Annotated in this window: 54 protein-coding genes and 8 pseudogenes (1 of these 62 cut by a window edge); 25 read left to right on the forward strand and 37 right to left on the reverse strand. The window is 40.7% G+C overall.

Annotated features, from left to right (window positions below):
• Positions 1–429 (reverse strand): IS1182 family transposase gene (locus VY86_RS01915; RefSeq protein WP_158019891.1) (it extends 965 nt beyond the left edge of the window). Within the gene, positions 1–429 belong to an annotated coding region that runs on past the window's edge; the region does not span the whole gene.
• Positions 430–539: 110 nt separating this feature from the next.
• Positions 540–1,220: a uracil-DNA glycosylase gene (gene ung / locus VY86_RS01920; RefSeq protein ID WP_046973726.1), complete on the reverse strand. Its 681-nt coding sequence runs from the start codon at positions 1,218–1,220 to the stop codon at positions 540–542.
• Positions 1,221–1,753: 533 nt separating this feature from the next.
• Between ung and VY86_RS25565 the strand changes: the two genes are divergently transcribed.
• On the forward strand, positions 1,754–1,966 hold the full coding sequence (locus VY86_RS25565; protein ID WP_228940296.1) for a hypothetical protein: 213 nt from the start codon (positions 1,754–1,756) through the stop codon (positions 1,964–1,966).
• Positions 1,953–2,426: a Tle-like phospholipase domain-containing protein gene (locus VY86_RS25570; protein ID WP_238591550.1), complete on the forward strand. Its 474-nt coding sequence runs from the start codon at positions 1,953–1,955 to the stop codon at positions 2,424–2,426. The genes VY86_RS25565 and VY86_RS25570 overlap by 14 nt, the downstream gene beginning before the upstream one ends.
• A gap of 1 nt (position 2,427) precedes the next feature.
• On the opposite strand, the gene VY86_RS01930 is transcribed toward VY86_RS25570, so the two are convergent.
• Entirely contained in the window at positions 2,428–3,525 is a 1,098-nt protein-coding gene (locus VY86_RS01930) for an ISAs1-like element ISPlu18 family transposase (protein WP_046973727.1), read from the reverse strand.
• A gap of 208 nt (positions 3,526–3,733) precedes the next feature.
• Between VY86_RS01930 and VY86_RS01935 the strand changes: the two genes are divergently transcribed.
• Together VY86_RS01935 and VY86_RS01940 are read left to right on the forward strand one after the other, a co-directional pair.
• Complete coding sequence (locus VY86_RS01935) at positions 3,734–4,411, forward strand: hypothetical protein (RefSeq protein ID WP_193386961.1); 678 nt, start codon at positions 3,734–3,736, stop codon at positions 4,409–4,411.
• A gap of 75 nt (positions 4,412–4,486) precedes the next feature.
• Complete coding sequence (locus VY86_RS01940) at positions 4,487–5,143, forward strand: geranylgeranylglyceryl/heptaprenylglyceryl phosphate synthase (protein WP_238591552.1); 657 nt, start codon at positions 4,487–4,489, stop codon at positions 5,141–5,143.
• Between the two features lie 78 nt (positions 5,144–5,221).
• On the opposite strand, the pseudogene VY86_RS01945 reads toward VY86_RS01940, so the two are convergent.
• Positions 5,222–5,851, reverse strand: a pseudogene (locus VY86_RS01945) (IS630-like element ISPlu19 family transposase); the annotation flags it as partial.
• A gap of 70 nt (positions 5,852–5,921) precedes the next feature.
• Here VY86_RS01945 and VY86_RS01950 point away from each other — a divergent pair.
• Positions 5,922–6,926, forward strand: coding sequence for an IS110 family RNA-guided transposase (locus VY86_RS01950; protein WP_046973728.1), 1,005 nt, complete (start codon positions 5,922–5,924; stop codon positions 6,924–6,926).
• Between the two features lie 270 nt (positions 6,927–7,196).
• Here the strand turns inward: VY86_RS01950 and VY86_RS01955 are convergent.
• Positions 7,197–7,589 (reverse strand): annotated as a pseudogene (locus tag VY86_RS01955) (helix-turn-helix domain-containing protein); the annotation flags it as partial.
• Positions 7,590–7,666: 77 nt separating this feature from the next.
• Here VY86_RS01955 and VY86_RS01960 point away from each other — a divergent pair.
• The 5 genes and pseudogenes from VY86_RS01960 (at position 7,667) to VY86_RS01985 (ending at position 11,520) form a co-directional block, all read left to right on the forward strand.
• Positions 7,667–7,993 (forward strand): bactofilin family protein, encoded by a 327-nt coding sequence (locus tag VY86_RS01960; protein ID WP_238591554.1) that lies wholly within the window; start codon positions 7,667–7,669, stop codon positions 7,991–7,993.
• Positions 7,994–8,207: 214 nt separating this feature from the next.
• Positions 8,208–8,741 carry a GNAT family N-acetyltransferase gene (locus VY86_RS01965; protein WP_046976660.1) on the forward strand — a complete coding sequence of 178 codons (534 nt, stop codon included), beginning with the start codon at positions 8,208–8,210 and terminating at the stop codon, positions 8,739–8,741.
• 82 nt (positions 8,742–8,823) lie between these two features.
• Entirely contained in the window at positions 8,824–9,306 is a 483-nt protein-coding gene (locus VY86_RS01970) for a YhfG family protein (RefSeq protein ID WP_046976661.1), read from the forward strand.
• A 7-nt stretch (positions 9,307–9,313) separates the two neighbouring features.
• Positions 9,314–10,001, forward strand: a pseudogene (locus VY86_RS26385) (Fic/DOC family protein).
• 1,105 nt (positions 10,002–11,106) lie between these two features.
• On the forward strand, positions 11,107–11,520 hold the full coding sequence (locus tag VY86_RS01985) for a hypothetical protein (protein ID WP_046973729.1): 414 nt from the start codon (positions 11,107–11,109) through the stop codon (positions 11,518–11,520).
• On the opposite strand, the gene VY86_RS01990 is transcribed toward VY86_RS01985, so the two are convergent.
• Entirely contained in the window at positions 11,513–12,637 is a 1,125-nt protein-coding gene (locus VY86_RS01990) for an ISAs1 family transposase (protein ID WP_046973730.1), read from the reverse strand. The genes VY86_RS01985 and VY86_RS01990 overlap by 8 nt on opposite strands.
• A 591-nt stretch (positions 12,638–13,228) precedes the next feature.
• On the opposite strand from VY86_RS01990, the gene VY86_RS01995 reads away from it, so the two are divergent.
• The 4 genes from VY86_RS01995 to VY86_RS02010 all read left to right on the forward strand — a co-directional run bounded on the left by VY86_RS01995 (position 13,229) and on the right by VY86_RS02010 (position 17,031).
• Positions 13,229–14,056 (forward strand): gp53-like domain-containing protein, encoded by an 828-nt coding sequence (locus VY86_RS01995; protein ID WP_046973731.1) that lies wholly within the window; start codon positions 13,229–13,231, stop codon positions 14,054–14,056.
• Positions 14,057–14,110: 54 nt separating this feature from the next.
• Positions 14,111–14,545, forward strand: a complete 435-nt coding sequence (locus tag VY86_RS02000) for a tail fiber assembly protein (protein WP_046973732.1) — start codon at positions 14,111–14,113, stop codon at positions 14,543–14,545.
• 399 nt (positions 14,546–14,944) lie between these two features.
• On the forward strand, positions 14,945–15,775 hold the full coding sequence (locus VY86_RS25575) for a phage tail protein (RefSeq protein ID WP_238591559.1): 831 nt from the start codon (positions 14,945–14,947) through the stop codon (positions 15,773–15,775).
• A gap of 158 nt (positions 15,776–15,933) precedes the next feature.
• Positions 15,934–17,031, forward strand: coding sequence for an ISAs1-like element ISPlu18 family transposase (locus tag VY86_RS02010; protein WP_046973727.1), 1,098 nt, complete (start codon positions 15,934–15,936; stop codon positions 17,029–17,031).
• A gap of 380 nt (positions 17,032–17,411) precedes the next feature.
• Here the strand turns inward: VY86_RS02010 and VY86_RS02015 are convergent, their stop codons facing one another.
• Positions 17,412–18,443, reverse strand: coding sequence for an IS630 family transposase (locus VY86_RS02015; RefSeq protein ID WP_046976665.1), 1,032 nt, complete (start codon positions 18,441–18,443; stop codon positions 17,412–17,414).
• A 145-nt stretch (positions 18,444–18,588) separates the two neighbouring features.
• Here VY86_RS02015 and VY86_RS02020 point away from each other — a divergent pair, with 145 nt between their 5' ends.
• The gene (locus VY86_RS02020; RefSeq protein ID WP_031280498.1) at positions 18,589–18,849 is read left to right on the forward strand and encodes a YfhL family 4Fe-4S dicluster ferredoxin; all 261 of its coding nucleotides are present in this window, start codon (positions 18,589–18,591) and stop codon (positions 18,847–18,849) included.
• Between the two features lie 2 nt (positions 18,850–18,851).
• Here the strand turns inward: VY86_RS02020 and acpS are convergent, their stop codons facing one another.
• From acpS to rpoE, 11 genes are all read right to left on the reverse strand, one after another.
• On the reverse strand, positions 18,852–19,232 hold the full coding sequence (acpS, locus tag VY86_RS02025) for a holo-ACP synthase (protein WP_046973733.1): 381 nt from the start codon (positions 19,230–19,232) through the stop codon (positions 18,852–18,854).
• Entirely contained in the window at positions 19,232–19,963 is a 732-nt protein-coding gene (pdxJ, locus tag VY86_RS02030; RefSeq protein WP_046973734.1) for a pyridoxine 5'-phosphate synthase, read from the reverse strand. Before pdxJ ends, acpS begins: the two co-directional genes overlap by 1 nt.
• Before the next feature lie 69 nt (positions 19,964–20,032).
• Positions 20,033–20,758, reverse strand: a complete 726-nt coding sequence (recO, locus tag VY86_RS02035; RefSeq protein WP_046973735.1) for a DNA repair protein RecO — start codon at positions 20,756–20,758, stop codon at positions 20,033–20,035.
• A gap of 10 nt (positions 20,759–20,768) precedes the next feature.
• On the reverse strand, positions 20,769–21,677 hold the full coding sequence (gene era / locus VY86_RS02040; protein WP_046973736.1) for a GTPase Era: 909 nt from the start codon (positions 21,675–21,677) through the stop codon (positions 20,769–20,771).
• Positions 21,674–22,354 carry a ribonuclease III gene (gene rnc, locus VY86_RS02045; RefSeq protein ID WP_046973737.1) on the reverse strand — a complete coding sequence of 227 codons (681 nt, stop codon included), beginning with the start codon at positions 22,352–22,354 and terminating at the stop codon, positions 21,674–21,676. The genes era and rnc overlap by 4 nt, the downstream gene beginning before the upstream one ends.
• Positions 22,355–22,531: 177 nt before the next feature.
• Complete coding sequence (lepB, locus tag VY86_RS02050) at positions 22,532–23,512, reverse strand: signal peptidase I (RefSeq protein ID WP_046973738.1); 981 nt, start codon at positions 23,510–23,512, stop codon at positions 22,532–22,534.
• Between the two features lie 20 nt (positions 23,513–23,532).
• Positions 23,533–25,329: a translation elongation factor 4 gene (lepA, locus tag VY86_RS02055; RefSeq protein WP_046976666.1), complete on the reverse strand. Its 1,797-nt coding sequence runs from the start codon at positions 25,327–25,329 to the stop codon at positions 23,533–23,535.
• A gap of 195 nt (positions 25,330–25,524) precedes the next feature.
• Positions 25,525–25,989, reverse strand: a complete 465-nt coding sequence (rseC, locus tag VY86_RS02060) for a SoxR-reducing system protein RseC (protein WP_046973739.1) — start codon at positions 25,987–25,989, stop codon at positions 25,525–25,527.
• The gene (gene rseB, locus VY86_RS02065; RefSeq protein ID WP_046973740.1) at positions 25,989–26,945 is read right to left on the reverse strand and encodes a sigma-E factor regulatory protein RseB; all 957 of its coding nucleotides are present in this window, start codon (positions 26,943–26,945) and stop codon (positions 25,989–25,991) included. The genes rseC and rseB overlap by 1 nt, the downstream gene beginning before the upstream one ends.
• Positions 26,945–27,601, reverse strand: a complete 657-nt coding sequence (gene rseA / locus VY86_RS02070; RefSeq protein WP_046973741.1) for an anti-sigma-E factor RseA — start codon at positions 27,599–27,601, stop codon at positions 26,945–26,947. Before rseA ends, rseB begins: the two co-directional genes overlap by 1 nt.
• A gap of 39 nt (positions 27,602–27,640) precedes the next feature.
• Positions 27,641–28,210 (reverse strand): RNA polymerase sigma factor RpoE, encoded by a 570-nt coding sequence (rpoE, locus tag VY86_RS02075; protein ID WP_046973742.1) that lies wholly within the window; start codon positions 28,208–28,210, stop codon positions 27,641–27,643.
• Positions 28,211–28,414: 204 nt separating this feature from the next.
• Between rpoE and nadB the strand changes: the two genes are divergently transcribed.
• Positions 28,415–30,019: an L-aspartate oxidase gene (gene nadB, locus VY86_RS02080; RefSeq protein ID WP_046973743.1), complete on the forward strand. Its 1,605-nt coding sequence runs from the start codon at positions 28,415–28,417 to the stop codon at positions 30,017–30,019.
• A 36-nt stretch (positions 30,020–30,055) separates the two neighbouring features.
• Here nadB and trmN read toward each other — a convergent pair whose 3' ends face one another.
• Positions 30,056–30,805, reverse strand: coding sequence for a tRNA(1)(Val) (adenine(37)-N(6))-methyltransferase TrmN (gene trmN, locus VY86_RS02085; protein WP_046976667.1), 750 nt, complete (start codon positions 30,803–30,805; stop codon positions 30,056–30,058).
• A gap of 139 nt (positions 30,806–30,944) precedes the next feature.
• On the opposite strand from trmN, the gene srmB reads away from it, so the two are divergent.
• Positions 30,945–32,282: an ATP-dependent RNA helicase SrmB gene (gene srmB / locus VY86_RS02090; RefSeq protein WP_046973744.1), complete on the forward strand. Its 1,338-nt coding sequence runs from the start codon at positions 30,945–30,947 to the stop codon at positions 32,280–32,282.
• A 117-nt stretch (positions 32,283–32,399) separates the two neighbouring features.
• Here srmB and VY86_RS23905 read toward each other — a convergent pair.
• The 5 genes and pseudogenes from VY86_RS23905 to VY86_RS02120 all read right to left on the reverse strand — a co-directional run.
• Positions 32,400–33,082 (reverse strand): annotated as a pseudogene (locus VY86_RS23905) (transposase); the annotation flags it as partial.
• Positions 33,083–33,316: 234 nt separating this feature from the next.
• Positions 33,317–33,778, reverse strand: coding sequence for an HlyD family secretion protein (locus tag VY86_RS02100; RefSeq protein WP_238591560.1), 462 nt, complete (start codon positions 33,776–33,778; stop codon positions 33,317–33,319).
• 82 nt (positions 33,779–33,860) lie between these two features.
• Positions 33,861–34,666: pseudogene (locus VY86_RS23910) on the reverse strand (IS5 family transposase).
• Between the two features lie 118 nt (positions 34,667–34,784).
• On the reverse strand, positions 34,785–35,501 hold the full coding sequence (locus tag VY86_RS02115; RefSeq protein ID WP_238591561.1) for a hypothetical protein: 717 nt from the start codon (positions 35,499–35,501) through the stop codon (positions 34,785–34,787).
• Positions 35,494–35,826: an ABC transporter ATP-binding protein gene (locus VY86_RS02120; protein WP_193386962.1), complete on the reverse strand. Its 333-nt coding sequence runs from the start codon at positions 35,824–35,826 to the stop codon at positions 35,494–35,496. Before VY86_RS02120 ends, VY86_RS02115 begins: the two co-directional genes overlap by 8 nt.
• Before the next feature lie 246 nt (positions 35,827–36,072).
• On the opposite strand from VY86_RS02120, the pseudogene VY86_RS02125 reads away from it, so the two are divergent.
• Positions 36,073–36,465: pseudogene (locus VY86_RS02125) on the forward strand (helix-turn-helix domain-containing protein); the annotation flags it as partial.
• Positions 36,466–36,735: 270 nt separating this feature from the next.
• Here VY86_RS02125 and VY86_RS02130 read toward each other — a convergent pair.
• On the reverse strand, positions 36,736–37,740 hold the full coding sequence (locus VY86_RS02130) for an IS110 family RNA-guided transposase (protein WP_046973747.1): 1,005 nt from the start codon (positions 37,738–37,740) through the stop codon (positions 36,736–36,738).
• Positions 37,741–37,810: 70 nt separating this feature from the next.
• Between VY86_RS02130 and VY86_RS02135 the strand changes: the two are divergent.
• A pseudogene (locus VY86_RS02135) lies at positions 37,811–38,440 on the forward strand (IS630-like element ISPlu19 family transposase); the annotation flags it as partial.
• Here the strand turns inward: VY86_RS02135 and VY86_RS02140 are convergent.
• The 3 genes from VY86_RS02140 to VY86_RS02150 all read right to left on the reverse strand — a co-directional run bounded on the left by VY86_RS02140 (position 38,416) and on the right by VY86_RS02150 (position 41,243).
• Positions 38,416–38,775 (reverse strand): hypothetical protein, encoded by a 360-nt coding sequence (locus tag VY86_RS02140; RefSeq protein ID WP_238591562.1) that lies wholly within the window; start codon positions 38,773–38,775, stop codon positions 38,416–38,418. The pseudogene VY86_RS02135 and the gene VY86_RS02140 sit on opposite strands and share 25 nt — an antisense overlap.
• A 547-nt stretch (positions 38,776–39,322) precedes the next feature.
• A complete protein-coding gene (locus VY86_RS02145; protein WP_046973748.1) occupies positions 39,323–39,631 on the reverse strand; it encodes a hypothetical protein in 309 nt (102 codons plus the stop codon).
• A gap of 580 nt (positions 39,632–40,211) precedes the next feature.
• On the reverse strand, positions 40,212–41,243 hold the full coding sequence (locus VY86_RS02150) for an IS630 family transposase (protein ID WP_046976622.1): 1,032 nt from the start codon (positions 41,241–41,243) through the stop codon (positions 40,212–40,214).
• 347 nt (positions 41,244–41,590) lie between these two features.
• Between VY86_RS02150 and VY86_RS02155 the strand changes: the two genes are divergently transcribed.
• Entirely contained in the window at positions 41,591–41,842 is a 252-nt protein-coding gene (locus VY86_RS02155) for a FaeA/PapI family transcriptional regulator (protein ID WP_046973749.1), read from the forward strand.
• Positions 41,843–42,339: 497 nt separating this feature from the next.
• Positions 42,340–42,657: a VUT family protein gene (locus VY86_RS26390; protein WP_420800620.1), complete on the forward strand. Its 318-nt coding sequence runs from the start codon at positions 42,340–42,342 to the stop codon at positions 42,655–42,657.
• 84 nt (positions 42,658–42,741) lie between these two features.
• On the opposite strand, the gene VY86_RS02160 is transcribed toward VY86_RS26390, so the two are convergent.
• A complete protein-coding gene (locus VY86_RS02160; RefSeq protein ID WP_046973750.1) occupies positions 42,742–44,109 on the reverse strand; it encodes an alanine/glycine:cation symporter family protein in 1,368 nt (455 codons plus the stop codon).
• 619 nt (positions 44,110–44,728) lie between these two features.
• Between VY86_RS02160 and VY86_RS02165 the strand changes: the two genes are divergently transcribed.
• The gene (locus VY86_RS02165) at positions 44,729–46,318 is read left to right on the forward strand and encodes an FGGY-family carbohydrate kinase (RefSeq protein WP_046976672.1); all 1,590 of its coding nucleotides are present in this window, start codon (positions 44,729–44,731) and stop codon (positions 46,316–46,318) included.
• Positions 46,319–46,413: 95 nt separating this feature from the next.
• The gene (locus VY86_RS02170) at positions 46,414–47,523 is read left to right on the forward strand and encodes an ISAs1 family transposase (RefSeq protein WP_046973751.1); all 1,110 of its coding nucleotides are present in this window, start codon (positions 46,414–46,416) and stop codon (positions 47,521–47,523) included.
• 36 nt (positions 47,524–47,559) lie between these two features.
• On the opposite strand, the pseudogene tehB reads toward VY86_RS02170, so the two are convergent.
• The 4 genes and pseudogenes from tehB to VY86_RS02190 all read right to left on the reverse strand — a co-directional run.
• Positions 47,560–48,414, reverse strand: a pseudogene (gene tehB, locus VY86_RS25580) (SAM-dependent methyltransferase TehB); the annotation flags it as partial.
• Positions 48,415–48,616: 202 nt separating this feature from the next.
• Positions 48,617–50,758 (reverse strand): polysaccharide biosynthesis tyrosine autokinase, encoded by a 2,142-nt coding sequence (locus VY86_RS02180; protein ID WP_046973752.1) that lies wholly within the window; start codon positions 50,756–50,758, stop codon positions 48,617–48,619.
• Positions 50,759–50,829: 71 nt separating this feature from the next.
• Positions 50,830–51,258 (reverse strand): arsenate reductase/protein-tyrosine-phosphatase family protein, encoded by a 429-nt coding sequence (locus VY86_RS02185; protein ID WP_046973753.1) that lies wholly within the window; start codon positions 51,256–51,258, stop codon positions 50,830–50,832.
• Positions 51,258–52,403 carry a polysaccharide export protein gene (locus VY86_RS02190; protein WP_046973754.1) on the reverse strand — a complete coding sequence of 382 codons (1,146 nt, stop codon included), beginning with the start codon at positions 52,401–52,403 and terminating at the stop codon, positions 51,258–51,260. The genes VY86_RS02185 and VY86_RS02190 overlap by 1 nt, the downstream gene beginning before the upstream one ends.
• A 636-nt stretch (positions 52,404–53,039) precedes the next feature.
• Between VY86_RS02190 and VY86_RS02195 the strand changes: the two genes are divergently transcribed.
• A complete protein-coding gene (locus tag VY86_RS02195; RefSeq protein ID WP_046973755.1) occupies positions 53,040–54,170 on the forward strand; it encodes an ISAs1-like element ISPlu17 family transposase in 1,131 nt (376 codons plus the stop codon).
• A gap of 203 nt (positions 54,171–54,373) precedes the next feature.
• Positions 54,374–54,769 (forward strand): VOC family protein, encoded by a 396-nt coding sequence (locus VY86_RS02200; protein ID WP_046973756.1) that lies wholly within the window; start codon positions 54,374–54,376, stop codon positions 54,767–54,769.
• 76 nt (positions 54,770–54,845) lie between these two features.
• Here VY86_RS02200 and VY86_RS23915 read toward each other — a convergent pair whose 3' ends face one another.
• From VY86_RS23915 to VY86_RS02220, 4 genes are all read right to left on the reverse strand, one after another.
• The gene (locus VY86_RS23915) at positions 54,846–55,298 is read right to left on the reverse strand and encodes a lysis protein (protein WP_238591563.1); all 453 of its coding nucleotides are present in this window, start codon (positions 55,296–55,298) and stop codon (positions 54,846–54,848) included.
• Between the two features lie 6 nt (positions 55,299–55,304).
• Entirely contained in the window at positions 55,305–55,706 is a 402-nt protein-coding gene (locus tag VY86_RS02210) for a structural protein (protein ID WP_046973758.1), read from the reverse strand.
• Between the two features lie 3 nt (positions 55,707–55,709).
• On the reverse strand, positions 55,710–56,042 hold the full coding sequence (locus tag VY86_RS02215; protein ID WP_046973759.1) for a phage holin, lambda family: 333 nt from the start codon (positions 56,040–56,042) through the stop codon (positions 55,710–55,712).
• A 367-nt stretch (positions 56,043–56,409) separates the two neighbouring features.
• The gene (locus tag VY86_RS02220; protein WP_046973760.1) at positions 56,410–57,207 is read right to left on the reverse strand and encodes an alpha/beta hydrolase; all 798 of its coding nucleotides are present in this window, start codon (positions 57,205–57,207) and stop codon (positions 56,410–56,412) included.
• Between the last annotated feature and the right edge of the window lie 464 nt (positions 57,208–57,671).

Below are 57,671 nucleotides of genomic sequence, written 5' to 3' on the forward strand. Positions count from 1 at the left end.
GAGTACGCGTCCGCCCACGAATCCTTTGGCCATCGCCTGTTCAACAATGTGGTCAAAAATCTGCTGGAAGACCGCGGTATGATTGAAACGGCGGCGGCGGTTCTGACTCAGGGTTGAGGCATCAGGGACCTTCTCTGTCAGTCCGAGGCGCAGAAACCAGCGGTAAGCCACATTAACCTGAATTTCCTGAACCAGACGGCGTTCACTGGGGACGCCAAACAAGTAGCCGAGTAACATCATTTTAATCAGCATGACCGGATCGATAGCAGGACGGCCATTATTGTGGCAATACAACGGGGCGACTAATTCGCGGATAAATTCGAAATCAATGGCAGCATCGACTTGACGGACCAAATGATTTTTAGGGACCAGCTCGTCAAGCGAGAGCGTTTCTGGCGGGAAAGTCTGGAGAGGGGGGGATCTTAACATGGTGGCAAGCTCCGTTGAGTGAACGGAACTTAATTAAAACAAAATGCCGGATAAAAAACCAGCACTTTGTCAATAATCTGCAATGCCGCTCCAACCGGAGCGGCATTTTTTTACTGTAGCAACTCAGGTGTCCAGTTAATTGGCGCCATTCCTTGTTTTTCCAGTAATTCATTGACTTTTGAAAAGTGTTTACAACCAAAGAATCCTCTGTGGGCAGACAGCGGAGATGGATGAGGTGCTTTGAGGACATGGTGTTTATTGGCATCAATAAAGTTGCCTTTTTTCTGAGCGTGAGATCCCCAAAGAAGAAAAACTACGCCTGAACGGTGCTCGTTAATCGCAGCAATGACTTTATCAGTGAAAGTTTCCCAGCCCAGATTTGCGTGAGAGTGAGCGTTACCACGTTCTACGGTTAATACGGTATTGAGCAGGAGCACCCCTTGTTTGGCCCAACTGATGAGGCAGCCGTGATTTGGGCATTGGAAGCCAGGTATATCGGATACCAGCTCTTTGTACATATTGACCAGTGAAGGTGGAGCAGGAATACCAGGTTGAACTGAGAAAGAGAGGCCATGTGCCTGATTAGGGCCGTGGTAAGGATCTTGCCCAAGTATCACAACTTTAATATCAGCCAATTCGGTGTAGCGGAATGCATTAAATACATCCTGTTGCGGCGGATAAATGGTTTTACCTGCCTGACGCTCTTTAGCGACATAAGCCAGTGTGTCGAGAAAGTAAGGTTGTTTTTTCTCGTTACCGATCACGTCGTGCCATGTGAGAGATGCGGACATAGCAAATCCTTTTTATATAATTACCAGATGGACATTAGCTTACCGATTCCAAAATCATAGGGAAACCTTTAATGAACACTAAAACGAAATTTTTGATAAATATTCCAATGTTGTAAAGTGTTTTTAAAAATTTATCAAAATAATTTCTCTGTAGTTGACTATAAATATTTATTTAAATCATAAGGTTGCAATATATTTATAGTAACTATATGAAATTAACTGAGCTGAATCAATGGGTATCCTCATTCGTGTTAGTATACAAGCATCAGATATATTGGTTTGACCAAATAACCAGGATGATGTTCTTGATGATTTGATTTGTTGCATAAATGTGGAGATAGAAATGATTACAGGTATCCAAGTTGCTGATAAATACTAGGTAGAAATTGATTTGATATCAGAGATAGAAATCACAATTCATTAATTTTATTAACAAAATTTAAACATTTATTTAACCTTGTGTTGTTCCCTGCCGATAGATTAATTGCACCAATTAAATAGCTAATTATTTTCAACTATCGTTAGGGAATTTTATGAGTTTATCAATTGGTATCAATCTATCAATAGGTTCAGGTTTTCCTGTTTTAAATAATTTTCAACTTATTACATCACCTTCTGTTCCAACCGAGAATATTAAGAAAGCGGCCCCTGAAGTCTCTTCGCTCTCAGAAACGACTAAAAAGAACAATAGAATTTATCAAACATTAGTTAATGAACAGAGTATTAACATCAATGACAGGAATTAAAGCAGAACAGATTAATGGTAAGCAATCTCATGAAATTGATTATATGTTGGCTTTGATCTCTGATGATGTCTATATAAAAACTACTATGGGAATTGGTGATTATGTCCGTCTTTCTGATGGCGAATTATTAAATGCAGGAATAGAACCGGCAAATTTGAGAAATGAAACAACAGGTTTTCAGGCAGGAATTTATCGTAATGGTGATCTCCATATCGTTGCTTTTGCGGGTACTAACGATTTGAAAGATATATTGACTAATTTACGGCAAGGTTTTGGGTTTGATGAAGCGCAATACCATTTTAATTCTGTATTAATGGTTAGTATTCAATCTAACTATAATCATAGAGAAGATATCATTGATAGTGTTCAAAAGCTTTTGAATGAAAATGAGGTTTACGACAAGTTGATATTGTTTCTTACAGATGTCAGGAGTCAGGGCGGGATTCCACTTTGTATTTAATTTAATCAAAGATAAGTTGACTACGGAATTCCCCTGACCAAATGGCTCTTCGACGTTTAGCCGCCTGACTGTCTTTTATACTGGTATTCTGTTTAATCACATTTAATGCAATTCGGTTAAAAAGCGCCATTTGTGCAGCCCCATCAGGATCTTTGAGTGAGATAGCATCTTCTCGAAAAGTGACATCTAATACCCAATGCAGCTCGTTTTCCACCGACCAGTGCCTTCTTATTGCCTTAGCCACGATTTCCGCCTCCAACGGTAGCGAGCTGACATACCAGCGTGAATCACGATGGGGAGGCTGACCTTTTACGCTTCGTTCACTGACTACTTCAATAACACTTTGTATTGAAGGCCATTGCCGCCGAAGGACCTCCGGCAATACGGCACGAATTTGCATGACATGCCGAAATTCTGTCCGTCCATGACCGCTATTTTTCTGCGTAAAGTCAACAAGCTCATCACTCTCATAATGCGAAGCAAAATACGATTTGACCCATTCATGGAGGGTCTTTTGATTGCCTTTGAGACCGACAATAAAATCACCGCCGCGCTGAGTAATTAACGCAAGGGTTTCTTTCTGGCAATGCAGAGCATCCATAGTGACAATCGCGCCATCAAGCGCCAGTAATTCAATCAATTGTCTGGCAACCGGACCTTCCTGGCCTTTGCTTTCGGCTGCCTGATGGTATAGGGCTACACCGGATTCAACATCATAAGCACTGACCACATGCAGGGCTTCAAATAATGTCCCCTTACAGGTTCCTCTCAGGGTTTTTCCATCAATGGCGATAAGACTTTTTCCTGCCCTGACCCGACGCTGGTTGATCCAGGCATAAAAGGCTTCAACCAGTGCATCTTGCTCTATCATTTTGATAATATTAGCAATACAGTGACGACGGGGAATACCGTGAGTAAAATGCGTGTATTGTTTAAGCCACTCGCTCTGTAACTCCCCAAATTCCTGAATCGATTTCCAGCCAGAAGCGCCGCATAATACAGCGGAGAAGGCTAAAAAAATCACATCCATTAGCTCATGTTTTTTATTGATGTCAGAACGGGGGTCTTCTATCTTGCTGATAAAATTAAAAATACTCATTATTAGGATCGCTTTTTTATGGAAGAGAGAGATCTTAACGTTTTAATGAGAGAAATGCCTATAAAAAGTCATATTCTGATTTTTATTTAACCAAAATAACCTTATTAAAAATGTGAGATCTCACCCTGTGTCAGGAGTAAAGCATATTCAATAAATCAAACTGTTCTTTTAGCAAGAAGGATAAACTGTTCAGCAGTTGGATGGATGGATGGATGATGATGTTATTCTATCTGATGATGCATTTTTACACCTGTATGAAGATCTTCGCCGCAGAAGGTTTATAGGGAGTTCTGGTGCATTGAAATGCCCGACACCGAAAAAATATCCTACTTCAAAATTTTTGAATTTTGCCAAAAATAAAATGTCTACAAAGAAAACAAAATATCCACATGGCTGTTGTATGATGGTAGGTGTCTCATCAATAAAAAACTTGATTCCTGCCAGATATATTTGTGATGATGGTTTTTTCTTTTTTGAATTATTAGACATGAAATTAGAAAACCCTCAAAATAATATGAGGATCGTGGAAGAGTCTATATGTCAACATTATGTTGGAGGGAATGTTAAAGATACATATTTTCGCATACGTAGACCCATTATTAGCACTGTAGTCTATTGTGCTGATTACCAATTGGATAAGTGCTTGTATTATTTGAAAGAAGTTCAGTTCAATGGGTTGTTCCCCGCCATGTTTATCAATGTACCTATTAAAGATAAAATTATAAAAAGTATACTTAAATTTATATTCTTAATATGGCATGTAATCATATTGATTGAGTTGTTTTTTAGAAGATTTTCAGGCAATCCGTTAAGAGAAATAGCATGGTCTGCATATTCTTGGGAAAAAACTGAAAGTTTGAAAGAAAAAAAATCTTTATTTGATTAATAAAATTGTTTTGTCAAACTAGGTCATTAAATTAATAACGTCAAAATAGGGTTTACTATGGATATTTAAAAATATATGTCTTCATGTAGAAAGTCAATAATCCCTATCCTCGATCCATTTAAGTTTAATTATGAAATAAATATAAATAGATTATTAACCTTTCAAAAATATGCTCCTTTTTGTATAATAGCTAGTACGGATTGTGAAAACTTTGAGATGAAAGTATCTCCCTTTATAGCTGCCACATCGAAGATTAAAACCATCCCTATCATAACGCATTTTCCTCCTCAGAAACCAAACGGATTTCCTTCATCACCTCACGCAGATGCATTTTTTGCCACATCAGTGATAAATTCCAATGTGGAATACTATAGCTCTTTATCATTAGAGAGAGAGTCCATCAAGCAGAGTATTGAAAAGTATGGTGACAACTGTTTAATCAGTTCTGCTGCTCTTGTTCTAGGTAATGATAAAAAGTCTCAAAAATTTGTTTATTCAAAAACTGTAGATCATTCAACAGAAAGTATTGCTAGAGCATTGGAAGGTATAGATTTCAATTTATTGAAGGTTTTTTACCTTTACTCAAGAAACAGAGTTATTTCTAATGAAATATGCAGTTTTGTAAAATCTATTGTTGGAGATAATACACTGTTGTTTGTTAGTGGAGGAATATCAAACACTGAGCAGGTAAATAACCTGTTATATTCTGGCGCTGATTTTGTTTCAATTTGAACTACATTTGAAGAAGTCAATTGGAATAACAACGCTATAAACATATTAAATAAAGAAAGAATATATACCCAAGAAACTTCAAGATGCAGTTTTTAGCACCTGAAAATGGTCGTTAATCCTAGACATCAGCGAATCCGCTATATCCGGTAGCGTTGTGGTGAAAAATTTGAAGACGTTGTCTCGAAATTCATGTTTATCCGCGAAATAACGGTTATTTCGAACATGTTCATTCATGACCTTCCATAATCGCTCTATCGGGTTTAAATTTGGACTATAGGGAGGAAGGTAATGTAACTCAATATTGCTAACATAAGCCCACTCCTTCACAAGATGAGCTTTGTTGTAACCTGCCCCATCCACAATAAGATGAATTTTTTGATGATAGTCAGGATAAGACTTTCTTATTTCATTGAAAAAACAGCAAATGTTGTAGTCATTGAGGGTCTGATATTCCTGGAACACGGTACGACCAATGGCATTCAGGTTGAGTGCGCCCAATATATTCAGGCGAGTTCGGCTTCCTGTTGTTTTGACTGTTTTTTTCTCGCCTTTCCGCATCCAGCCATAACCGAGTTTGGTACCTTGAGTCGGGTGAACAGCGTCAAGAAAAAGGATGGGTTCGTCTTTCGCTGTGACTTTAAGATTCTCATCATATTCAATAAATTGTCGCTGTTTTTCTGCGTCGAATTTATGAGGGACGCCACAAGGTTAATGAGATGGTCACCCCCACCCTGTGAGAGGTACGCTAGCAGGGTATTTTATTTTAGAGGGAACCATCATGCAAAACGTTACGCTTATTGGTATCGATCTCGGTAAACATTCCTTCCATGTCCACTGTCAGGACAGGCAGGGTAACGCCCTGCTGCGTAAGAAGTTTTCCCGCACTCAGCTTATTAATTTTCTCGGTTCCTGCAAGGCTGCAACCGTAGTGATGGAGTCCTGCGGTGGGGCGCACTTTATGGCTCGCCGGATCGCTGATTTAGGCCATGAGGCAAAGCTGATTTCTCCGCAGTTCGTCCGTCCTTTTGTTAAGAGTAACAAGAACGATTTTGTCGATGCTGAAGCTATCTGCGAGGCAGCTTCCCGGCCCTCCATGCGCTTTGTGCCCCCCCGCACAGAAGACCAACAGGCGATGGCCGCCCTCCATCGCGTCAGAGACTCACTGATACGGCAACGCGTTAAAACCACCAATCAGATGCACGCTTTTTTGCTGGAGTTCGGCGTCAGTCTGCCGCGCGGTATTGCCGTGATACGACGTCTGGCCGCTGTGCTGGAAGAAAATGACTTTCCGCCTTATCTGGCAAGGGTTCTGAGCAGACTCCACAGTCATTATGTTTACCTCAGCGGAGAAATTGAGGAAGTCGATAAGGAACTGAAAACGCATCTGGCGGAAGATGAAACCGCGCAACGCCTGCTGACCATTCCTGGTGTTGGGCCGGTAACGGCGAGTCTGTTAGCCATGCGGCTGGGGGACGGTAAAAACTATGCCAGCAGCCGTGACTTTGCGGCTTCAACAGGGCTGGTTCCCCGCCAGTACAGCACGGGTGGAAAAACGACACTGATGGGCATCAGCAAGCGGGGTGATAAAAATCTGAGGCAGCTGCTGGTACAGTGTGCCAGGGTCTTTATGCAGCGGCTGGAGCATAATCCAGGGCGTCTGGCAGAGTGGGTGAACAGGCAGCTTGCCCGCCATCACTCGAACGTTGTGGCGTGCGCGCTGGCGAATAAACTGGCACGAATAGCCTGGGCCGTTACGGCACATCAGACGGTGTTCATTAAATAAAAGAGCCAACGAAAAACTGCGTTAGCTCAGTAAGTTAAGCAGTTACCATCTGGTTTTGCGACGACAGATAATTGATGACATGAACGGCATATCGGCCTGCTGATGAACCTGATATAAAAAATGGCTCTCTGAAGCCGACCGGTTTTTAAGGTTCGGCAGGCACGGAACTCATCGTGGCGCGGGCATGACTGCTCACCAGACGCCGAATAGATTTACGCAAGCCCACCATACATCAAAATTTGTGTTGCAAAAACGGGGGTGACCATAGATTTTATAAGAAAAACCCTGACGGTGTAGCCATTTATTCATGCCTGGAATGCTAAAGGTAATATTCCAGAGCTGAGCAACATAGGCCACGATTTCATGGGTGTGATGGAAAAGATGTTGAGATAAGTGGTTGATTAAAAAATCAGTTTGTTCTTGAGAAAGTAAACTATCAGACCCCCCATTATCAGATTGAAGTTTCCCCTGATTGAGGTAATCACCGATATGGCGGTCAACGGTGGTCTGATGGAGTCGCAATGCCTGGGCTATCATCACAGAACTCCACCCTTCAGAAGTCAGAAGGATGGCTTTTATTCTGTCTCGTACTTGACCATCACGAGTGGTGTCGTGAAGACGTTCAAGTTTGATTTTTTGTTCTGATGTAATAAATATTTTCATAGCGAGGATAATGATCTCCATTTCGGATAAAATCAAGCATCTTCAATGATTACGGGTATATACAGATCTGGGGTAAAGTGATTGGGAATATCCGGGTGAAAGAGGGAGCAATCCGTATTATGCATGCCGGGCGGGTTGAAGGTGAACTTAATGCTCCAGAAATCATAATTGACGGTGATGTTGAAGGGACTTGTTGTGCAGCAACATTGGATATTCTTGAACATGGTGAACTGCGTGGTGTCAGTCGCTGTGGCAGTATGTCTATCAAGCGTGGTGGTTTATTCTTTGGGCAATCAGAACAGATTGAAAATAAAGCAACATTAGCATCTGAACGTGTTGTACCAATAAAAGATACCAATAATGATAAATCCAAAGATAAGGCTACGGTAAAAACAAGTGCCTGATAAACCAGGCCCGTGTGATGTGTGATTTCGATGGTTTCCGGCACGGGCCACCCTTTTTGATTTTTAAATTACGTTGTTTTATTCCTCTTTAGTTTTATTCACTATAGCAATTTATCTGTTTAATTGTTTTAATTATCCTGGTTGAAGTATGTGCTTTTCGCACATATAGGTATTTTGCTTGGCTGCTGATATAGCTGATATTAAGAAAAATATGATGATGACACTGGAAACAGAGAGATTAATAATGCGCGCCTGGAAAGAGGAAGATAGGGGGCCATTCTTTCATTTGAATAGCAACGCAGAAGTTATGGAATACTTTCCTGCCACTTTGACGGTTGAACAAAGCAATACAATGGTGGATAGAATTATCCAGAGATTTGAACAACAGGATGGTTGGGGATTATGGGCTGTAGAGCTGAAAGAAACGGGGGATTTTATTGGTTTTGTCGGTTTGAATATTCCTGTAGCAGAATTGCCATTTTCACCTTGTACTGAAATTGGGTGGCGTCTTGATAAACCATTTTGGGGTAAAGGTTATGCCAGTGAAGCTGCATGCAAGGCATTGAATTTTGCTTTCACTGAATTAAAACTTGAGGAGGTAGTTGCATTTACGACAGTTTCTAATTTGCGATCTCAAAAAGTTATGGAGAGGCTTGGAATGGTGAAAGATGAAAATATTTTCTTGCACCCTTTATTACCGGATGGGCACCCGCTTCATGAGCATGTGCTTTACAGAATTCGCCAGTAATAATTCTATATTCTCTTTTCTGGTTTTAGTGACCTTGGTGTTTTATACTACTGTTGCATATATATGTATTTTGGGAATTCAAATGAAATATGAATTAGCTGTTATGGCAGCTCTGGCTAAATTAGAACATCCCAACACGCGTTCAATTGTGGAAGCGACAGGGATATCTGAGCGTAAAGTGCAACAGGTTTTGCAAATATTACAACAAGACTTAGAGGTAAAGATTAACCGCATTAGAAACGGCAAGGTCAGCTATTTTGAAGTTATTTCTTGGGGAATATTTGAAAGCGGTCAAGCGATTAACTATAAACTGAGTGATTTAGATCTGGCTAAGTTTAAATATTCCCGTCAGCAAGAGAAAGATATCAGAAACCAAAAGAATAAAAAAACAATAATGACAACTTATAATGAAAAAAAACATTATTTCGATCGAATAAAACTAAAAAACTACAGAGATAGTATGCGCCTTGAAGGAATGAGTGTTGTTATGAGCAACCTGCCTGCAACTAAAGAAGAGCAAGAAAATCTGAGAAAGAAATTAATTAGAAAATACAGTGAACAGTGAGGAGATTATGGTAGATAAATATGGAACGGGACAAGATCCCTACACATACTTAGGCACAGATATTCTCATCAATAAATTAGGCATTCGCGACTCAGCCATTTTGGAGCAGGCAGAGAAGGAACTGACTGAGCTTGCTATATTGAATATTTCATTTTGGGAGCCGCCTTACAATTTGGCTTTTTGGTGTCAACTTCATAAACAAATATTTTCTGACTTGTATGATTGGGCTGGCCAATTGAGAACCATTGATAAATAAGATTCCAAAATAGCGCTACATCTTATACTACTCATAATTCTATATATAACAATGGGTTGAAGAAGGCCATGTGTAGCAAAATTATGAAATGTTATTTATATCAAAAGGTAATACCCGTTTCTGTCATGCTGAACATATTGAAATAGAAGGAAATAAAATATTCGACATATTAGAGAGTGAAAATTATCTTGTAGGGTTGAATTATTCAGAATTTATCAAAAAACTTGCTGAATATTATGCAGAATTAAATGTGATTCATCCTTTCAGAGAAGGAAATGGGCGAACCCAACGCCTGTTATTTGAATATATAGTTATAAACTGTGGATATAATATTTCCTTTGAGTCTGTGGATGCTAAACAATGGATTGAGGCTAATGTTTCTGCTTATCAATGTAATTATAAGCCATTAATGAAAATTTTCGGAAATTGTGTCTCTTAAATTATACAAAATGGAGATGATACAGTAGTTAATAATTTTCCGATATCCTGTTATCTAAGATCTTTAGCTACTTTAACTGTTATTTATAGGCAGAAAAATAGTTTTAATTGTGAATTTATATTAGATATCAGAGAATAGATATTATAAATGGATTTTTTCATCTGAGATAATTCGTTGTGGGTTATTTATCTGTGCTGTTATTAATATAATTTAGCCCGACAAGTTTGGGAATTAATTCGCCCATTTAAGTTGAATTAATTTTATTTAGAGTGAGATGATAGTTAAACTAACTAAATCCCTCTGTATTTTTCCTGGCATTTTTTGATAATATTTTCTGTTGTTTTTGGTCAGATTGGCATATATCTTGCCGTAAAGTGATAAGAAAAAATTATCCTTATCACTTTGTTTACTAAATATCTTATTGTTAATTGAATTAAAGACAAATTGTTACCAAAAAAGGACTAAGGAGAATTACCGGTGCACATACTTTAGCACATTTACTCAGAGAATGTTCGGCTTGAAAACATATATTTGCAGATGCAAAGTTAGGTGTGAAAGAAGTAATACTTAATACTAAAAGACAGGCTGATAACTTTTTCATGGTTGGTACCTCATCAGGTGTTGATTGGAGTCATATAATTTATCCTAGTTACTAATTATCGTTCAATAATTAATATTTAGTTAATTTTACGCTATTATTTTTGCTGTCTTGTTGAAAATCTGTTGAACTTACCAAGTTTTCAATTTATTTTCTTACTAAATCAAATATATATTGTTGAGCCAGAGATATTTCTATGTACTCAAATTATTGGTCTATACAATCTACAGATCCAAATTATTTTAGTGAGTGAAAGAATAATTCACATAAAAAATCAATCTGACATTTTTATTCACTTATAGGAATAGTTGTTAATAATTAAGAATAAGTGCAGATTGGCTATTATAACATTATATTTAGTAACGTTATGTTTTATATGGTTTTGATTGTATAATGATATATCGGTCTCCACTTATAATCCCTAAAATAATAATGGAAATTTGTCATTTATATCATTACATCCATGATAAAGATATCACTCTAATAAACCCAAGATAGGAGATAAAAATGAAAAAAAGCTTATCTTATATTGCCTTAATGGCTGGGTTGATTGCCACGCCAGTTATAGCAGAGAAGCTTCCTGAGAAAGGTGAGGTTGCTGCATTACAGTCTAATTCATGTGCGCAAGGTTACATTTCCCAAATCTATGTAACAGGTGCAACAGGAAGTTGGGGTATTCAAGTGGCCCCAGAAACTTATCCAAGTAAGACGACACATTTTGTATCTGATGATTTAGTCACTGTAGATAAAGACGCAGGAAAGGCTTTGTTTTCTCTTGCATTAACCGCGTTTAAAACACAAAAACGGGTTAATATTATTAACCTCAATGAGGTGATTAAAGATTGTACTCTACCGAATTCAGAATTCAATCATATTGTTGTATTTAGGTACAGGGCTAACGCATCAAAGCTCATTATATAAACAAACTCAAGGATTCGAATAAATAATCATCATTTAAACAACAGAGCCTGCGTTTATTTTCCATGCTTAACTTACGGGATTTATTCTGTTTCAGCATATTCAAAATCCATTTTCTGAGTACAGCTAAATTTTCACCGGCAAATCCTATCCGGGCCTGGAGTTTATCCTCTCGAAACGCAACATCAAGTGACCAGTGTAAATGATTCTCCACCGACCAGTGAGAGCGTGTTGCTTGCAAGGCTTTCTCCGCATTCATTGGCTGGCTACTGATATAAAATCGGACAAAATCATGCCCACGTCCTTTTTCTGTCCGTTCAGATTGGACTGCTATTATCGTCTTTGCTTTCCATTTCTGACAAATGGGCATCTGCTCACCAACAGGGAATTGCCAGCATCGGCGATGTTCCTGGCGACCATGCTGATTATCAAATTGTTCGTAGAAAGAGGGGCCGGCAAGATCTTTTGGCGTATTCGCCCAAAAAGCGTGAAATTGCGCGCTGACTTCAGCGGCCAGTGTCGGCTGATTATCTTTGACTGCCAGCAAATAATCCGCGGATTTTTCCAGAATAATCTCGGCGATTTTTGTTTGCGTTCCCGCAGCATCAATGCTCACAAGACATCCTTCCAGCGCCAATAATTGGAGAAGTTCAGGAATGGCTTTTATTTCATTGGATTTTTTCTCCACTTTTTGTTGCCCAAGGCAGAGTCCCAGTTCAGTTGACCAGACATTGACGGTATGGATACGATTAGCTCCCCGACCTTTTGCTGTTGCCCTTAACGCCTTACCGTCAACCGCCAGTTGCCCTGAAAGACCTTCCTTTTTCAAAATATGATCCACCCATTCCTGAAACAATGATTGCAGGGTACTGGCTGGCATAATGGCAAAAATCCGGTTAAAAGTGTCATGTGAGGGAACCCCATTTGCCAGGGTTAACCAACGCTTAAACCATTTTTCGCGTTCCTGAGCAAAGAGCGCAATTTCGGACCAGGTATCAAAACCACACATCATGGCACAAAGTGCCATAAAAATGACCTCAGATAGCACATGAGAACATTTTGCTTGTTGACGTGGGTCAGGTAAGGCTTCGAGGTAGTCAAACAGGGCTTTCTGAGTCATAAATAAGGCCATTATTACGGGAAGTTGTGGATAAATAACGGTAAACAGATAAGATTGCAACAAGAATAAAGCGTGGCTTATTTTGTACGGTTAATTCGTCATCTTATGGATAAAAAATGATCATGCGTTAGCCCTGTATTTAGGTAAAACCGAATGATTCTTTTAAGGCGATGGGGTTACGACGGTAATCTGATAGTAATATATTGAATTGCGATTGGTTAATAAAAACTACACAGCTTCGCATAATGAATATATCTAACCCAAGAAAATAATTTAAAGAAATAATCAACCTTATTAACAACAATATAATTTCAGGCATAAAACCATTCTTCAATATGAATATTTCGACATGGAAATTATTGAAGATAATTTGTAGAAGGAAAGTAATGATGGGTACATTTTCGATCACAAAATGCTGAACTATTTATCACTATTAACCATATATAAATAATTAATCTCTTAAGCTATAATAGAACTCTACCATTCTTTTTTTGGGCTAGACTCTATTATTGAAATTAATTACGATAAATTATTGTGGCATAATTCAATATGTTAATTAAAAAAGAACATTATTTTATTTAAGGAATGTATATGAGTCCAAAAAATGATTTTAAAGCTTTTTCTACTAGTAATAATGCTAATGTCGTCAGTCAAGAAAGATATGAAGAAAGTCAGAGTTTATATACTGGATTTCCACCAGATAATGTTCCCACCCACTTGTTAAATAAAGCATTACGTCAATCGTCAATCATATCATCTGTTGTGGCTAATTTCATTGCAACACAATCTGGCGAAGATGTCCTTGATGATGGGGATACAGTGAAACTCACCTCCCAACTAAATAGAGCGTTAGCACAAAAAATTACAACTCAAGTTCCCGATGCCTCATTAATACAGAAAGGTATCGTTCAGCTTACAGATGTGATTGGCAATAGTAATACACTCGTTGCAACTCAGAAACTTGTTTCCAATATAAATAATAATGTTAATAATAGACTAGAAAAAGCACAAAATGGCGCAGATATTCCTGATAAAAATGAGTTTGTGAAAAACTTAGGTTTAAAAGAAGCCGCGAAACGAGAAGTGGGAACAGGTATTAATCAAATTCCGGATATGTCGTCTTTCACCGCAAACTTGACTGGTGCTGGTTGGCAAAAATTACCTTCGGGTTTAATTGAAATGTGGGGGTTTGTACTGGCTAATAATTATGGTTCTATCGAGGCTGGGTATTTAAATAATTTTCCAATACCCTTTCCGAACGCATGTTTAAATATTACGTTAACTCATGGTGGTTATAACCCCCAAGACTCCGGAATATGTTCAGTACACGTGGTAAGTCAGAGTCAGTTCCGATGTTATAGAAGTCCTACTAATCATATTCCTCCTGTTGGAGTCTATTTTAGGGCAATAGGATATTAATTAAAAATAATTAATTTACTATGATGATTATTTAATTAAAATTGGCAGAAAATCATGAACGATAAAAACTATGTATTCAGTGCATTAAATAAAGCATTTTATCCACTATCATTACAGCAGGATTACATTAATGCAGGCTCATGGCCAAATGACCCTGTACCTGTAGCTGATGACATATTCAATAAATTTTCGGGAATGCCACCAAAAGCGAAAATACTTTCCTCTGGCGAAGATGGCCTTCCTTGCTGGGAAGATATTCCACCACTAACAACAGAGCAATTGATATCTATAGCGGAAATCCAAAGAGCGCAATTTCTATCTCTTGCAAATGAAAAAATAACGCCGCTTTCTGATGCCGTAGAACTTGATATAGCAACAGATGAAGAGGCACTACTGCTTAAAGAATGGAAAAAATACCGAGTAATGCTTAACCGAGTTGATACCTCAAAAGCACCGGAAATAGACTGGCCCATTTCACCATCATTGTAACTAATAAAAGACCGGGATCAGGATAGCGCCCGGTCTTTATCACTCTATTCATTCTGGTATTTTAGCTATGCAATATCAAGAATCATTGAAATATCAACCCAATCCAGTAATATCATATACTTTTTCCCGGAAAATAATGACTAATTATTATTCCTCCTGCTCACCCTGACAGGCTTTTATGGTTTAAATATATTTTCACCATCCTATTTATCAATATCAGATTATTTGATTGAAAAATTCAACCAATTATCATCAACTACACATAAATAGTTAATCGCCTAAGTTATAAAAGTATTTCATTATTATTCTCCCGAACTAGACTATGAATTTCTGAAAGTTATCTTTATAACAATTCAATATGTTAATTATGGAATACACTATTTAATTTGAGGAAAAAACATGAGTCCAAAAAATGATTTTAAGGCTTTTTCTATTAGTAACAATGCTAATGTTGTGAGCCAAGAAAAATATGAAGAGAACGAGAGTTTAAATACTGGATTTCCACCAGAGAGTATTACTACTCATGTATTAAACAAAGCATTACGTCAGTCATCAACCATATCATCTGTAGTCGCTAACTTTATCGCAACACAATCTGGCAATGATGTTCTCGATGATGGTAATATAGACAAACTCACCGCCCAATTAAATAAAGCGTTGGAACAAAAAACTACAACAAAAGTTCCCGATGCCTCATTAACACAGAAAGGTATTATTCAGCTTACAGATGTGGTTGGCAATAGTAATACACTCGTTGCAACTCAGAAACTTGTTTCCGATGTAAATGATAATGCTAACAGCAGATTGGCCAAAAACCAAAATGGTGCAGATATTCTCAATAAAAATGAGTTTGTGAAAAATCTCGGTTTATTGGAATTATTATTAGTAGGTACTCCTCTGTTTACACAAGGGGATAATTTTATAACTCTTAAAATTCCATTTTTGAGCGGATTAGAGAGAAAATATATCTTATTCCAATCTGTATATGCAAAGGCTCCAAATTTAGCTAACGAGGGGAAATTCACTATCACATACCCAATTGCATACTCTTATGAACCTCATGCTATACTTTCAAGTATGGGTGGATTTATCGGTGGCGCTAAATATGGTGAAGGAGCTGATATATTAAAAATCAATAAAGAAAACCTAGTAATAATATCACATTGGATGTCTCGCGATATAACCTTTCCGCCTGTACGCATATTTGTAGTAGGGGTATCAGATAATTAACTTTCAACACTCATAGTTGTTATCTATCTCCAGGGTGAGATCTCACATTTTTAATAAGGTTATTTTGGTTAAATAAAAATCAGAATATGACTTTTTATAGGCATTTCTCTCATTAAAACGTTAAGATCTCTCTCTTCCATAAAAAAGCGATCCTAATAATGAGTATTTTTAATTTTATCAGCAAGATAGAAGACCCCCGTTCTGACATCAATAAAAAACATGAGCTAATGGATGTGATTTTTTTAGCCTTCTCCGCTGTATTATGCGGCGCTTCTGGCTGGAAATCGATTCAGGAATTTGGGGAGTTACAGAGCGAGTGGCTTAAACAATACACGCATTTTACTCACGGTATTCCCCGTCGTCACTGTATTGCTAATATTATCAAAATGATAGAGCAAGATGCACTGGTTGAAGCCTTTTATGCCTGGATCAACCAGCGTCGGGTCAGGGCAGGAAAAAGTCTTATCGCCATTGATGGAAAAACCCTGAGAGGAACCTGTAAGGGGACATTATTTGAAGCCCTGCATGTGGTCAGTGCTTATGATGTTGAATCCGGTGTAGCCCTATACCATCAGGCAGCCGAAAGCAAAGGTCAGGAAGGTCCGGTTGCCAGACAATTGATTGAATTACTGGCGCTTGATGGCGCGATTGTCACTATGGATGCCCTGCATTGCCAGAAAGAAACCCTTGCGTTAATTACTCAGCGCGGCGGTGATTTTATTGTCGGTCTCAAAGGCAATCAAAAGACCCTCCATGAATGGGTCAAATCGTATTTTGCTTCGCATTATGAGAGTGATGAGCTTGTTGACTTTACGCAGAAAAATAGCGGTCATGGACGGACAGAATTTCGGCATGTCATGCAAATTCGTGCCGTATTGCCGGAGGTCCTTCGGCGGCAATGGCCTTCAATACAAAGTGTTATTGAAGTAGTCAGTGAACGAAGCGTAAAAGGTCAGCCTCCCCATCGTGATTCACGCTGGTATGTCAGCTCGCTACCGTTGGAGGCGGAAATCGTGGCTAAGGCAATAAGAAGGCACTGGTCGGTGGAAAACGAGCTGCATTGGGTATTAGATGTCACTTTTCGAGAAGATGCTATCTCACTCAAAGATCCTGATGGGGCTGCACAAATGGCGCTTTTTAACCGAATTGCATTAAATGTGATTAAACAGAATACCAGTATAAAAGACAGTCAGGCGGCTAAACGTCGAAGAGCCATTTGGTCAGGGGAATTCCGTAGTCAACTTATCTTTGATTAAATTAAATACAAAGTGGAATCCCGCCCTGTATCTATCTCAGACTTTAGAATTATCTTGATAAAGAATGGGAATTTTATTAGTCAATTCCGCCATTATCGTAATTAACAAAGAGACCGGGATTAGGATAATGCCCGGTCTTAATTATTTTATTATTGCTAATACTACAACCGTAAATATTCTGTTACAATCCGAACTATTCTCCCCCACGACTTGTTAGCCCATGAGATATTAGTGACCTTACACAGAAATATTCCTTATACAACTAACTGAATAATAAAGCTCACACATAAAGGTTTTCTAAGATAGAAAAAATTTCATGTGTTGTGGTTTTATGTTGCCAGACTTGGTTTTTCAATGTAATTTATGCTGTATATACCCGCTTAACTTGAAGATGCAGTATTCATAACCTGGAAGTTGTCATTAATACGGCACGACAGGTTCCCGGCCAGTTCCGGTAATATTTCCGTAAAAAAGCGATGTATTGCCTGCTTGAACAAGGTCGTCGAGGCGAAATAATGGTTATTCCTGACTTGTTCATTCATCACCTTCCACAGCCTTTCTATCGGGTTCAGATTCGGGCTGTACGGTGGCAGGTAATGAAGCTCAATATTCATCACATAAGCCCAGTCTTTCACCAGCCTGCTTCGGTGGTAACCAGCTCCGTCAAGGATAATATGAACCTTCTGACTGACCGGATAGGTTTCACGCAGAGCAATGAAAAACTCTGCGATGTGATAACTGTCGATACGGTCATACTCGCGTACTACCGTTTTACTAATATCAGCCAGATTAAGGGCCCCCATCAGGTTCAGACGGGTACGGCTTCCCGTGGTTTTCACCGCGGTTTTCTGGCCTTTTCGCATCCAGCCATAAGCCAGTTTCGTCCCCTGCGTGGGATGGACGCCATCAATGAACAGGATGGGCTCATGGTCTCCGGCTTCCTGCTTGAGTTTCCCGTAGGTTTCTATAAAGGCCCGCTGCTGTTCCGCGTTGAACTTGTGTGGCACGCCGGTCGGCTTTTTATAACTGAATCCCTTGTGGTGCAGCCATTTATTCATGCCGGGAACGGTGTAACGGATATCCCACGCTTCTTTGACAAGGCGGATAACCGCCTGTGTGGTGGGCAGAAGATTTGCGGTCAGATAGGCGATAAGTTCCTGAGTCTGTGTTTCGCTGAGATGGCTCTGAGAGCCGCCATTTTCGGGCTTGATTTTACGGTGATTAAGGTAATCGCTGATATGACGATGAACGGTCGTTTCATGAAGACGCAGGGCCTGAGCGATCATGACAGAACTCCAGCCCTCAGAGGCCAGGAGGACCGCTTTGATGCGATCACACTCTCTCTTATCACGGCAGGTGTGATGGAGATGTTCAAGTTCGGCTTTTTGTTCATCGGTAATGAATATTTTCATGACAGATACCATGAACCTCATTTGGGCGAAAATCAAGCAGTTTCAATGATTACGGGTATAGAAATATAAGAAGTGTGTAATTATAAGGAATAATAACCGTCAATAACACACTGATTTAAAATAAAAAATAAGTTAACCTATTAAAATGTCGTTATTAATCAAAAAGAGCTGTATCAATTGCGATATGTGCGAACCCGAATGTCCCAATCAGGCTATATCAATGGGCGATGAAATTTATGAAATTGATTCTAACCGTTGCACTGAATGCATCGGTCATTATGATGCTCCTACTTGCCAGTCAGTCTGTCCGATAAATAATACGATTATTACCGATCCAGACCGTCAGGAAACAGAAGAACAATTGTGGGATAAATTTGTGCTATTGCATCATGCCGATAAAATCTGAAATTAACTTTCCAGAATGACTGTCGCGCAGGCGTAACGACGCTCATCAGCCAATGTGACATGCAAAGAGGTTGCCCCCAGTTTCTGTGCTAATTCTGCGGCTGCACCATAGAGCCGCAAAATGGGTTTTCCCAAATCATCGTTAAGCACTTCAAACTGGTTAAACGCCAACCCATTACGAATACCGGTTCCCAACGCTTTTGCCGCAGCTTCTTTTACCGCAAAACGTTTAGCCAGAAAACGAACCGGTTTTTCATGTTGCTGATATTGCTGCCATTCTGATGCACTGAGAATGCGTTTTGCCAGACGCTCACCTGAGCGTCCGACAACACCCTCAATACGGGCAATTTCAACAATATCTGTACCTAATCCAAGAATAGCCATTAACGGCGAGCTTTCCGTATCTCAGTTTTCATATCTGCCACAGCAGTAGCCAAGCCGCTGAATACCGCACGCCCGATTATTGCATGACCAATATTCAGTTCATAAATTTCCGGCAGAGCAGCAATACGCTGTACGTTATGATACGTTAGCCCATGACCCGCATTAACTTTCAGCCCTTTGCTAGCAGCATAAGTAGCGGCTTCTTTAATACGCTGGAACTCTTTTTCCTGTTCTATTTCACCTTCTGCATCAGCATAAGCACCTGTGTGAATCTCAATAAACGGTGCACCAACTTCACTAGCAGCATCAATTTGCTGGTGATCCGCATCGATAAATAGCGAAACAAGAATACCCGCGTCAGATAAACGCTTAATCGCTTCAACCACTTTATCTTTCTGACCAATAACATCTAAACCCCCTTCTGTTGTTACTTCCCGACGTTTTTCAGGCACCAGACAGCAAAATTTAGGTTTAAAGTGACAGGCGATATCCAGCATTTCATCTGTCACGGCCATTTCAAGATTCATCCGGGTCTGGATAGTTTCATTCAGCAGTTCAACATCCCGCTCAGTAATATGACGGCGATCTTCACGTAAATGAATAGTAATACCATCCGCACCCGCCTGCTCGGCAATAAAAGCAGCCTGAATAGGGTCCGGATAAACTGTGCCACGGGCATTGCGCACTGTCGCAATGTGATCGATGTTAATACCTAACAATACCTCAGCCATATTTATCTCCTGTAGTCATATTGAATAGTAACAAGTTTACACTTTCCATTATGAAGAGAAACAAATTCATTAGTTTTCTTTCTCTTCAAGCTTTTTACATACAAACTGCCGAAATAACTCACGACTTTTCAGAGGCTTGCCACCAAGATAAGGTTTTAAAGCCATGCGGGTGAAACGCTTTGCTGCTTTTAATGTCACCGAATCAGGAAATTCACGGGTGGCCAGTGATTTTAATTCACGCCCGGTAAAACTGTAATGATCAACAACCAGACTGGCGATAAATCCTTTTTCTTCTCTATAACGGTAGGTCATCGTATCGTCCACAGGTTCGCCACTTCCTGCACAATGAAGATAGTCAACGCCATAACCAAGATTTGCCAGCAACGCCAGCTCAAACCGGCGCAATGCATGTTCCGGTGTATATTCACTGGCAGCAAGAATCTGCAAACACTGGAGATAATCAAAGAATAAAGCAGGATAAGCCGTTCCCTGTTCAAGCACTCTTGACAACAATTCATTGATATATAAACCGCTGTATAACACGCTGCCGGTAAGGGGAAGGGCGAGAGAGATAGGATCGGCATCACGCAGCGTTTTAATTGCCCCGCGCCCACTCCAACGAACCAGTAACGGGGTAAATGGCTGCAAGCAGCCTTTAAGATTGGAACGACGGCTGCGTGCACCTTTTGCCAATACACTGATCCGTCCTTCATTTTCAGTAAACAGATCCAGTAACAGACTGGTTTCACTGTAAGGACGCCCATGAAGAACAAAAACACGCTGCCAACCGTCCATAGGTGAGCCCTTATTTCAAATCATCGACGTAACCCAGGCTACGCAGTGCCCGCTCGTCATCAGCCCAACCCGCTTTAACTTTAACCCACAGTTCCAAATGAACTTTAACATCAAACAATCTTTCCATGTCCTGACGGGCTTCAATACCAATAGTTTTAATTTTACTGCCTTTATTACCGATAACCATTTTCTTCTGGCCTTCACGCTCAACCAGAATTAAACCGTGGATCTTGTAATCACCGCGCTCATTCACCACGAACTGCTCAATTTCAACCGTGACAGAATAGGGCAATTCATCACCGAGAAAACGCATGAGTTTTTCACGGATAATTTCAGACGCCATAAAACGCTGGGAGCGATCCGTAATATAATCTTCCGGAAAATGGTGAGTTGCTTTCGGCATATGTCCGCGCACAATTTTTGCGATCGTATCTACGTTCATGCCTTTTTCAGCACTCATCGGTACAACATCAAGGAAGTTCATCTGTTTGCTGAGGAAACCAATATGTGGCAACAGGGTGGCTTTATCAGTCACGTTATCCACTTTATTGATAGCCAGTAAAACCGGACAATGCAAGCTACGCAGTTTATTCACGACCATTTCGTCATCGGAAGTCCAGTGAGTCCCTTCAACAACAAAAATAACCAGCTCCACATCACCGATAGAACTACTGGCCGCACGGTTCATCAACCGGTTAATCGCCCGTTTCTCTTCAATATGCAATCCTGGAGTATCGACATAAATGGTCTGATAAGCACCCTCGGTGTGAATGCCGATAATACGGTGACGGGTAGTCTGCGGTTTGCGGGAAGTGATAGATACTTTCTGACCTAAAAGCTGATTCAGCAATGTGGATTTACCCACATTAGGCCGTCCGACTATTGCAACAAATCCGCAATAGGTTTCTTGTTTGCTCATTCAAGCTCCAGTTGTTTTAATGCTTGCTCAGCCGCCGCCTGCTCCGCTTTGCGGCGGCTAGAGCCTGTTCCTTTAACCGGCTGTTCGATACCACTCACTTGACAGTGAATAGTAAATTCCTGGTCATGGGCTTCACCACGAACCATAACAACCAGATATGATGGCAGGGGCAGGTGATGCCCTTGCAGGTATTCCTGTAAACGGGTTTTCGGGTCTTTCTGTTTGTCACCAGGGCTGATTTCATTCAGGCGGGTTTCGTACCAGCTCAAAATAATTCTTTCAATGGTCTGAATATCGCTATCAAGGAAAATAGCACCAATCAGTGCTTCAACCGTATCAGCCAGTATAGATTCACGACGGAAGCCGCCGCTTTTCAATTCACCCGGCCCCAAACGTAGACATTCACCTAATTCAAATTCCCTTGCCAATTCAGCCAAAGTATTACCACGCACCAATGTGGCGCGCATCCGGCTCATATCCCCCTCATCTACACGAGGAAAGAGATGATACAGTGCATTGGCAATGACAAAGCTCAGAATTGAGTCACCAAGAAATTCCAGCCGCTCGTTATGTTTACTGCTGGCACTACGATGGGTTAACGCTTGTACCAGCAGATCATGCTGATCAAAAGTGTACCCCAGCTTACGCTGCAATCTGTTAATTACGATGGGATTCATGTGCTACCAAATATAGGTCAGAATTCGTCAAATAAAAACGCACACGCAACAGACCTGTTACAGGAAGTTCTGGCAAAACTGTTGCGTTTGCACTGGCCCCTAAAGGGAGCCAGTTATTAAGTTTGAAAGGATATTCTACACTGTGAGTAAAATTAATGCTTCGCTAATATAGAAATATTAATTAATTCCACCAATGCGGCTAAAGCGAACTCCGGTAGGCCATTCCCCTTCCTGTTTCTCAAAACTCATCCAAATCGCTGAAGCACGGCCAACCAGATTTTTCTCAGGAACAAAGCCCCACTCACGGCTATCCGCGCTATTATCACGGTTATCACCCATCATAAAATAGTGGCCTTCGGGTACAATCCACACTCCCTCTGGCAACCCAGGCTGACGGAAATTAGGCATCGGCAGTAAACCCGGAATCTCCAGAATATGGTGTGTCGCCGTTCCTAAATTCTCAATCCGCTCACCTTGCCGCCGGCTGTAAGGTGGTAACGTTTCTTCAACCGGTATTTGGAAAACACCTACCTTTTTCAGGCTTTCACCCTTGGAATTAACGCCATACTGCTGCATTGTCCACTCACTTGGGAACAGTGAACCATAAGAAACCGGTAACTCTTCCTTACAATTCTCTGTTTTGCTACAACCAGAGAAAACACGCAGCTCTTTCTTTACCGGATCATAAATAATTTTATCGCCCGGTAAGCCAATTACCCGTTTGATATAGTCAAAACTTGGATCCAACGGATATTTAAATACTGCGATATCACCACGTTTTGGTTCACCGGTCTTAATCAATGTTGTTTGCGTGATGGGATCTTTCAATCCGTATGCATACTTCTCTACCAGAATGAAATCACCAATCAATAAAGTTGGCATCATAGAACCCGATGGGATCTGAAATGGCTCATAAACAAAAGAGCGCAGGATCAGAACCACGGCTAACACAGGGAAAATAGATGCACAAGTATCCACCCATGTTGGCTTGTTAATAGTCTCAGCCAGATGCTCCTGATCCATTGTACCTTCAGTCAGCTCCTGCAATCTGATAAGTTTTTTCTTACGCGCTGGGGCCCATTTGAAACGATCAATACACCAAATAATGCCGGTGACTAACGTTGCCAGCGTTAGGATCAGGGCAAAAGTGTTAGCCATTTAGACTCCTTACAAGCTTATTAATGGTCTTTACCAACATGAAGAATAGCTAAGAAAGCTTCTTGTGGTAACTCAACGTTACCCACTTGTTTCATGCGTTTCTTACCTTCTTTCTGTTTCTGCAATAGCTTTTTCTTACGGCTGACGTCACCACCATAACACTTCGCTAAGACGTTTTTACGTAATTGCTTCACTGTTGAGCGAGCAATAATGTGATTACCAATCGCAGCCTGAATGGCGATATCAAACTGCTGACGAGGAATGAGCTCCTTCATCTTCTCTACCAGTTCTCGGCCACGGTACTGCGCATTGTTACGGTGAGTAATTAACGCTAATGCGTCAACCCGCTCACCATTAATCAACACATCCACACGAACCATATCAGATGCCTGGAAGCGAGTGAAATTATAATCCAATGAAGCATAACCGCGGGATGTGGATTTCAATCGGTCGAAGAAGTCCAAAACCACTTCAGCCATCGGTATTTCGTAAGTCAGTGCAACCTGTTTACCGTGGTAAACCATGTTAGTTTGCACCCCACGTTTCTCAATACACAACGTAATGACATTTCCCAAATATTCCTGGGGCAACAACATATGACACTCGGCAATCGGCTCACGTAACTCTTCAATATTATTCAGTGGCGGCAGTTTAGATGGGCTGTCCACATAGAGAATATCATGGCTGGTCGTTTCCACTTCATAAACAACCGTTGGCGCAGTGGTAATGAGGTCAAGATCATATTCACGTTCCAGACGTTCCTGAATGATCTCCATATGCAGCAGACCAAGGAAACCACAACGGAAACCAAAACCCAGCGCGGTCGAGCTTTCCGGTTCATAGAACAAAGATGCGTCATTCAGACTCAGCTTACCCAATGCGTCACGGAATCCCTCATAATCATCAGAGCTGATAGGGAACAGCCCGGCATAAACCTGTGGCTTAACTTTCTTAAATCCCGGGAGTGGTTTTTCCGCTGGTTGCCGGGCCAGCGTCAATGTATCCCCCACAGGTGCACCAAGAATGTCTTTAATCGCACACACCAGCCAACCCACTTCACCACAGCCCAGTATATCGCGGTCAACACGCTTAGGTGTGAAAATCCCAAGACGATCAGCGTTATACACCTGACCGGTGCTCATCACTTTGATTTTGTCACCCTTACGCAGGGTACCGTTTTTAATCCGAACCAGAGAGACAACACCAAGGTAGTTATCAAACCATGAGTCGATAATAAGTGCCTGTAATGGCGCTTCAGAATCACCTTCCGGCGCCGGAATCTCCTTAACTAAACGCTCAATGACATCTTGTACGCCTACACCCGTTTTGGCTGAACAACGCACGGCATCGGTAGCATCAATACCGACGATATCTTCGATTTCTTCCGCCACACGCTCAGGTTCCGCTGCCGGTAAATCGATTTTGTTCAGAACAGGAACAACCTCCAGATCCATATCCAGCGCGGTATAACAGTTAGCCAGCGTCTGGGCTTCCACTCCCTGTCCAGCATCAACCACCAGCAACGCCCCTTCACAGGCAGCCAGAGAGCGAGAAACTTCATAGGAGAAGTCTACGTGCCCCGGGGTGTCGATAAAGTTCAATTGATAGAGTTTGCCATCATCCGCTTTGTAATCCAGAGTGACACTTTGTGCTTTAATGGTGATACCACGCTCACGCTCAAGATCCATAGAATCCAGCACTTGCTCTGCCATTTCACGATCTGTTAAACCACCACAAATTTGAATAATACGGTCAGATAACGTCGACTTACCGTGGTCAATGTGAGCAATAATGGAGAAATTTCGTATTTGCTTCATTATAAATATTTTTCTGCCTTGATATTTCTGAATCATTCGCCTAATGGACACACAGAGGGACATAAAGCGACGGTTTATAGACCGGCCAACGGCCGGAAAGGCTGTATTCTACATGCCAAATCTACGAAAACCTAGTCATGCCTGTGGCTTTAATATGAGTCAGTAAATTAAAAGTTTTGGATGATTAAACCAGATTTATTCCTGATGCTGAATATGAATTGCATCAGGAGGCAAGCCTATTTGTAAAACGATGGGTTGATATTCCTGCTGATTATCCCAATAAGTAGCAATTTTGCGGGCAAGGAAGAACCCTAACACACCTCCCAAAGCACCACCACAAAACACCCATAATTGATTGGTTACCCATAACTGAAAAAGTGCGCTCCCCAGAAATAACCCAATAAGTGGTGTCAAATAAACCAGCAACGCTGAACGCAATAAGCTCCCTTCCGGGATCCCGACTTCCACTTTCTGCCCTGGCTGCAACGGCTGTAAAATCTCGAGTTCGAGCTGATGTATACCATTAGACCCCAATTTATTCAGTAAATAAGAACCACATGTCGCGCGTGCCTGGCAACTGCCACAACCAGAAGAGGAACCATAACGTAATAATGCCCTCCCCTGTTGCCAGCGGATTACTGTCGCCCACTCTTTAACCATCAGTTAGCTCCTATAAACGCGACACCCGCGGCGACACGCTTGGCAGTTGCCAGTGGTAATTCACCAATAATTGTCACCTCATTAGCTCCACGTATTACACTATAGATCGTTCGGTGCCCGCGACGGAGAGGATGTTCCAACTTACCGGTTTTATCAGCGTTAGTCACATTCACTGAAAAACTGAATAAACCATCACTGAACATGATGGATTCAAGCGAGTCAGTATTTGACAGTTTGCGCCGGTTACGTGAAACCTCGGTGAAACCATCCGGCAATTTCCCTACTTTCCAGTTGAATACCACTTTCTCTGACGATGGAATGACCAGCATGGGTGGCATATTCAGACGGGTAATAACACTCATTGCATTATCGATATCGCCGCCTATTATGGAGGAAACAACCCGAAATTGCTCAAGTGTTTCACTATCACGATCAAGTAAATCGATACGTAATGGCAAATGCGTTTTTTCATCGATCAGTAAAATATAATTATAACGCATTTCATCTTTGGAAGTGATGCGTACAACCCGACAAGGTCTGTCGCCTATATGAGTACTGCCAACGTCGATGAAATTGTAGTATTTTTTCAACTGAGTGAAGTCAGCAAAAATAACGGCAGGTAAATAATCAATAATATGATCACCATTAAGACTGAAAGCATCCAATCCAGGTTCAAAATAACTGATCTCATTACCACGTTGGACAATCTCCCTGCGGGAACCATCCATCTGCATGATTTGAGCAATTGGAATACCATTGATAATGGCGTGACGATAACGAACTGAGACAATAGCCTGCTGACTGAGATTAATAAAAGCAAGCTCGTAAGTCAGGGATTGAGTGGCATTACCCATTTCCTGCAACAAAGCCTCAGCGCTGCTGAACTGTGTCGAGGCTTGTAAAGGAGTAAATAGGCTGCCCGCCAGCAAAGAGACGGAGAACCAGATATGTTTCATTACTGCTGTTGCGTTCCTAAAGATTGTGTTCCGGGAACCGGAATAGCAACCGGTGGTGGAACTCTCCGCCCATCATTTTGTTCAAAATGCACACGGCGGTCGAGTTCATATTGTTGCAGCATGATATTAATGCGTTTATTACGTTCCTGCACCTGCATACGCTGATCATTGCCAAACATATCACCACCGGAAGGCACTCCCAGACTCACCGGAGAAGCAGATCCCATCATTGGTAATGTGTTAAATGCCGGCGTATCAGATTGATATTCAAGATCCACAGCATTATGACTATTGTACTGTTGCACACCTATCAATACTGCCAGCGAAACACATGCTGCAACACTCACTTGAGTAATTTGACTCGCCCAAGGGCGAAGTTTTTGCCAGAATGACATTTTCTGCCAGCTCTCTGGCTGAGGCTGAGATTCAGGAACAGCCCCAGGGTTAAAATGAACAGGCTCTTTTTCAAGCGCTAATGCGACCCGGTTCGCAATATCCATATGCAATACTTCAGTCACATCACCACGCAATGCGTCACGTATCAGGTGGTAATTTTCCCAGTGTTTCTGCATGGCAGAATCTTTAGATAAAATACTAACGACTTCACTATCAAGAGCTTCGCCATCCATCAGTGCGGAAAGTTTTTCTCTTTGCATGCCAAAGTACCCTTCAGTATTGTTCCACTATTTTTAATTTTAAATCAGTGGTTGAATTTTATCATCAATAGCTTCCCTTGCACGGAAGATACGGGAACGAACAGTACCTACCGGGCAATCCATAACAGCAGCTATTTCCTCATAGCTTAACCCATCTAATTCCCTTAGTGTTATTGCCATTCGCAAATCTTCGGGAAGAGACTCAATGGTTCGGAAAACCACCTGTCTTAATTCTTCTGACAACATTAAATTCTCAGGGTTCGAAATTTCTTTTAGTGCATTTGAAGCTTCATAATTTTCTGCGTCATTGACATCCAAATCACTGGATGGTGGACGCCGCCCTTGAGAAATCAAATAGTTCTTAGCAGTGTTAACTGCTATTCGATACAACCAAGTGTAAAAAGCACTATCGCCCCGAAATGATGCCAATGCCCGATATGCTTTAATAAATGCTTCCTGCGCAACGTCAGGAACATCACCCTGCGGAATATAGCGGGATACAAGACTCGCTACTTTATGCTGATATCTGATTACCAGTAGGTTAAACGCCTTTTGGTCACCTTTCTGCACTCGCTCAACCAGCATTTGATCCGTTAACTGCTCGCTCATCCGAGGTTAAATCTCCTGAAGCAAAGCTCCACATTTATATTTATTGAACCAACCATGATGTCCCATTTTTCTAAGCAAGCATGGCTTTGAGTAGTAAAATTCTGCGAAGTTCAATTTGTGCCATTATTTTGTTGCAATCATAGCTTTTATCCTATCTGATAGGCTAACATGATTTTACCCATCTTCCTTCATACATAATCAACTATGCAATCATTATTCCCGCAACATTACAGCGATGTACTTATCATAGGCAGCGGTATAGCCGGCCTGTCTCTGGCTTTACGGCTAGCCTCACAATATAAAGTCACCGTATTAAGTAAGAGTATTCTCAGCGAAGGCGCATCCTATTATGCACAGGGGGGTATCGCCGCGGTATTCGATAAAACAGACAGTATCGCATCTCATGTTGAAGATACCCTTATCGCTGGAGCAGGGCTTTGCGATAGAAGCGCTGTTGAGTTTACCACCAGCAACGCTCGTCATTGCGTGCAATGGCTGATTGATCAGGGTGTTTTATTTGATACAGAAACCCGTGAAGATGGCGAAAAACAATATCATCTGACCCGTGAAGGTGGACACAGCCATCGGCGTATTTTGCATCACGCTGATGCAACTGGCAAAGAGGTCGAAACCACACTGGTTGAAAAAGCCATGTCTCATCCGAACATCACAGTGAGAGAGCGTTGCAACGCCGTTGATTTAATTACTTCAAATAAAGCCCAATTCGATGGTAATAACCGGGTAGTCGGCGCTTATATCTGGAACCGTCAGCAGGAACAGGTAGAAACCTATCGCGCAAAGATTGTTGTATTGGCAACCGGTGGTGCAGCTAAGGTCTATCAATACACGACAAATCCCGATATCTCATCCGGTGATGGTATAGCAATGGCGTGGCGCGCGGGCTGCCGTATCGCCAATCTGGAATTTAACCAGTTTCATCCGACCTGTCTTTTTCACCCACAAGCGCGTAATTTCCTGCTGACAGAAGCCCTGCGAGGTGAAGGCGCTTATCTGAAACGACCGGATGGCAGCCGTTTTATGCCTGGTTTTGATGAGCGCGCTGAACTGGCGCCCCGCGATATCGTCGCACGGGCTATTGACCATGAAATGAAACGCCTTGGTGCTGATTGCATGTTTCTAGATATCAGCCATAAGCCAACTGATTTCATTATCCAGCATTTTCCGATGATCTATGAAAAACTGCTAACGCTGGGATTTGATCTGACAAAAGAACCGATTCCAATCGTCCCTGCCGCGCACTACACCTGTGGTGGCATAGTCGTCGATCATCAGGGCCGCACTGACCTCAACAACTTATATGCTATCGGTGAAGTCAGCTATACTGGCCTGCACGGTGCAAACCGTATGGCATCCAATTCCCTGTTGGAGTGTCTGGTTTATGGCTGGTCTGCGGCGGAAGACATCCAACAACAAATTGAAAAAATCAAAGAAGTGCCAGAACTCCCTTTCTGGGATGAGAGCCGTGTTGACAATTCAGATGAACAAGTCGTCATTCAACACAACTGGCACGAATTACGTCTATTTATGTGGGATTACGTTGGTATTGTACGTACAACCAAACGCCTGGAACGCGCATTGCGTCGTATTAATATGCTGCAACAAGAGATTCACGATTATTATTCCAATTTCAGAATCTCTAACAATTTGCTGGAATTACGAAATCTGGTGCAAGTCGCTGAATTAATCGTGCGTTGTGCGCTGGAAAGAAAAGAGAGCCGGGGCCTGCATTTCACGCTGGATTATCCTGATTTACTGTCAGAATTGAAACCAACAATTTTGACACCCTAATTCTTGCCACATAAACCACGCTCCAGCGTGGTTCTTTCAATAATATAGATAGAAATCCGTGACGAGTTGCTGAAATTCCCGTGTATATACACCATCTGGCTGACGAATGATCAATTCACTGATTAAGCCCGTTTCTTCCTTGCGGGAAAATGTCAACAACACCCGGTGTAATGGCTTACCTTGCCTGTCGCGAATATTGACCCGATGATGAGAAAACCAACCCATCTGATATGCCATTGTCTCAAATATTTCACCAATAACATACGGCAATACCACACAAAACAGACCATCAGATGTAATCAACTTCCCGACATATTGCAATAACCGCTGATGCGTTAGTGAGCTGGTATAACGAGCTTGTTCCCTTGCCTCATTCCGGCAAGCAACAGCCGGTTCAAAATAGGGTGGATTACTGACAATCAAGTCATAACATTGTGAATACCGATCAGCGAAATCACCGATATCCTGACGATAAACATTTATTTTTCTCTGCCACGGAGATTGCTCTATATTCTCTTGAGCCTGCAATGCAGCATCAGTATCCAGTTCCACTGCATCAATTTTGCTATTTTCATCTGTACGCTGTGCCAACATCAAAGCAATTAACCCGCTGCCGCAACCGATATCCAAAATTGCTTTTTTGCCACTAACCGGAGCCCAAGCGCCCAATAGAACACCATCTGTTCCTACTTTCATCGCACATCGGTCATGGCCGACAAAAAATTGCTTAAAAGTGAATCCTCCCCGGCGCAGAGATTGTTTCTTTTTCAAATTAATAACCTGCATCTGTGTCAGCACAAAAAAATTTCGCCATAGGATAAGGGTTATTATGTTCCGATAAAAGCTATCTGCCTTAATGACAGCTTTAATAGATGAACAATACGTCTAACCTGTTTATAATCGGCGGCCTAAACAGAGGTATATAATGATTGCAACAAACTTTTCTGAGCTCGATCTTGATGAACGTCTGCTTGATGCTCTAAATGATAAAGGTTACTCCCGCCCAACAGCAATTCAGGCTGCTGCTATCCCGGCAGCAATGGATGGACGTGATGTTCTGGGTTCCGCGCCTACTGGAACAGGTAAAACCGCAGCTTACCTGCTGCCAATTCTGCAACACTTACTCGATTTTCCACGCAAAAAATCTGGCCCGCCACGCATTTTGATCCTGACACCAACCCGTGAACTGGCAATGCAAGTGGCAGACCAGGCAAAAGAACTGGCTGCACATACCAATCTGGATGTTGCTACGATTACCGGCGGTGTGGCCTATATGAACCACGCAGAAGTTTTCAGCGAGAATCAGGATATTGTCGTCGCCACCACTGGCCGTCTGCTGCAATATATCAAAGAAGAAAACTTTGATTGCCGGGCAGTTGAAACACTCATCCTTGATGAAGCAGATCGTATGCTGGATATGGGTTTTGCCAATGATATTGAAACCATCGCGGGCGAAACCCGTTGGCGCAAACAGACCATGCTGTTCTCTGCAACTCTGGAAGGGGAAGCCATCCGTGATTTTGCAGAGCGCTTGCTGAAAGATCCGGTTGAAATTGATGCAGAGCCGTCACGTCGTGAACGCAAAAAAATTCAGCAATTCTACTACCGTGCAGACAATCTGGAACACAAAACAGCCCTGCTTTGCCATTTACTGAAACAATCGGATGTCACTAAATCCATTATTTTTGTTCGTAAACGTGAACGTGTACATGAGCTTGTAGATGGACTACGTCAAGCCGGTATCAAAGCCTGGTTCCTCGAAGGGGAAATGGTACAGGCTAAAAGGACAGAAGCTGTTAAGCGATTGAATGATGGCAGCGTCAATGTTCTGGTTGCCACTGATGTTGCTTCCCGCGGATTGGATATTGATGATATCAGTCATGTTTTCAACTTCGATTTGCCACGCACCGCCGATGTTTACCTGCATCGTATCGGCCGGACGGCTCGTGCTGGTCGCAAAGGTACCGCAATTACCTTAGTAGAAGCGCATGACCATGTTTTATTGGGTAAAATCAGCCGCTATCTGAACGAACCACTGAAGTCACGGATTGTTGATGAACTTCGCCCAACAACCAAATCACCAAGTGAGAAAACCAGCAATAAGCCATCGAAAAAAGTATTGGCTAAACGCAAAGAGAAAAAGAAAGCGGAAGAATCGAAGAAAAAAGAGAAAATACGTCATCGGGATAGCAAAAATATCGGTAAACGCCGTAAACCTACCGGTAATCCAAAAGCGGAAGCCCCAACCAATAGCAATGCGTAAATCTTTAAACGGGCCGATTGGCCCGTTATAGACCGCTGACAAACCTCGTTGAAAATACCGGGGTTTGTTCCTTTCATTATGATTCATAATGCCACCCATTTTCCTCATTAACCCGGTTTAATCGTCCGCCAAGGCGTTACTTTCGCCTCTCCTACATTGACTCCAGAGATAAAAACAACAAAGCATCGCGACCAGCAAGGCTATCTTCTTGATATTCTGGGCTGTTGCCGCCAAAAAGCACTGTATTTGCACTTTCAGCAACCCACGAAAACGGGCATAACGATGTCCATGATGCTGCTTCACATCCGCAAAACCGTGCTCTATCGTCTCCTTTCGTCGCTTGTAAGCCTTTTTACCCCACTCCGTTAGCTGGTTTGCTCCTTACTTTCCTCCCAGACATGGCGTGTGAGTGTTTTCCCCCTTTTGGCCTGCATACAGGAAACCCGTTTCGGGCAGCACTGGCAGAGACTCACCGGGGCTTGATAGTATCGGTATCCTTCACAACTGGTTGTGGTATAAATCAGTTTTTCGCCTTGCGGGCACACATAGTAGTCCTGCGACTTGTCATAGGTAAAATGTTTCTTCTGGAAGGCATTCGGTCCTTTGTGCGGGCGGCAATAACCGATGAGGGGAATAACCCCTAACCGTTGCGTCAGGTAACAAACCGGCACCGTAAAATACCCGACATCCAGCCCGACCGCGAAGGGACTGAGGCAAAAGCGACTGAGCTGGCGCTTCAATCGTCCAATGAAGGACTGGCTGTCATGGACATTGCCCGGTGTAGCGTCAGTATCAATGATATTAGTCGAATCCAAGATTTATTCATACTGACACTAAAACACCTATAAAAATAACTTTTTCAACAATACCACATTAAGTAATAAGACCATTAAGCAACATATGGAAACACTATTTCATATATATATTCATACAGATTAAATAAGATTCCAAAATAGCGCTACATCTTATACTACTCATAATTCTATATATAACAATGGGTTGAAGAAGGCCATGTGTAGCAAAATTATGAAATGTTATTTAACTTCATCCAAGATGATAAACGCCTTGATTGAATTACCAAACTCTAAATCAAAATCCCTTTTATCAACAATATTAATCACAATTTCAGCCGTACCGTTTTTTACGCCAAATATAGCCTCAACCTTCCCTTTTATTGCCCCATACTTGAGATAATCATAAGCATCCATTTTTAATTCTACGCTCTGTCCAATTTTAATTTTTCTAATGTATTTTTCACTAACAACTCCTTTTGCTATAAAGTGATTACCATCAGGATATATAGTAAAAACTAACTCTCCTTTTTTTACCTGCTTAGGTCTGATGCCATTAATATTATTAAATTCAACCTTACCATCAGCTTTTGCAATTCCTTCTATTCTCAACTTACCATTCTTTATATTCTCCATCCCTGCGTTTTTTACATTCAATTCTGAGACAAGAACAGAGAGTTCACCTCTTAACTGGTTAAGCTCCATATCTAACCCTTTATATTTGGTTGCTCCAATTATGTATCTACTTTGCTCATCATCTAAACTGTACTTTCTTTTCTCTAAGAGCCTATCCCAATAGGATTTTGTTCCAGACTATAATCCCGCAGGCAAAATGTAACATAGCTTCATAGTTTTCGACCTTCTTTTCCCATCGGATCAGTATCCGACGAAAGCGATTCATCCAGCTATGCGTCCTCTCGATAACCCATCTTTGAGCTTTAAAGTCCGTATTTTGGCAGGCATCTGATTCCTCCTTGCGAGACTGAATATGCGGCTCGTAATGCCGACTTCGTAGATAGTCTTTCAGCCATTTAGCATCATATCCCTTATCCAGACACAGCCTGACCTTTTTACCCGGCTTGCCTGTCTGAAGTGCATCGAGCGTATCTGCAACCAGTTTGATATCGTGCGTGTTTGCTGCGCCAACAACGAGTGAAAGAGGAAGCCCGTTAGCCTCGGTCATGAGGCTGCGTTTTACGCCTTGTTTCCCTCTGTCTGTGGGGTTACGACCTGTTTTTTTGTCCCCGCTAAAGGGGATTTGGTCATGCAACCATCCAGTGATAACCACGACCAGTCGATGATCGCGAGGTGCTTGCAGGCCAGCAAACCGTTCTGCCAGAAGCGTTCAAAAACGCCGGCGTCACGCCATTCCTGAAAACGACGGTGAGCCGAACTTGACGAGCATATTCCTGTTGCATTCAGGGCATTCCATTGGCAGCCTGTTCTGAGCACAAAGAAGATGGCATCCATAGCGGCGCGGTTATCAACCCGTTTGCGATGTGTACCTAGCGGATGCTGAGTTTTATGTTCGGGGATAAGTGGCATCATTTTTTCCCAAAGCTCATCACTGAGCCGCCATTTGTTGTTTGTCATACTCTCTATACCTTCAGAAATTATCCGTTCTAGAATATTATACAACATGACAATTCCTTTTGGGATAGGTTCTAATACTACAGCCGTAGATACCAGAAAGTTGCATTTTCCTTGATGCTCACCACTCTGAGAAACCGCATGAATTAAGCTTTTCTATGAGTGTCTTTTCTGTTGAAAAAAGTAAGTACGGCTGTAGTACTAAGTCTAATATATCAGATTCAAGATTAATCAAGCCACGACGTGATGAGAACAATTTCATTTTATATTTGATAATATCTTTCTTAGATAAATAATTATTATTTTGATTTAACAATTTATCTACAAAATTCATCTGTTCTCTGTAGCTTTGACTAAAAAAATCATAGTCATCTCTATGGTCTTTTAAAATAGAGTCTATATTTTTTAACTCACTTTCATTTTTATTAAACTTAAAATCTTCATAACTTTTTTCAATCTTCATCCGCTCATAGACATTATCTATATACTTTTCCATCGCATTAATTTTTGTATTATCTCGTTTTATATTTTGTAATAAAATAGATTCGGCCTCCTCTAAATCTGGATTAATCGCATTATAAATAGAATCTCCTTTTTTAACTACATCACCATCACGAACATTATAATTTTTAATGTCTATATCCTTTTCTGCATAAAATAATACAGGTTCTGGTGCGGTTTTAATAAAAGCATTTTCCAAAACAACTCGCCTCTTTATAGTCACAACAAAAGATAAAGCAAAACATATAATCAGCAAAAAAAATGTTATACTTATAATTAATTTATATTCTTTATGCAGTTCTGACTTAACTTCATTATTAGAGTTTAATTTATTCATTAAAAGCCTCTAGCTTGAAGAAATCATAGTCCCTTTCACTTTTCAGCTCTAACACTTCATGATTTTCACAATTGATAGTAAAATCATGAGCGACATAGAATATAATACAACCTTCTTTTTCTGAAATTAATTTACTTACGACTTTAGCATTTTCATTATCAATTCCTCTAAATATTTCATCAAATATCAATACCGATTTATCTGACAGATAGCCTCGTAAAAAGAGTAATACTTGTCTTTGTCCTTCAGAAAAAGGGTTAACCTTATCACTAATAACGGTATCTAAATAAGATTCCAAAATAGCGCTACATCTTATACTACTCATAATTATATATATAACAATGGGTTGAAGAAGGCCATGTGTAGCAAAATTATGAAATGTTATTTAGTTTTTCAGGCAGGCTATCTATTGTCTGCCATAAATTTAACTTTTTAAGCATACTCTCAACTTTATTCCTATCAACGTCTCTTCCTAATGTAATATTTTCAATAATACTTGTAGTAAAGAGTATATACCCGTAATCATTGAAGATGCTTGATTTTATCCGAAATGGAGATCATTATCCTCGCTATGAAAATATTTATTACATCAGAACAAAAAACCAAACTTGAACGTCTTCACGACACCACTCGTGATGGTCAAGTACGAGACAGAATAAAAGCCATCCTTCTGACTTCTGAAGGGTGGAGTTCTGTGATGATAGCCCAGGCATTGCGACTCCATCAGACCACCGTTGACCGCCATATCGGTGATTACCTCAATCAGGGGAAACTTCAATCTGATAATGGGGGGTCTGATAGTTTACTTTCTCAAGAACAAACTGATTTTTTAATCAACCACTTATCTCAACATCTTTTCCATCACACCCATGAAATCGTGGCCTATGTTGCTCAGCTCTGGAATATTACCTTTAGCATTCCAGGCATGAATAAATGGCTACACCGTCAGGGTTTTTCTTATAAAATCTATGGTCACCCCCGTTTTTGCAACACAAATTTTGATGTATGGTGGGCTTGCGTAAATCTATTCGGCGTCTGGTGAGCAGTCATGCCCGCGCCACGATGAGTTCCGTGCCTGCCGAACCTTAAAAACCGGTCGGCTTCAGAGAGCCATTTTTTATATCAGGTTCATCAGCAGGCCGATATGCCGTTCATGTCATCAATTATCTGTCGTCGCAAAACCAGATGGTAACTGCTTAACTTTCTGAGCTAACGCCGTTTTTCGTTGGCTCTTTTATTTAATGAACACCGTCTGATGTGCCGTAACGGCCCAGGCTATTCGTGCCAGTTTATTCGCCAGCGCGCACGCCACAACGTTCGAGTGATGGCGGGCAAGCTGCCTGTTCACCCACTCTGCCAGACGCCCTGGATTATGCTCCAGCCGCTGCATAAAGACCCTGGCACACTGTACCAGCAGCCGCCTCAGATTTTTATCACCCCGCTTGCTGATGCCCATCAGTGTCGTTTTTCCACCCGTGCTGTACTGGCGGGGAACCAGCCCTGTTGAAGCCGCAAAGTCACGGCTGCTGGCATAGTTTTTACCGTCCCCCAGCCGCATGGCTAACAGACTCGCCGTTACCGGCCCAACGCCAGGAATGGTCAGCAGGCGTTGCGCGGTTTCATCTTCCGCCAGATGCGTTTTCAGTTCCTTATCGACTTCCTCAATTTCTCCGCTGAGGTAAACATAATGACTGTGGAGTCTGCTCAGAACCCTTGCCAGATAAGGCGGAAAGTCATTTTCTTCCAGCACAGCGGCCAGACGTCGTATCACGGCAATACCGCGCGGCAGACTGACGCCGAACTCCAGCAAAAAAGCGTGCATCTGATTGGTGGTTTTAACGCGTTGCCGTATCAGTGAGTCTCTGACGCGATGGAGGGCGGCCATCGCCTGTTGGTCTTCTGTGCGGGGGGGCACAAAGCGCATGGAGGGCCGGGAAGCTGCCTCGCAGATAGCTTCAGCATCGACAAAATCGTTCTTGTTACTCTTAACAAAAGGACGGACGAACTGCGGAGAAATCAGCTTTGCCTCATGGCCTAAATCAGCGATCCGGCGAGCCATAAAGTGCGCCCCACCGCAGGACTCCATCACTACGGTTGCAGCCTTGCAGGAACCGAGAAAATTAATAAGCTGAGTGCGGGAAAACTTCTTACGCAGCAGGGCGTTACCCTGCCTGTCCTGACAGTGGACATGGAAGGAATGTTTACCGAGATCGATACCAATAAGCGTAACGTTTTGCATGATGGTTCCCTCTAAAATAAAATACCCTGCTAGCGTACCTCTCACAGGGTGGGGGTGACCATCTCATTAACCTTGTGGCGTCCCTCATAAATTCGACGCAGAAAAACAGCGACAATTTATTGAATATGATGAGAATCTTAAAGTCACAGCGAAAGACGAACCCATCCTTTTTCTTGACGCTGTTCACCCGACTCAAGGTACCAAACTCGGTTATGGCTGGATGCGGAAAGGCGAGAAAAAAACAGTCAAAACAACAGGAAGCCGAACTCGCCTGAATATATTGGGCGCACTCAACCTGAATGCCATTGGTCGTACCGTGTTCCAGGAATATCAGACCCTCAATGACTACAACATTTGCTGTTTTTTCAATGAAATAAGAAAGTCTTATCCTGACTATCATCAAAAAATTCATCTTATTGTGGATGGGGCAGGTTACAACAAAGCTCATCTTGTGAAGGAGTGGGCTTATGTTAGCAATATTGAGTTACATTACCTTCCTCCCTATAGTCCAAATTTAAACCCGATAGAGCGATTATGGAAGGTCATGAATGAACATGTTCGAAATAACCGTTATTTCGCGGATAAACATGAATTTCGAGACAACGTCTTCAAATTTTTCACCACAACGCTACCGGATATAGCGGATTCGCTGATGTCTAGGATTAACGACCATTTTCAGGTGCTAAAAACTGCATCTTGAAGTTTCTTGGGTATATCACCTTCTACATCAATATCGCCCTTAAAGACTGAACTTTTAGCAACAATAGTGCAACGGCGGGCTTCTGCGCTGGCATTCTTTTTATCATCACCAGCCTGAGACACTGGTTCTACAGCCACTGTTTCTGTTTTTTTTCCAAACATAGTTTTTGATCTCGATCTCATGTTAATAAAGCAAAATATTAAAGCCAGAAAAGATAGAATCGCTGTCACTGTACAGCTAAACAGATTACCTGCCAGATAGAGCCCCAGAGCAATGCTCCACATGACCCATATACAGCTTAGAAAAATATTGTTCGAAAAACGATGTTTTGCCATGTTCTTTCACATTCTTATTGTTTTTCATACTTTTTTCATTAGAAAATACAAATCAAATCACTATCTTAACAGAACAAATAGCAATCAATGCTGAAGGTAAGCCGATATTTGTAACGCTATTAAACGGTTACAACCATCATTCATTCTTACTGCCTATCCGATGATATCCTAGGATAACGATCAGTAAAAAAAATTAATATTAAAATATAAATCTTAACTCCATATTTAATAACATTATTTAACAATAAAGTCACGTTATTAATGTTTAATATTATTTACAAATAATCTGATAATGAAAAACCAGGAATCTCCCTTAAAAGGAAAATACGATATTTTCATTGGCTTTATATTAATCTGAAAGTTTTATAAGACTGATATGACAATAACTAAAAATGGAACATGAAGAATCTATAGGAAGGATAATTTAAACACCAGGTTATTCTTAAAAATCATCAATTTTTCTATCTTGTGATCAGAACCCATAACCAAAAGATAACGATTAAAAAATAAAAATTACCATTAATCTGAACATGTGAAGTTTCTCCCACTAGCATGGCCTTGGTGGTTTATCTGGTTTATTGATAACACGGGGTAAAACCAGCAACACTTTTAAAGTTACCCGAGACAATAACCGCTGAACCACCGGTTCCAAACTGCAATTTTTCAAACGAATTTCGGTATTTTTCGGGATTTGGCTCCCCTCACCTTTCAACACTAAGTTGGAAGTTTTCCTAAGACTTATAGTGTGCTCTAAATTATTCGAATTAATGAAATACGGTACATCAATCACAATACCACCGATAATAGCAGTGACAAATATTAATGTGATCGGCATCATAATTTTATTCAGTTTCATTTCTAATCCTCAATATATTGATAAAAATAAAACACAAAAGTATGTAATAACACTCAATAAAATCACATAATACAAATCAACTTCAATTTCAGAGTAAATTTCTAAATGGATGCTTTTGCGATTATTAAGTATCTTTTGCTTTTTATGAATGGAATCCATTAACTAAAATAGTTAAGATGCCAAAATATATTGACATAGATATGACTGTTAGAAAAACGCGGGTAATTCACGACATATAAAAATTCATTAAGCACAGAAAAATAAAAACGATATCATTGGTGGCTCTCCACTGGATTTATCATGATTAGAGATAAGTTAATGAAAACACAGTTCATCGATAAACATTTATACGTAAGCAATATCCTTATTGAAGTTCAAATTATTACAGAATAATTCAAAAAATAAAAATAAAAAATAAAAATAAAAATAATTTCACAACAAAATACTTATATAACATTTTAATACTATAATTTTCAATCTATAGTGTCGCAAATTACATCTATATCAGAGTAAAATTCTTTACTGTACTTGTTTATCAAATCAAAAGATCTAAAATTTTAATTTTTCGATATATACCCGCTTAACTTGAAGATGCAGTATTCATAACCTGGAAGTTGTCATTAATACGGCACGACAGGTTCCCGGCCAGTTCCGGTAATATTTCCGTAAAAAAGCGATGTATTGCCTGCTTGAACAAGGTCGTCGAGGCGAAATAATGGTTATTCCTGACTTGTTCATTCATCACCTTCCACAGCCTTTCTATCGGGTTCAGATTCGGGCTGTACGGTGGCAGGTAATGAAGCTCAATATTCATCACATAAGCCCAGTCTTTCACCAGCCTGCTTCGGTGGTAACCAGCTCCGTCAAGGATAATATGAACCTTCTGACTGACCGGATAGGTTTCACGCAGAGCAATGAAAAACTCTGCGATGTGATAACTGTCGATACGGTCATACTCGCGTACTACCGTTTTACTAATATCAGCCAGATTAAGGGCCCCCATCAGGTTCAGACGGGTACGGCTTCCCGTGGTTTTCACCGCGGTTTTCTGGCCTTTTCGCATCCAGCCATAAGCCAGTTTCGTCCCCTGCGTGGGATGGACGCCATCAATGAACAGGATGGGCTCATGGTCTCCGGCTTCCTGCTTGAGTTTCCCGTAGGTTTCTATAAAGGCCCGCTGCTGTTCCGCGTTGAACTTGTGTGGCACGCCGGTCGGCTTTTTATAACTGAATCCCTGGTGGTGCAGCCATTTATTCATGCCGGGAACGGTGTAACGGATATCCCACGCTTCTTTGACAAGGCGGATAACCGCCTGTGTGGTGGGCAGAAGATTTGCGGTCAGATAGGCGATAAGTTCCTGAGTCTGTGTTTCGCTGAGATGGCTCTGAGAGCCGCCATTTTCGGGCTTGATTTTACGGTGATTAAGGTAATCGCTGATATGACGATGAACGGTCGTTTCATGAAGACGCAGGGCCTGAGCGATCATGACAGAACTCCAGCCCTCAGAGGCCAGGAGGACCGCTTTGATGCGATCACACTCTCTTTTATCACGGCAGGTGTGATGGAGATGTTCAAGTTCGGCTTTTTGTTCATCGGTAATGAATATTTTCATGACAGATACCATGAACCTCATTTGGGCGAAAATCAAGCAGTTTCAATGATTACGGGTATATACCCAATAGATTTCAAGTTGCAGCGCGGCGGCAAGTGAACGCATCCCCAGGAGCATAGATAACGATGTGACTGGGGTAAGTGAACGCAGCCAACAAAGCAGCAACTTGAAAGATGAAGGGTATAATCAATCTACATCGTACAAAAACAAACCTTGACAAAACAGGATATACCCGGCAATTCTTTATGAATGGACATTTAGATTGTTCACATATGTTGAAATTAACCGTCGGATTACCCCAAGTAACTCAAGGTATCTAACTGGGTTCGATAAAGCCTGGAGTTAGTATGGAAAACCGGAAAAATTCGACTCAACCTTCCCAAACAGATCAAGTATTTAATGTCATATCCAAATTATGCACCGTTCAGGAAATGCAAATGGCTCCACCACCAGAATCATGGCCCAGCACACGTGATGTAGCAGAACAATGTGATTTCACTATCTATAAAGCTCGTTATCTGCTATTGAAACTGACTGACAGTGGATTAGTTATGGTAACTCCGTCTCCCGTTAAAAATTCTCTTCGATGGTATAAATAAGTTTTCATAATTATGCTCCACTTCCAACCAGCCCTTGTGTACCAAGATATACAGCCTTTTCATCCAAGTGGTCTGTAGAATCAATGAGATAGGCTACAGAACCAATGTTGTTCAAAAAGAAAACAAAAGGCATAGGTGTATCAGTATTATGGAAAGCTATTTATATCAGAAGATAAAATGAAATCCATCTAACGACTTATCTTTCAAAAAAATCTAAAAAAATAGGTGCCTGTTCTGCACAACAGGGCCTATCATTAAGCTAAATTTACAAAAACAACATACAATCTTATACGTTTCGTTAAAATAGAGACTTTGTATACACTACATTCCAACTGATTCTGACACCAACGATGGTAAATATATTTTCATCCTGGTAATCTGTCTGACTATTTTTGCTATAATTATATTCACCACTTTCTTATTTTCTTATTACAAGATTCTCAACAAATAATTTAAGTACAGCGAAGTAACAACCATTAATATATACAATTTCAGATATACTTAACGAATTTTATGGATTACGTTTTGCAAGAAAAGCGATTAATTCTGCTTTTCTAAATAACCTTACATTTTGTTTTCTACTTTACCTAAGTACGAAAATACCGGTACTGGATAATTGGGAATTTTCTTCCAATTTCAACGGCATTGTGTTCGATATGATGGGTGTTTTGTTTGCCTCATCTGTATCATACATAGTTTCTGAACACACAAACGCTTATCTTCTTTACCGGCTAAAATTATTGACAAAGAGAAAGCGTTTCAGGCGGAAAGGTCTGAAGGGGGCTCTTAGCATGACGGCCAGCTCCGTTTGGTGAACGGAACTTAATTGAAACAAAATGCCGGATAAAAAACCAGCACTTTGTCAGTAACCTGAGCCTTCCAGACTGGAAGGCTTTTATTCAAAGTTTTGCTTTAATATCAACACTATCTGCATTCACATCTTTAATATGTTCTTTTGTCAGCCGGTAAACAACCGGGCTTAACAGTGCTATTGCAATCAGATTCGGGATTGCCATCATTGCATTTAATGTATCGGCCAGTAACCAAACAAAATCCAACGATTGAGTAGCACCAACCATTAAAGCAATAATCCATACCACACGGAAAGGTGTAATTGCTTTTTGTCCAAATAGATACTGAATACATTTTTCACCGTAGAAACTCCAACCAAGAATCGTAGTAAAGGCAAATATTATCAAAGCGCCTGCTACAATATAGTTTCCACCAGGAATTGCCGCAGAAAAAGAGGCCGCTGTTAGTGTCGCACCATTCTGACCGGTTAACCAACCACCCGTAATGACGATAGTAAAGCCAGTGATAGAACAAACAATAATGGTGTCAATGAAAGTCCCGAGCATGGCAATCAACCCCTGACGAACCGGGTTTTGGGTTTTCGCTGTTGCATGAGCAATCGGTGCACTTCCCAACCCCGCTTCGTTAGAGAAAATTCCCCGGGCCACACCAAAACGAATTGCCGCCCATACTGCCGCACCAGCAAAACCACCTTGCGCGGCAACGGGTGTAAATGCAGATTTAACAATCAGAGCAAACGCAGCAGGAATTTCACTGAAATTCACGCCAAGAACAATAATTCCAGCAACTAAGTAGGCAACCGTCATAAATGGCACTAATTTACCTGCAACATCAGCAATACGTTTAATACCACCGATAAGTACTGCACCAACCAGAATCGCCAGTATTATGGCGGTTACCATGGTAGAAACACCGAAGTTACTTTGCATTACATCAGCAACAGAATTCGCCTGTACAGTATTACCGATCCCGAAACAGGCAATACTGCCAAATACCGCGAACAGCGTTCCCAACCAGGCCCACTTTTTACCCAGGCCATTTTTTATGTAATACATAGGGCCACCAACATAGTGACCATTTTTATCAACCTCACGGAAACGGACCGCCAGTACAGCCTCTGAATATTTAGTCGCCATGCCGACTAATGCAGTTATCCACATCCAAAACAAGGCACCCGGCCCACCTAATACAACCGCAGTAGCCACACCGGCAATATTACCTGTACCAATGGTGGCAGAAAGTGCAGTCATCAGTGCGTTAAACGGCGATATCTGCCCTTCTCCCCGCTGATGATTACGCTCAAACAGTAATTTAAAGCCCGTTCCCAGTTTACGTATAGGCAGAAAAGAGAGACGGATCTGCATGAAGATCCCAACCCCCAAAAGACCGACCATCATCGGTATTCCCAACACGACCCCGTTAATAGCACTTAGCCATTCTGTGATTAGCCCCATAGATTAGATGCCCTCAGATATTCCATAACAAAATAACAACATATGCGCAGCAATCTAAATAAAAGAATATTTACAGAAAATAAGCGAGGAAAAATTTCGTGAAAAAGGAAAAAGATTTGATACTTGTGAGTGATATCACTCGATAGAATTTTAAGATAGGATATCCCAAATTTGTTATACCAAATCCATCACAAAATTTTCACATCTGCCCCTCTCTCTTGAATATTAATAACTTACTTATATACCTAACTATTTTAACTAATTAAAATAAATATCAACTTCTATACTTAATTTTTCTGTTAATTAATGAATTTCTTTGTATTATTTTTAAAAAAGTGATGAGTTAAACAAATAACATCTCAGCATAAATCATCAGAAATTTTTACGAAAAATCCCTTCTCCATCTATCGTGTTTTCCCTCTTAACAAACCATTATCTGGAATAGGTTTTTACACCTGTCAACAAAGTAATAGAAAAATATGTGTAGTATTTTTTATCATCATAAAATTACCGAATCTTTCTCGAGCCGCTTCACAATAATTGAATAACCTCATTGCGTTATTGTTCCATTCAACTCATTTTGTCGGCTTAAGTTAACGAATAAGAGGAGGATCACATGATGGAACAACAATATTTCATTGGTATTGATGTTGGTTCAGCCAGTGTCCGTACTGCGGTTTTTGACCAACACGGCAAACGACATGCATTCTCTGTTCTCTCTATTCAACAATTTCATCCAAAAACCGATTTTATCGAACAATCTTCTAAGAATATTTGGGCACAAGTGTGTGCAACAGTAAAAGAAGCTGTCACATTGGCGAATATTAATCCCCTTGATGTTAAGTCAATCGGTTTCGATGCTACCTGTTCACTAGTCGCTGTAGCGAATGAAGGACTGCCGCTTTCTGTAGCTGAAAATGAAGATCCTGAACACGACATCATCATGTGGATGGATCATCGGGCAACCAAAGAAATCATCACGATAAATCAGACCAATGATCCGACACTATGCTATGCGGGTGGTGAAGTCAGTCCTGAAATGGAACTACCGAAGATATTGTGGCTAAAAAACCATTTTCCTCAGCGTTATCAGGATGTATGGCGTTTCTTTGATTTAGCCGATTTTTTAGTGTGGAAAGCCACTGCCGCTGATGTAGCTAGTATCTGTACTCTTACCTGCAAATGGAACTATCTGGCTCATCAAAAACAGTTCAACAAAGCTCTACTTCATGAGGTGGGTTTAGAAGATTTAACCGATAAAGTTCCATCTACCATTCTTGAAATTGGCGAGAAAGCCGGTTATCTGACCGCTAAAGTGGCTAAAGATTTTGGGCTACACACAGGAGTTGTTGTCGCCGGTGGTATTATCGATGCACATGCGGGTGGGTTGGCACTGGCCGGTGCATATCCAGAAGGCAGTCTGGTCATTATCAGTGGAACTTCAAACTGCCACATGATTGTCAGTCCCCATCCTGTCATGGCTCCGGGTATCTGGGGACCTTATTTCGGCGCAATGCTACCCGGTTACTGGCTCAACGAAGGTGGGCAAAGCGCCGCCGGTGCATTAGTTGAGTGGTCAATTCGTCAGCATAACAGCTGGCAGGAGCTAGAAGCAGAAGCTAAGGTATCTGGTCATCAATACTACCAGCTACTGAATGAAGCCGTTGCGCAGTTAGAAAAACAAGAAAAATACCCAACTGTTCATTTACATATTTTAGCTGACCATCATGGCAACCGTTCACCAAGGGCAAACCCTAACGCCAAGGGAATGGTAAGTGGACTCACGCTGGAAAATGGTCGTGATGCTCTGGCCCGCTATTACCTGGCAACCCTGCAATCTATCGCTTATGGCACTCGTCACATTATTAATACATTAGTAGAAGCCGGACACCAGATAAACAGACTAGTTATATGTGGTGGCGCAACCAAAAACCCATTATGGCTACGTGAATACGCCAACGCCACCAAACGCGAAATTCATCTGCCTCAGGAAGAGAATGCCGTTAATCTTGGTGCAGCCCTGCTCGGTGCTGTTGCCTGCGATTCCTTTGAAAACGTCACTCAGGCAGCAAAATCAATGGTACGTGACGGCAACGTTATCAGACCGGAAAAAGAGACCTTTTTATTTCATCAGGCTAAATATCAAGTCTATCTGCAAATGTACCGTGACCAACAACAATATAACAAAATAATGCAAACCTACGGTTAATCCCAGGGCGCGAGCATACTTTTTTACCCCCCCCCCTTGAATGAACCGTAATTATATGATCTCATTCTCCTTATTTTTCTTTTTAATACTCGCCCATGAATCCGAACCAGACCCTGATTGAACATTTAACCGTTGTGAAAGAAACTCGTTCTGACATCAATCGTCAATACGAGCTGATTGATGTTATTTTTCTTGTCATCAGCGCCATTCTCGCTGGCGCTGAAGGTTGGCAAGATATTGAAACTTATGGTCGGGCCAAAATTACGTGGCTGAAAAAATATCGCCCCTTTCTCAGTGGAATACCATGCCGACACACGGTTGCCAGAATTGTGCGCGCTATTGAACTTGATTCGCTGTTGGAGGCTTTGCTCAACTGGATCAATGAACAACGTGAACAGGCAGGGAAACCGGTCATTGCCTTCGATGGAAAAGTTCTGCGACGCGCCTACCGTAATGAAAAGCAAAACGCCGTCCAACTGGTCACGGCATATGATACGGAACAAGGATTAGTCCTGAGCCAGAAAGCCACTGCCACGAAAAACGGGGAAATCAGTATCGTGCGGCAGATGTTGGATATCCTTGACCTGAAAGGCAGCATCGTCACGCTGGATGCTTTGCATTGTCAGCGCCAAACGCTGGAAAAAATCAGCGAAAAGAAAGCCCATGTCGTGGTTCAGGTGAAAAAAAATCAACCCCATCTGTGGGAAGCCGTCCAATCGCAATTTCAGGCGGTGTTTGATGCCGGTAAAGAAAAAATTATCACGGAAGTTAAGCAAGAAGCCCATGGCCGGCGTGAAGAGCGTTATGTGTTTCAGTTAAAGCCCCAATTTACGGCAGAATTAATCGAGAAATGGCCGACCATTCGTAGCATTATCGCCGTAGAACGTCACCGGACACAAAATGGCAAAGGAACGGTGGACACGTCTTATTATGTGAGTTCCCTTTCGCCCAAGCATAAATCACTGGGATATTATATTCGCCAGCATTGGCGGATTGAAAATACCCAGCACTATATTCTTGATGTGGTCTTTAAAGAAGATGATTCACGAATTGTTCTGGAGGGTGCAGTTGAGAATCTGGCCTTATTCCGTCGTATCGTCCTGAATCTGGTCAAACAATGCGATTGCGGGGCACCGAGCCAAAGGAACAAGCTTAAAAAAGCGGGTTGGTGCGATGATTATCGGGCAAGAGTTTTCTTTGGATGAATAGCAGTCAAAGTATGCTCGTGCCCTGCGGTTAATCCGCTTTCTGGCGATAAGCGTTGCGAAGTTTAATTTTATTCTATTACCATTTTCATCTGTTTTATGAAGATGCCCTGGATTTTCATTATACTTAATCATTTCCCAATCAGCATAATAACGCTCCAACTCTCTTGGTTTTAAAAAACATTTAAATGGCAGTAATGAATATGGTGCAGAATCTGTTTCAACCGGACAAACAATCAAATTAACCCCACCCTCATTCGTCTGCTTCTGCATATTGTGAATAATATCAGCGATTTTTCCCCGTTGTAGGAACATCAGCACCACAGTTGAAATAATTAAATCGTATTTTTCTACAATATTGTGCAAGTTAATATCATAAACAGCTGTATAGATATTTTTAACCTGTTGTTTCTCTTTAATATCATTAATTGCATCAATATGTTTCAGACTGATATCCACCGCTGTAACGTCATAACCTCTTTCTGCCAGATAGAAAGTATTCCGGCCACGGCCGGATCCCAAATCCAATGTTTTACAAGGGGAAATAATATCTGCCAAATATCTGATCTCTGAGTGAGGCAATGACAAGTTATTTTGCTTATAAAACAGATATTGTGGTTCGCATAGGAAAGAGAGCTGGCACTTAATATCATCACTCACCCATTTTATTTTATGCCAGACCTCTGGCTGAATAATGGGAGGTTGCTTTTGCACATTAAAGTATGCCGTTTTTTCCTGATCACCATCGAAAATCACAAACTCCAGTTCACCTTCAAGAATCTCAAGACAAGCATACGTCCCCTCTTTGGTGTTATGTCTTTCAGTGAACATGTCAGGAATGGTGTTTTTTTGCCAGATTGGCATTCGCTTATAGCAAACAAAATCGCTCATAGAAGTTCCCTGACTATAAGATGCATTTTAAATACATCTTATAGTTACATTCTGTCACTGTAAAAGCATAAAGTAACGGGAAGAAAATTTCAGCAGGTTCGTCGTCGCTATCCTTACGAAATAAAAGGAAAAATGATTAATCTTCTTTTTACCCGAGCGAATTCATTGATAAAATTTCTCCGGCTAAAGCCGGAGAAAAAAGTTAATCTTTATAACTGTATTGATAATGTCCGCCATAATAGAGACTGGAGTTTTTCTCTACCGCATTTAGCAATACCCCTTTAATATGAATGCCATTTTGCTCGAATCGGCGAATAGCAATATCAACTTCTTTAACTCTCGTTTTATAATAACGGGCAATTAACAATGAAGTTCCTGCATATCTCCCAATAATCGCAGCATCGGTTACGGCTAAAATAGGTGGGGTATCTATCAAGACATAATCATAATGCTCTTCTGCCCAAGATAATAACTCCTTGAATCTATTATGCATAAGCAACTCTGACGGATTAGGCGGAGTATCACCCCGACTGACAAAATCAAGCTCAGTAAGATAAGTTCTGGTAATAATCTCTTTTAACTGATTCTGACCAGCCAGATATTCAGAAAGCCCCAAAGATTGAGGGCTTTCCAGCACCTTATGCAAATGGCCTCTTCTCATATCTGCATCTATTAAAAGAACGCGTTTATTACCTAATGCCAATACTGCCGCAAGGTTCACTGAAATAAAAGATTTTCCCAATTCAGGCGCTGAACCAGAAAGAAGAATAACTTTATTCGCGGATTCCATCATTGAAAAATGCAGGGTTGTTCTAAGACTCCGCAATGCTTCAATAGCCAAATCAGTAGGATCATGAATAGCTAATAACCGCAATTTCTGACGATGAGTTCTCTTTTTCTGTTGCTGTTCAAGTTTAGCCTGGGTCTCAGATAGTGGGATAGTTGCATAAACGGAAATCCCTATTTCTTCCAATTGCTCAGGGCCTTCAATCCCTTTACGGAACATTACCCTTAATAAAACGACTCCGATTGATAATATAAGCCCTAACATCGTCATAGCGGCAATGATCAATGGCTTTTTCGGTTTTACAGCTGCACTTTCTACAACAGCTTCATCAATAATACGTACATTACCAACCGTCCCAGCTTTCAGGATGTTCAACTCCTGCTGTTTATTGAGTAACTGTACATAAATTTCTTGCCCAACCTGAACATCCCGGGTTAAACGTAAAATTTCCTGTTGTGTTTTCGGTAATCGTTTGATTGACTGATTCAGTTCCTTTTTGGTATCAGCCAACGTCTTACGCTTATCAAGCAAAGCAACATAAGCAGGATGTTGTTTGGTATACAATTGCTGTAACTCAGCTTCTTTGAAAGTCAACTCATTGAGCTGTTTCTCAATCTGGACCAATGTCTCCAGAGCTGATTTTGCTTCAAGTGATAAATCGACAGATTCATTAGCCTGACGATACTGATTAAGCAGCTCTTCAGAACTATTGAGCGCCATTTTAACTTTAGGTAAATGATTCTTTAAAAAACTAAGACTACTCTCAGCCTCTTCAGTTTTTCTTGTCACATTCTGTTGCAAATAATTTTTACTGACACTATCAAGTATCGATTTTATTCTTTTACGGTCATCACCTTCTATTTCAAGCGAGATAATGCCGGTATTATTTCCTTTCTCCGTCACCCGTAAAGCTTGTTGCAATGAACGAACGGCATCCAACCGGGGCTGTTTAACCAATGTAAAGCTTTGCCCTGGAGAAGCTAAGATATTTGAGATAAGCAAATTTATGCCATCAGCATCAAGTACCTTGTTCACTTGCCCGTGAAAAACCTGATCGTCAAACTCCAACTGATAATTTTCTGAATCATCAACATATATTTTTATAGCTTTACCAATATGCTCTGATGATACCGTAAAATTTTTAATAACAATGTCAGGCTTTGGCATACCTCGAAGACGGGCAATTCCCTTGCCTATCACAGGAAAATAGTCGGCTGTAACCTGAATATCTAAATTCAAGTCCTTTACCGTCTTGCCTATTATCATTCGGGAAACTAATAATTCTAGTTCTGCTGATGTATCTGACTGTCTTCCAGACAGCATATCCGTCATGTCCCCGACTAAAGATAGTGCACTGCTTTTCTTTTCAACCTGCAATAAAGCATTCGCTTTGTATACAGGTGTAGCAACCAAGGAATAACCAAGACCAATAACCATGAATAAGAGAGTGATTCCGCCAATAGCCCAGCGATAATCGAATAAGGCACTAAGAAGACGGCCTAAATCAATTTCATCACTATCCGTATGTGTGTGACTTGATTTATCTGATGTAGTCATAAAAAGCCTATAATTACTTTATTAAGAAGTAATGAAAAATAAAAAACCCAGAGTCAAAAAATACTTATAAGTTATAATTTACCTAACCAACCATTAGCACTCTTAAATAACAATTGATATACATATTCATAAACCTCAATATCGGATTTATAAGGATCAGGAATCTCCGTTTCACTTAGCCAATGACCAAAAAGCATTGTTTTCCCTCTTGCCCCTAGGTTTATCCGGTTTACAGCCTCAATATGTTTTTTTTCCATAACCAGAATCAGATTTGACTGCTGACATAATTCACTGGTTAGCTGACGTGCAGTATGCCCTTCCAAAGACAATCCATGTCTGGACGCAACCTTACTTGAGAACTCATGTGCAGGTTTATCCGTCAAAGCCGATATTCCCGCAGAATAAATCTCCTTCTGAGGAAATCGCTGCCGCAATAAACGCTCCCCTGTTGGAGATCGACAAAGATTACCCACACACACAATCAAAATAGAATTAAACATTAATTAGGCCACGTACGAATCCATCGGGTTGTTTCAGTCAGGTTGTTAATGCTTGATATCGTTGGCACCAACTGACTGATAACTCGATTCCAACGAACAATTGGCGCACTGGTAACATAAACAATATCATAAGGTTGCAAATTAAACTCAGTTCCCAGGATTAATGCTGTTGCATCCTTAGCATTGAGCTGATAGATATTAGCTATTTTTCCATTATTATCAGGCATATTGCGCAATGAACGGATAACAAAAATTCCACTCGCATCGCTTGATAATTGATCCATACCTTCAGCGTTACCCAATGCTTCTGTCAAGGTCATACCACTACGATCCATACGCAAAGTGCTCTGTTTTCTGACCTCTCCCATAACAAATACTTTCAAATCATCATTACGGGGAATGTATAAGATATCGCCGGAGTAGAGCAGACGATTTTGCTTCAGATCACCATTTTGCATTAAATCTTGCAGAGAAATAATCGTCTCCTTTCCCTTGTGAGTCAAAATAACCCTTTTCCAGTCAGCATTTTCGGTCAAACCACCAGCATGGTTAATCGCATCAATAATAGTTAAAGGAACATTGGTGATAGGTTGTTGATCAGACTTGGCAACTTCGCCTGTTATATAGGCTTTTTGTGAACGAAAAGCAGCAATATTTACATCAATCTGAGGAGATTCGATATATTTTGATAACTTCTCTGTAATCAGAGTACGCACTTGAGTGACCGTTTTCCCTTTCACATGAAGTTTGCCAATATATGGATAAAAAATCGTTCCGTCAGAATGCACCCAGTTACCTGTATCACTGGCACTACGATATTGCCCTGCTGGTATTGTCAATTCAGGATGATCCCAGACAGTAACCATAATGACATCACCTACACCAATACGGTATTCATATTGCTGTAATTCTTTATCTAACTCAGGATTAGGACGTGCAATAGCAGAATTTACTCGTAACTTTTCAATTAACTGCGGTGTTACCGGATAAACATTTACCAAATTATTAATATCATAGTTACTATCATTACCATTGATTATTTCTTTATTATAAACAGGAAGACTACTCCCAGGAGCAACCGTACAACCACCTAATAACATAGAACAGGATGATGCCAGAACTATAATTAATTCCTTAATATTCATCAGAAATTTATCCTTAAAAAATAATAAACAAAAAAATACATCAATTAGTATTAATTATAATCTCCCTAAGAAAACTAGATTATAATATAATAAAATATAATATAATATAAAAATTTTGCTTAAGTATCACAAGCCTCTATGTTGCTGGTCATATCACTTTGTAAAAACAATAGAAATCAACTTAACACTTTTGAGTAATTCAAACTATTAAATAAATATAAATCAAACAAATAATATATTTATTAACTATTTAATTATATAATGTATTTTATAAGGTACTATTACAAATAGAAAGTAATAACCACGTCCCTCTGATGCAAGATAACAAGAACATTCATCAGAATTTATCGAAATTGAATACATGATTGAGATTACATTGGCGGAAAAAATACAAACTGATTTGTATCAAGCCGGTGTTCACATAAGTGACTTTGTGATTTATATGATGATGAAAGACTAAAAAACAGCCAATAGTTTTATCAAAAAAGATAAATTATAAAACACTAAAGTTGATTTCATTATAAACAATATCTCGGTGATATTGCAGGGCAAGATCGTGAATATTTTGTTAAAAAAATCAGATTTGACCGACGGTAATAGTTATGATCTCATACTCTCTTTTTGAGAGCAAAAACCATGTGCTTTGATATTTTTACTGAACATTTCTCAGACATTCAAGATCCCCGTCAAAGCGCTAAAGTCGCCTACCCTTTATTCGATATTTTATTTGCCTCATTGTGCGCTGTTCTGGGCGGCGCAGATGGTTGGAGTGAGATCCAAGAGTATATTGAAGGCCACCATGAATGGTTTCTTGAACATAATATGTTCAAGGCGGGGATCCCTGTTGATGATACGATTGCCCGGCTTCTCTCACGGATTAATCCGGAACAATTTAATCTGTGTTTTATCAACTGGATGCGTTCGGTTCATCAGGTTACTCAGGGAGAATTAGTGGCGATTGATGGTAAAGTCTTACGGGGTGCCTATGCCCCGGGAGAACGCGGTTCGGCTCTCCACCTTGTGAGTGCTTATGCGACAGCCAATAAAATGGTCATCGGCCAGGTTAAAACCCAGAAAAAATCTAATGAAATTACCGCAATCCCGGAACTCATTAAGTTGTTGGAACTGAAAGGCGCGCTGATTTCCATTGATGCGATGGGATGCCAAACGCAGATCGCTCAGGAGATTATTGATGCCGGCGCGGATTATTTATTAAGTGTGAAAGACAACCAAAAACGTCTCCATCGTGCCATTCAAAAAGCCCTGGAAGCCCAGCGCGTTTTGCCCTTAACAACCGAAAAAGCGTTGATAGAACAGGGTCATGGTCGTCTGGAAATCAGAGAAAGCCATGTGCTGAATGCCGATACATTCAAAACCGATTTTCCGGAATGGACGGGATTAAAAACACTGGGTGTCACAATCGGATACAGGCAAGAAAACGGCAAATTGCCCAGTCTGGAGTACCGTTACTACATCAGTTCAGCCAGACTGACAGAAGAACAATTTTCTCAGGCAGTACGCAGCCATTGGCAAATAGAGAATAATCTTCACTGGGTGCTTGATGTGACGTTTAAGGAAGATGATTGTCAAATTTACCGTGAAAATGCGGCGGAAAACATCGCGATATTACGACGTATTTCGTTAAACATGCTGAAAAAAGAAACGAGTCAATTAAGCATTAAAGCGAAGCGTAGACGAATATGGATGAAAACCCAATTTTTGGAGCGAGTATTACAGGCGGGTTTTGCTAATGTGAGTGATATTTAATCATTCATGCGGTTGCCCTGGGTGATATTGAATATTTTGAGACTGTAATTTAATTATTAACACCTTCAGACTATTCTAATTTTCAATAGCACCACTTTGTACTTTTCACGGTTATCCACTACTATTATTGATAGTTTTATATTAGAGACAGAAAACCTGAAAGTTGAATATATTACATAAAAATTTTATCAACTGGGACTATCATGCAAACATCAACCATCTTAAGAATAGCCAGACCAACCGATAACTTAAATCAGGTTGCCAACATGTACTGCCAAGGTTTAGGGTTTATTATTTTAGGTCAATTCGAAAATCATGAAGACTTTGATGGCATCATATTAGGACATCCAGATCATCCTTGGCATCTCGAATTTACACATCATCATGGTACAACAGCAGGCAGAGCACCCACACAAGATAATTTACTGGCCTTCTATATATCAGACCATTCAGAGTGGTTACGTCAAATATCGTTAATAGAAACCGCTGGTTTTATCACTGTTCCTTCTTACAATCCATACTGGGATGTTAATGGTAAAACATTTGAAGATATTGATGGTTATCGGGTTGTGTTACAAAACACAGTATCCCCTGTTTAACTTTAAGCATACTTGCCTGATAACCAACCCACATCTACCTTGTTTTACATTGTGAAATAACATGATCAAAACTCAGCTATTGACACTGAGTTTTGATATACTCCTGCAAATATTTAGTTTGCTTTTCATTCTCAACAATCATTCTTCGGAGATCGAAATAATCTTGTTCAGCTGCCGGGTTAAATCGTGGGGTTCCTGCATTGCCCATGCTGCCGGAGGAACCGGTTTCGCTTTGATTACAGGTTGCCGCGATACGCAACCGGAGGCGGCCAGCGGCAACATCACCACGAAGAGCATCAATTTCAGATTTGGCATTGGCAAGTTCCTTTGTATATTGATTATCCAGTTCAGACAGGAGCTTTATCCTCTCCTGCTGACTGGCGATTTCATTCTGTTGCTCCAGCAACTCGCTCTGTAGCTGGACTGTCGTATCAAGCTGTTGGGTGTACTTACCGTAATAGTGATGAGCCACCAATGAGACAAGGACCAGGGCAACGAAGGTGTAACCGTGTGAGTTAAACTTCATCATATCGCCCTATAAAAGTGAAAAGGCCTTATCAATGACCTCGTTGTTATAGGGCTGACTACCATTCTCTACGGTAATAATCGCCTTAATGAGTTTTGTCATAAATGCCTGATTAAACACATCAACAATCTGATCGCAAGTAACACCGGTGTCTTTACACACACGATTAACATAACCATCAGTGTTATTCTCATTCGGGGGTGCCCAGCGTGAAATGATCCCTTTCACTGTCTTGAGGCCATATTTCCGATTGTAATTATACAAAATTTTAATCATTGCCCGAATACCATATTCAGGACTGACAAACTGACAAAAAGCGTTATCGGTACGCTGTGATTCAGGAACCAAACCTTGCCAGTCATCACCCCAGCGGATATTGCCGGGGTTATTGTTTCGAATACCTCTGCTCATCATTTACTCCTTCTGCTTATTACCTGTTTTGTTATTAACCACTTTTCTTAAGATCTGACCGAAATAATCAGTTCCCAGATAACCAATAATGACACTGCCGATGTAAGCCAGGTCCGTGCTCATACCAAAGAAATCCAGCACATCACGAATAAACCAGGCAATCATGGCGCACATGATGGCGTCCATAATTGTCGTCCAGAACTTACCTCCGTTATATCGACCTCTGAGATAAGCCATTGCAGCAGCCAATGCCGCACCTATACCTTGCTCTTTGACTGACAGCAGCCATAACCATAGCTGCATCCAAATGTCAGGCTGTTTATCCATGTATTTCATCCTTTCCTCCCATTGATACAATGGGAATCCACAGGCTGCCGTGTAGCCTTAAATTTGAGTTAATAGGAATACTGCGAAATCAGTAGAATAAGAAAAGGCTACACATAGCGCAGCCTTAAATTTTGTAAGGTGATTACTTACATTTAGTATAATTCCGTGCTCATCAACAAACATCGGTTGTGTATCATTATATATCAGGGAATTAATAACAATTAACAGATATATAACTTAATTAATGCATTAATCATTCCAAATAAATAATATCACCCCTGACAACCATTATTAATTTTTCTATAAAAACCTAATTTAAAATTTATTTTTTAATTTTCCGATATCGTATCCTTAAATAAAAAGGCAAGGCTGACTATCATGCCTTTAATATAAATGCCTTTAATACACGATAAACCTCTTCAGGTTGTTCAAGTATCCCTAAATGGGTCCTGGAATTTTCTAATCGCTTAACCTGGAAGAATGAGTGCTCGGAGGAAAATTTTTCCTGCTGAAGTAAATAATTATCACTTCTGTCCAAAGAATAAATATGAATACATTGATGCCATCCGGAAAAAATTTTCAATCGTTCTAAAGGAAAACCGTATCTATTATATGCTCCAGCTATCGCCTTTCCGGCGGCTTCCCACACAGGGAAATCCACTTGTGACATTTCTTTAATTAAATGATCCATAATGATTTTATTATTTTCTCCCCCCATCCAGAAATTAAATAAAGAATCTCTTGCTGAAATCCAATTTTCAGGATCCTGAATATCGCTGATTGACTGAAAAAATGCAGGATCAGGGTTAGTCATAATCCAATCAAGAAATACGAGTGCAGATACTCTCTCTGGCATTATCTCTGCTATATCGGTAGCAATCCAACTGGCATGAGCAACCGAAACCAGTATAAGCTGTTCTATTTTTAATGAATTAATGAAAGAAACAATATCATTTAATAATATCTCTGGCGTTAATGGCGATGCCGATTGTGAGGACAACCCATGATTACGCCAATCCAAGCTCATCACTCTGAAAGAGTCCACAGCCAACGCCTCAAATGGAATAAAAACCGTTTTAGGTTCACACCATCCAGGAAGCAATAACAATGTTATTGGACCAATTCCATTGTCATTGTAATCTATTGTTATATTATTGCAGTGAAATTGACTCATAATCCTATCCTCAGCAAAGAGATGATAAATACCATTCTAGGTTTTTGTTTCAGTATCGTATGCAGTTTACACATCACATGATAACAAAAAATGAATTTATTTAATAAAGCAGATTCGACTAATAAGCGCAACGTTGTTAATCCAGAATAAAACACCATTCACACTTTCACTGATGAATTTTGAAGAGTTTTGGACAGAGGCTACCACAATTGAAAAATACACAGATTGGAATGGCAACCTGGCAGTGCCATAGATGGGAGGTCAACATGAATATCTTAAGGTCATTGCCCTACGAATTAATGAATTTAACAGGATATTTTGGATTTCCCAAGATTACAGGAATCCTCCACATACAAATGTGGTTAAATATTTTGAGGGTGAAAAAGTCAAATATAGTAAAGCGATAGAAATATCAGGAAACAACAGAGGAGGAAAAAAATATTAACTGTTTTTCCAGACTCAGA

Source organism: Photorhabdus thracensis (assembly GCF_001010285.1).
GTDB lineage: Bacteria > Pseudomonadota > Gammaproteobacteria > Enterobacterales > Enterobacteriaceae > Photorhabdus > Photorhabdus temperata.

Bases quoted from the DNA above. Each gene is read 5' to 3' on its own strand.
- pdxJ (WP_046973734.1), bottom strand. From the start codon at position 19,963: ATGGCTGAGGTATTGTTAGGTATTAACATCGATCACATTGCGACAGTG.
- VY86_RS02015 (WP_046976665.1), bottom strand. From the start codon at position 18,443: ATGAAAATATTCATTACCGATGAACAAAAAGCCGAACTTGAACATCTC.
- lepA (WP_046976666.1), bottom strand. From the start codon at position 25,329: ATGAAGCAAATACGAAATTTCTCCATTATTGCTCACATTGACCACGGT.
- VY86_RS02190 (WP_046973754.1), bottom strand. From the start codon at position 52,403: ATGAATATTAAGGAATTAATTATAGTTCTGGCATCATCCTGTTCTATG.
- VY86_RS01950 (WP_046973728.1), top strand. From the start codon at position 5,922: ATGCAAAACGTTACGCTTATTGGTATCGATCTCGGTAAACATTCCTTC.
- era (WP_046973736.1), bottom strand. From the start codon at position 21,677: ATGAGCAAACAAGAAACCTATTGCGGATTTGTTGCAATAGTCGGACGG.
- VY86_RS02145 (WP_046973748.1), bottom strand. From the start codon at position 39,631: ATGAAACTGAATAAAATTATGATGCCGATCACATTAATATTTGTCACT.
- VY86_RS01935 (WP_193386961.1), top strand. From the start codon at position 3,734: ATGGATGATGATGTTATTCTATCTGATGATGCATTTTTACACCTGTAT.
- VY86_RS02020 (WP_031280498.1), top strand. From the start codon at position 18,589: ATGTCGTTATTAATCAAAAAGAGCTGTATCAATTGCGATATGTGCGAA.
- VY86_RS02200 (WP_046973756.1), top strand. From the start codon at position 54,374: ATGCAAACATCAACCATCTTAAGAATAGCCAGACCAACCGATAACTTA.
- VY86_RS02010 (WP_046973727.1), top strand. From the start codon at position 15,934: ATGAGTATTTTTAATTTTATCAGCAAGATAGAAGACCCCCGTTCTGAC.
- VY86_RS02185 (WP_046973753.1), bottom strand. From the start codon at position 51,258: ATGTTTAATTCTATTTTGATTGTGTGTGTGGGTAATCTTTGTCGATCT.
- VY86_RS02220 (WP_046973760.1), bottom strand. From the start codon at position 57,207: ATGAGTCAATTTCACTGCAATAATATAACAATAGATTACAATGACAAT.
- VY86_RS02150 (WP_046976622.1), bottom strand. From the start codon at position 41,243: ATGAAAATATTCATTACCGATGAACAAAAAGCCGAACTTGAACATCTC.
- rnc (WP_046973737.1), bottom strand. From the start codon at position 22,354: ATGAATCCCATCGTAATTAACAGATTGCAGCGTAAGCTGGGGTACACT.
- VY86_RS23915 (WP_238591563.1), bottom strand. From the start codon at position 55,298: ATGATGAAGTTTAACTCACACGGTTACACCTTCGTTGCCCTGGTCCTT.
- VY86_RS25565 (WP_228940296.1), top strand. From the start codon at position 1,754: ATGAGTTTATCAATTGGTATCAATCTATCAATAGGTTCAGGTTTTCCT.
- VY86_RS02210 (WP_046973758.1), bottom strand. From the start codon at position 55,706: ATGAGCAGAGGTATTCGAAACAATAACCCCGGCAATATCCGCTGGGGT.
- rseC (WP_046973739.1), bottom strand. From the start codon at position 25,989: ATGGTTAAAGAGTGGGCGACAGTAATCCGCTGGCAACAGGGGAGGGCA.
- VY86_RS02155 (WP_046973749.1), top strand. From the start codon at position 41,591: ATGGAAAACCGGAAAAATTCGACTCAACCTTCCCAAACAGATCAAGTA.
- rpoE (WP_046973742.1), bottom strand. From the start codon at position 28,210: ATGAGCGAGCAGTTAACGGATCAAATGCTGGTTGAGCGAGTGCAGAAA.
- VY86_RS02130 (WP_046973747.1), bottom strand. From the start codon at position 37,740: ATGCAAAACGTTACGCTTATTGGTATCGATCTCGGTAAACATTCCTTC.
- VY86_RS02165 (WP_046976672.1), top strand. From the start codon at position 44,729: ATGGAACAACAATATTTCATTGGTATTGATGTTGGTTCAGCCAGTGTC.
- VY86_RS02215 (WP_046973759.1), bottom strand. From the start codon at position 56,042: ATGAAATACATGGATAAACAGCCTGACATTTGGATGCAGCTATGGTTA.
- VY86_RS02100 (WP_238591560.1), bottom strand. From the start codon at position 33,778: ATGGAGCTTAACCAGTTAAGAGGTGAACTCTCTGTTCTTGTCTCAGAA.
- VY86_RS01985 (WP_046973729.1), top strand. From the start codon at position 11,107: ATGAAAAAAAGCTTATCTTATATTGCCTTAATGGCTGGGTTGATTGCC.
- VY86_RS02115 (WP_238591561.1), bottom strand. From the start codon at position 35,501: ATGAATAAATTAAACTCTAATAATGAAGTTAAGTCAGAACTGCATAAA.
- VY86_RS02120 (WP_193386962.1), bottom strand. From the start codon at position 35,826: ATGAGTAGTATAAGATGTAGCGCTATTTTGGAATCTTATTTAGATACC.
- VY86_RS01940 (WP_238591552.1), top strand. From the start codon at position 4,487: ATGTCTTCATGTAGAAAGTCAATAATCCCTATCCTCGATCCATTTAAG.
- VY86_RS25575 (WP_238591559.1), top strand. From the start codon at position 14,945: ATGAGTCCAAAAAATGATTTTAAGGCTTTTTCTATTAGTAACAATGCT.
- VY86_RS01965 (WP_046976660.1), top strand. From the start codon at position 8,208: ATGATGACACTGGAAACAGAGAGATTAATAATGCGCGCCTGGAAAGAG.
- acpS (WP_046973733.1), bottom strand. From the start codon at position 19,232: ATGGCTATTCTTGGATTAGGTACAGATATTGTTGAAATTGCCCGTATT.
- VY86_RS01995 (WP_046973731.1), top strand. From the start codon at position 13,229: ATGAGTCCAAAAAATGATTTTAAAGCTTTTTCTACTAGTAATAATGCT.
- ung (WP_046973726.1), bottom strand. From the start codon at position 1,220: ATGTCCGCATCTCTCACATGGCACGACGTGATCGGTAACGAGAAAAAA.
- VY86_RS02195 (WP_046973755.1), top strand. From the start codon at position 53,040: ATGTGCTTTGATATTTTTACTGAACATTTCTCAGACATTCAAGATCCC.
- VY86_RS02160 (WP_046973750.1), bottom strand. From the start codon at position 44,109: ATGGGGCTAATCACAGAATGGCTAAGTGCTATTAACGGGGTCGTGTTG.
- rseB (WP_046973740.1), bottom strand. From the start codon at position 26,945: ATGAAACATATCTGGTTCTCCGTCTCTTTGCTGGCGGGCAGCCTATTT.
- rseA (WP_046973741.1), bottom strand. From the start codon at position 27,601: ATGCAAAGAGAAAAACTTTCCGCACTGATGGATGGCGAAGCTCTTGAT.
- srmB (WP_046973744.1), top strand. From the start codon at position 30,945: ATGATTGCAACAAACTTTTCTGAGCTCGATCTTGATGAACGTCTGCTT.
- VY86_RS02180 (WP_046973752.1), bottom strand. From the start codon at position 50,758: ATGACTACATCAGATAAATCAAGTCACACACATACGGATAGTGATGAA.
- VY86_RS02170 (WP_046973751.1), top strand. From the start codon at position 46,414: ATGAATCCGAACCAGACCCTGATTGAACATTTAACCGTTGTGAAAGAA.
- nadB (WP_046973743.1), top strand. From the start codon at position 28,415: ATGCAATCATTATTCCCGCAACATTACAGCGATGTACTTATCATAGGC.
- trmN (WP_046976667.1), bottom strand. From the start codon at position 30,805: ATGCAGGTTATTAATTTGAAAAAGAAACAATCTCTGCGCCGGGGAGGA.
- VY86_RS01990 (WP_046973730.1), bottom strand. From the start codon at position 12,637: ATGACTCAGAAAGCCCTGTTTGACTACCTCGAAGCCTTACCTGACCCA.
- lepB (WP_046973738.1), bottom strand. From the start codon at position 23,512: ATGGCTAACACTTTTGCCCTGATCCTAACGCTGGCAACGTTAGTCACC.
- VY86_RS01930 (WP_046973727.1), bottom strand. From the start codon at position 3,525: ATGAGTATTTTTAATTTTATCAGCAAGATAGAAGACCCCCGTTCTGAC.
- VY86_RS02140 (WP_238591562.1), bottom strand. From the start codon at position 38,775: ATGGCAAAACATCGTTTTTCGAACAATATTTTTCTAAGCTGTATATGG.
- VY86_RS01970 (WP_046976661.1), top strand. From the start codon at position 8,824: ATGAAATATGAATTAGCTGTTATGGCAGCTCTGGCTAAATTAGAACAT.
- VY86_RS02000 (WP_046973732.1), top strand. From the start codon at position 14,111: ATGAACGATAAAAACTATGTATTCAGTGCATTAAATAAAGCATTTTAT.
- VY86_RS25570 (WP_238591550.1), top strand. From the start codon at position 1,953: ATGACAGGAATTAAAGCAGAACAGATTAATGGTAAGCAATCTCATGAA.
- recO (WP_046973735.1), bottom strand. From the start codon at position 20,758: ATGGACGGTTGGCAGCGTGTTTTTGTTCTTCATGGGCGTCCTTACAGT.